This window comes from Kamptonema formosum PCC 10802, assembly GCF_000332335.1.
Lineage (GTDB): Bacteria > Cyanobacteriota > Cyanobacteriia > Cyanobacteriales > Oscillatoriaceae > Oscillatoria.
On the sequence record NZ_KB235948.1, the window covers coordinates 6,586,252 to 6,643,903 of the forward strand.

Below are 57,652 nucleotides of genomic sequence, written 5' to 3' on the forward strand. Positions count from 1 at the left end.
CAAAAATAATATTTTTAGTCAGATTCCCACTCTTAAACCCTACCATGCCACGCCGTCAAGAAATCTAAAAAAATCTCAAAATTCTGGCCGCCGCTGTCGGGATGGCCAAAATTTGTGAGCAATTGTAACAAAAAAAGGTGGGGCGGATGCAGGCGACCGAGTGGTGTGCCCTCATCGAATCAACACACGCTATAGCCCGCTTGGAGGCCACAGGTGCCTTTCGCGCCCTCAGAGGATTCTGCCCTCCCCCCTTGCCAACGATCCCACACAGTCAGACACTGGACTGTAAAGATCAACGGCAGTAGGGAGATTTTTCTTGAAAAAAGTATTAGGCATCATTCTCGGTGGGGGCGCGGGCACCCGCCTTTACCCGCTGACCAAGCTGCGGGCCAAGCCGGCGGTTCCCATTGCCGGCAAGTACCGCCTGATTGACATTCCGGTCAGTAACTGCATTAATTCAGAGATTTACAAAATCTATGTTCTGACCCAGTTCAACTCGGCTTCCCTGAATCGCCACCTTTCCCGCACCTACAACTTCCCGGGCTTCAGCGATGGGTTTGTGGAAGTCCTCGCCGCCCAGCAAACCCAAGAAAACCCCAACTGGTTTCAGGGAACCGCAGACGCGGTGCGCCAGTATCTGTGGCTGTTCCAAGAGTGGGACGTGGACGAGTACCTGATCCTGTCTGGCGACCACCTCTACCGCATGGACTATCGCCAGTTCGTGCAGCGCCATCGGGAAACCGGCGCAGATATCACGCTGTCGGTGCTGCCAATGGACGATAAACGCGCCTCGGATTTCGGTCTGCTGAAAATTGACGGCAGCGGTCGGGTGGTGGCCTTCAGCGAAAAGCCCAAAGGGGATGCCCTGCTCAACATGCAGGTGGACACCACCCAACTGGGGCTGACGCCAGAACAGGCCAAGCAATCTCCCTATATTGCGTCGATGGGGATCTATGTCTTTAAAAAAGAGGTTCTCGGCAAGCTGCTCAGGGAATCCCCACAACAGACTGATTTCGGGAAAGAAATTATTCCCGCTTCCGCGAAGGACTACAACGTTCAAGCCTATTTGTTCGATGGCTACTGGGAAGACATCGGAACGATTGAGGCGTTCTATGACGCTAACTTGGCTCTGACGCACCAGCCTCACCCGGCTTTCAGCTTCTACGACGAAACGGCTCCAATTTACACTCGCGCCCGCAATTTGCCGCCCTCCAAGCTTTTGGACTGCCACGTCACGGAATCGATTATTAGCGAAGGCTCCATACTTAAAGAGTGCCGCATTGAACACTCGGTTTTGGGGGTGCGCTCCCGCGTGGAAGCCGGTTGCGTTATCGAAGACTCCCTGCTGATGGGGGCTGACTTCTACGAGCCCTTTGCAGAGCGCCAGTCTGGCCAGCAAAAAGGCGGTGTCCCCTTGGGGATAGGTGCCGAAACTCTGATTCGCCGCGCTATTATTGACAAAAATGCCCGCATAGGCCGGCATGTGCAAATCATCAATAAAGACAGGGTGGAAGAGGCCAATCGCGAGAGCGAAGGGTTCTACATCCGCAGCGGCATTGTTGTCGTCCTGAAAAATGCGGTAATTCCCGACAGGACTGTCATTTAGTCAGTGCTTGCAGCCCCGGGCCTCGCAGCCTGGGGTTCGCTGTCGTGCCGGCACGGTCGCGGTGCTGGGAATGTGCTACTATCTAGAACTGGCGCGGATATGGTTTGTAAGAATCCCTGTCAGGGATTGAAACTCCTTTCCCCAAAACTTTTTTTGCCTGATAGATCGCGCACATTTTCAGCGCCGGCTATTGGCGAGCAGTTGGATTGTGCTGTTTGGCTGTGGGAGGGCGCGCCCAAGTCTTCTGCAGTTCTCTCTTTCCCAGCGATAAGTAAGTGATGAGCCGGCTCATTTTGATGATTGGGATTCCCGGAAGTGGCAAGTCAACTCTCGCCCAGCAGCTGATTGCAGCATTCCCGCACTGGCGGCTGATTTCTACAGATGCGATTCGCGCTCAGCTTTTCGGAGATGAGGCGGTACAGGGATCTTGGCCTTTAATCTGGAGTGAGCTGGAGCGCCAATTTCGGGTGGCGGTCGGGCCAATTGTCAGAGAGGCACCGGGGAACCGGGTGCGCACAGCGATTTACGATGCTACGAATGCTGTTCGCCAGCAGCGGCGAGCGGCTATCGAACTCGCCAGAGCTGCCGGCTTTACCGAGATCGCCGGCTTGTGGCTGGATATGCCGGTGGAGCTGTGTCTGCAACGGAACCGGCAGCGCCGCCGCCAAGTTCCAGAGGAGGTGATTTTGCAAATGCACCGGCACCTCTGCGACGCCCCACCCTCTCTCCCAGATGGCCTCGACCGGCTCAGACGCCACACCCGTATTGTACTCCCGCGACATGTCGTATTGTAGAACCCGCCCGTCGCGTCCCTACAGCCAGACATTAAATTTACTATTTTACTGTGAAGTTTTAGTATCTAGAAACTTTATATTAAAACCAAAATAGCAGTTTAAACTAACTTGCTTAATGGCAAGTTAGATGTGCGTTTTTTCGGGGGTTCGGAAATTGCGCTGGCAACCTGAGAAAGAACCGAACTTGACCGGAGCCGGAGCTTGGCTACCTTGAAGTTAGTACAGTGGGGAAAGTTTGCCCACACAGACCCAATCCCCTCACCCCCCCTCACCGCCCACACAAGGGGAGGCTCGGGGCCCCCCTCTGGGGATGGAGCGGCGGGGGGAGTAAAAAAAAGAGGGGATTGAAGTTCCCCTCTCCGGGGATTGGGGGGGTGGCAGACAAGTCGGGGGTGAGGGCGGCTCTGGCAGCGCCCACTGTACCCACTGGCTAGCGGTTGGCTGCAATCGGCGCAGTCAGGCAGCCTTAGGAAGACGCAGACAGAAAACTTTACACTGAATTTTTAAAGGAGAGGAGGCTGGGGAATGGCTGCGACCGATTTCAAGGACTATTACGCGATCTTGGGATTGAGCAAAACGGCCAGTGCGGACGAGATTAAAAAGACATACCGCAAACTGGCTCGCAAGTACCACCCGGACATGAACCCGGGCAATCGGGAGGCGGAAGCTCGCTTTAAGGAAGTTAGCGAAGCTTACGAGGTGCTGTCAGATCCCGACAAGCGCAAAAAATACGACCAATTTGGCCAGTATTGGAAGCAGGCTGGGGCTGGCGCTGGCGCTGGGGCTGGATGGCCAGGTGCCGGGGTGAACTTTAGTGACTTCGACTTCAGCCAGTTCGGCAGTTTTGATGAGTTTATTAATGAATTGCTCGGTCGCGCTGGGGGTGCCGGTGCGGGTGCCGGTGCGAGTGCCGGTCGCAATGGGCGCTGGAATTACAACTACCGCACTAGCTCGAACGGGCCAGGGTTTGGCGGCTACAGCGGGGCTGAGGATTTTTCTTCTGGTTTTGGCGAGCGCTCAGCCGGTGCCTCTGCAGATAGGGAGGGAAGCATCTCTCTAACTCTGTCGGAAGCGTTTCACGGGGTGAGCAAGCGCATCAGTCTCGGGAGTGAGACGATTGAGGTGCGGATTCCTGCCGGCGCTAAGCCGAAAAGCCGCATTCGCGTTCGCGGCAAAGGCCAGATGAACGCCTACAGCCAGCAGCGCGGAGATCTGTACTTGACGGTGGAAATCCAGCCTCACTCGTTTTTCCAGTTTGAGGGGGAAAATCTGCTGTGCGAGGTGCCGGTGGCTCCCGATGAGGCGGTTTTGGGCGCTCAAATTGAAGTCCCAACGCCGGATGGCATGGTGACGGTGAGTGTCCCTGCCGGCATTCGTTCGGGGCAATCACTGCGCCTGCGCGGCAAGGGGTGGCCAAACCCGAAGGGCGGGCGCGGCGACCTTTTGGCGCGGATTTTAATTGTGCCTCCTAAGGAGATCACCCCTATCGAGCGCGACTATTACGAGAAGCTTAAGGCGATTCGCAGTTTCAACCCCCGTCGCGATTTGTCGCAGGTGCGTCTTTAAATATCAGCCGGAAAGAATTCCCAGGGGCGCGGCTTCTGCTGCGCCCCCACACTTTTAAAGTGAATCCAGTACAGCCAGCAGTCTCTCAACACCGGCATTCGGCTCCAGGAAGGAAAACAAGTGCCTATAGCATAATTTCCCCTGTCCGTCAAGCACAAACTGCGCCGGCAGGGGAGCGCCCAAGGCTTGACCGGTCTGGTACCGGCGGAAAACGCCGCAGCCCGGATCGCTGAGCAAGGGCATTTTTAACCCCAAATCTTTGACGACAATTTTGCTTTGCCTCTCGTCGGTACTTGTTATCATCAGCACCTCAGCCCCTTTTTCTTTGAAGCGCTCGTAGTGAGTGTTCAGTTCTATAATGTGCGGGTAGCACAAGGGGCAATATTGCTTTTCGGTAAAGATGCGGGTGAAAGCCAGTACGACCGGCTGCTTCTTCCTGTAGTCTGATATTTTCAACCGCCCGCCATTGGTGATGTCTGGCAGTTCAAAGTCCGGCGGGCAAACTTCGGGGTAAAATTTATTGGTCGCTGGGAGCGGTAAAAAGTTTTGAAAGAAGCGCTGATTTATTAAGCCGGTGAAATCAGTGGAAGTGAGCATAGGTTGTTGATATCTCCTGCTGCTTTAAATGAAATGGGGTGCGTTCAGCGCACCCCACTGTTAGGAATTAAACAGCCGCAAAGTATTCCTTGGACTTCACGGGGTCGGGCGTCATGGTCTTTTCCCCAGGCTTCCAGCCGGCGGGGCAGACTTCATCCGGGTGAGACTGGACGTACTGGATGGCTTGCAGTGTCCGCAGCGTCTCATCCACGTTGCGCCCAAAGGCCAGGTTGTTGATGGTGGCGTGCTGGATAATCCCTTCTTTGTCAATGATGAACAAACCGCGCAGGGCGATTCCAGCTTCGGGATCGAGAACGTTGTAGGCGGCGCTGATTTCTTTCTTGATGTCGGAAACGAGGGGATAGTTGAGGTCGCCTACGCCGCCTTGCTTGCGGTCGGTTTGAATCCACGCCAAGTGGGAGAATTCGCTGTCAACCGAGACGCCGAGGACTTCGGTTCCCAGTTTGCTGAATTCTTCATAGCGGTCGCTGAATGCTATGATTTCCGTGGGGCACACGAAGGTAAAGTCCAGGGGGTAGAAGAACAAGACTACATAATTTTTGCCCTGATAGTCTGACAGCTTAATGGTCTTGAATTCCTGATCGACCACTGCTGTTGCAGTGAAGTCGGGGGCAGCTTGGCCAACCCGAAGACATCCTTCTGTCTGATGAGTCATGAGCTGATTCTCCTACAATGTTTGTGCGTCCACTCGTGCGCGAGCGCGGGTAAGACAATTTAGAGCTTACCCTGGCAGGCAACGACTGATTCTTTACGAACTGTTACAACTATATCATAGTCATAACGATTTTGAGTAGACCTTTTCTCGGGTGAGAGCCGGCACGCCAGAGCTAACCCCTCCCAGCGTTTTTTACGTCTGATTGATTGTTATTAGATTGAACCGCCAAGACGCCAAGGACGCCAAGAATGAAGAGGTACAGGAAAAAGTTGTTAGGAGCAATTCACCGGAAATGATATGGGAGGTGTGCGGCGGGAGCCAATGTTGGGTGTCACCCTTGACAGATTCGCCAACCGTATCCACGAGGGGCGCGGGGGAGAGGAGGGGGCTAAGGGAGCAGGGGACAAGTCCTGGATTTGGCCAACTGTCCCGTACCGGTGCCGGTGGCGGGGAAGGCAGACACCCGGAGGGAGCGCTGTGATAGGTTATGAAAAGCTTGGCCGGCTGTCCCTTGCTGGATGCAGTCCAAGGACAAAATAGATCGAGAGTGCCGGCGAAAAAAATCCCTTGGAGTTTATTTTAAACCGGCTCCCCCCTAAAATAGTATGTCATCCAGACGCCGTGACTCAGAATGAACCAAGACCTCTCTTACCTGCCATTTAGATACTGTATAGATTTACCGCAACTCAACGAGGACATCACATCACCCTTGCTGGTCATCGGGGGCTGGATTGCGGCTCAACATCCGATTGAACGCCCAACTCTTCGCAACACCGGCACTTACACTCGTCCCCTAACCCTCACCAGCCGTCCTGATGTCCGAGCGGAGTATCCCGACCGGTATGCGCTAGGATTCAGGCATTATGTGTCACTGCTTGACCTCTCCCCAGAAGACTGTTTGCAGTGGTCTGTCCATTTCTCGCTCGCAAGCCTTGAATACAGTTTTCCCATCCCCCTGTCAATTTCCACTAAAGCCTTTGAAAGCGCAGACAGTCAAGACCTCTATTCCGACTATTTTATCTGGGGTATCGACTCTCCCAAGTTAAACGAGGAGGTGACTTCTCCGCTGATTTTGCTGAGGGGATGGGTTGCGGCTGACCGTCCGATTAAAGGGCTTACCGTTAACAATTATAGCACATACGCTCACGCTCTGTCTATTGAGAGCGGGCGGGATGTAAAAGCGGCTTATCCCCACCAGTACATGGTAGGATTCCAGCATTATTTGTCGGTGGCTGACCTCTCCCCAGAGGAATCCTGGTCCGTAAGGTTCTTCATGGACGGTCGGGAATGCAGTTTTCCAGTGGCATTGCCGGCTGTTGGGGGAGATGTTGAGGCGGGAACGAGTGAGAGCCAAGAGTCTCAGCCTTTTACCTACTGGCTGGATTTCCCGAAGTTAAACGACCAAATTGCGTCTCACCTGACTTGGATTGCCGGCTGGCTGAAATCCGCGCATCCGATAGAACAGCCTACCCTTCGCAATTCTAGCACATACGCTCGCCCTTTAGAGACTGTCAGCCGTCCGGATGTAGAAGCCATTTATCCACAGCAGTATGTGCTGGGCTTCCGGCACTATTTGCCCATTAATGACCTCTCTCCGGGAGAGTCTTGGTTCATCCAGTTCTTTATCCAGGGAGAGGAACACCGGCTCCCCCTGCCTTTCTTTATCTCCAGTAAATTTTATGATGACTTTTGGAACTTTAAAACCAAGAAGCTGGAAAAAATCAGAGAGATTGTCCGCTGTCCGGCTTGCGGGAGCGAGACGCTGGTTAATGCCGGCACCGGCTTGCGGTGCGGTGGCTGTGGGGCTGAGTTTGGCTTGAGCCGGACTAGCTATAACTTTCTCACCAAGGATTTGATTGAGTGTGGCAATGTGAAGCCAACGAAAAATATTTCGGCAAATCACTACGATGAGGTGGCTCACAGTATCGTCAAAAAATTACCGCAAGGTTTAATTCTGGATAATGGCTGCGGGCTGAGAAGGAAGTATTACAGCAATATTGTGAATTTTGAGATTGCCGACTATCCCACGACAGATGTTGTGGGGATAGGGGAAATCCTGCCGTTTAAATCGGGGGTTTTTGATGCGGTATTTTCGCTGGACGTGCTGGAACATGTCAAGCATCCTTTTGATTGTGCGCGGGAGATTGTTCGGGTTCTCAAGCCGGGGGGGATTCTGTACATCCAAGTTCCGTTTATGCAACCTTTTCACGGCTATCCCGACCACTACTACAATATGACCGGCAGCGGGTTGAAAAATCTGTTTGAGGGCGATTTGCAAATTCTGGAATATGGGGTGCCGGCGTGCGGGCTGCCGGTGTGGAGCCTGAGCTGGTTCCTGAACTCTTATATCCGGGGGCTGCCGGCACCTGTCGCTGAGAAGTTCAAGAATATGAAGGTTTCTGAGCTGATAGATAATCCCCAGCTGTATCTGGAGAAAGATTTTGTCACGCAGTTGAGTCCGGGGGCTAATGAAGAGTTAGCGAGTGCTAACTACCTGATTGCTATGAAAAACGTTTAGGAGTTCGGTCAGCAGCACAGGCGTCTCGCCTGTGCTACGTCTGTGGGCAGGAGAGGCGAGATGCCTGCTCTACGTCTGTCGTGCCGGTGGTCCTGCCGGTGGTGAAGTGCGCGGAACGTGTTATCATAGTATTGTTGGTTTCGTTACCGGCAGGAGTTTTTCCGTGAAAACACTCTCATTCCAAGTCCCAGAAACCGTCTTTGGCACACTCCGCAAAGGCCCGGAGGAGTTTATCCAAGAAATGCAGATTGCTGCCGCAGTAAAATGGTATGAATTAGGGGAAATCTCTCAGGGGAGTGCAGCAGAAATTGCGGGTCTGAGCCGGTCTGAGTTTATAAATGCTTTGTCCCGTTAAAAGGTTTCCGTCTGGCAATATACCGCTGAGGAGCTAGCCGAGGAACTGGCGGATGACGATTGAGCGGGTTGTGGTTAATTCCTTTCGTTTAATTATCCTGTTTAAGAACTCGCACCGGCGAGCGACGGGGGACAATCACGGGGGGATTGTCCCTACCAGGCGCACGCAACGAGTGGGGAAGCTGTATTGACCTCCGGGTTTAAGGAATGGGGAGCCGGTGAAGCAGTCAGAGGAAAAGGGAAGACGGACGCTTTTCCTACAAGTACCAGGGAGAGCGGTGCTAGCAGAGGTAGCGCTCCCTTTACCAATCTTGATTGCAAATGCTTACGGAAAATAACGATAAAATTCCCGACGGTGTAGAACGCGCATCACTTCTATGACATCTCCGTTAAGCTCTATTCCAATACGGTAATCGCCGATCCGAATGCGATACCGACCCGTGTAACCTCGCATGGGTTTAATGTCAGGAATCTCCTCCAAGGTATTGATGGCTTCTAAAGTTGTAAACGCAAGCTCGCAGATGCGCTGGTATGATGTCGAACTCTTCAGTTGCTTCAGGTCTTTTAGAAAAGCCTGCCGGTATTGAACTTCCAAGACAATTATTCCTCAAGATAAGCTAAGGCTTCTGAACGAGTTAGCAATGGCGTATTAACAGCTTCATTCATGGCTTTGTTCAGGCAATAGTCTTCTACCGCTTCCGCAAGTTCCTCAACGGAAGCTTCTTCCGCAGGTAGCAGCTGTCGCCACAGCTCAATAGGAATCACCACGGCGATTGCCTCTCCGTCTTGATTGGTAAGATATTCAACATTTAGCATATGTCACTCCAAAATTCCCGCTACAAGGTTTTAAAAGCATTATTGATATTGATACAGATCGGCTGGTTTAGTACCGCTATACCTTCACTGTTCCCCCTCTTCAATTATTTCGCCGATAGACGTTTGCTACTCCTTTCCCACTCCCCGATTTGGGTCTTTTCTTGAGACTAACCCAAGCACTTGGGTTTTGTCAACCTATAAAAAAGCCCCTGACAGTCAAGCCAGGAGTGGACAGAGCTGGCGCATCCCCCCATCCGGTTTAACCTCCCTCCTCCCAGAGGAGCTGCATATTGAGAGCACCGGCGGGTTGGAGGACACCGCCAACAGCAGTGAGGTTGGCAAATCCTGGCACTTCAGCCGGCACAGTGCGGTTCACCTGCCGGCTGTCATAACGCAAGCTCCAGTTGCCGAATCTTTTCCAGAATGTCTTGGCGAAGTTCGCACAAGCCGGCCCACTCAAAGAAATCAATCCCATCGCCCAGTTCACCGGCTCCAAACCGGCGGTAAAATTCTGCTGAGTCCAGGCTGTACCGCCGCTCAAACTCCCGCAAGTCTCCCTCATACCGCTCCAACCGCTGCCGGTGCTGGCTGAGGGCAACTTCTAGAAGCTTCCCCACTATCAAGTCTAGTTCTTCTGGATCAGAATAACTCTCCTTGAGGAGCTCCAGCTTTCGCAATGTGTCCATTAGTAACCCCTCCCTACTTCGCCTCCATCCAATTCTGCCCCGCACGGATATCCACCACCAGCGGCACACTCAGCAGCACAGCACTCTCCATCACCGACTTAATCACCGGCTGCAACTCCTCCCACTCCGCCGGCATCACTTCAAACACCAACTCATCGTGCACTTGCAACAGCATACGCGCCCCGCAATTCCGCAACCTCTCCTGCAGCCGCACCATCGCCACCTTAATAATATCCGCACTCGAACCCTGAATCGGCGCGTTCGCAGCCGCACGCAGCTGTTCCGCGTCTTTCGGACCCAGCTTTTTCAGACGGTCAAGGTCAATCTCTTCCGGATTGCTGCCTTTCAACCGGCGCAAACTCTCCCCCTCAAATGTAAAATACCGGCGACGCCCCAAAATCGTCTCCACATACCCCTGCGCGATCGCCTCCCTTTGCAGCTGCTGCAAATATTCAAACACCTTCGGATAGCGCCGGTAGAACCGCTGAATAAACAGCTTCCCCTCCGCCGGCGTCTTCCCAATCGCCCGCGCAAACCGCGCTGAACCCATCCCGTAAATCACGCCAAAATTAATCGTCTTCCCAAACCGGCGCTCCTCCGCACTCACCGTTTCCTTCTCAAACAGCAACTTCGCCGTCACCGTATGCACGTCCTGATTGTTGCGGTAAGCCTCCACCAGCACCGGCTCCTGACTCAAGTGCGCCAAAATCCGCAACTCAATTTGCGAATAGTCCGCCGACACCAGCAGCCAGCCCGGTTCAGGCAGAAACGCCTTGCGAATCTGCCGCGAAAATTCCGTGCGAATCGGAATATGCTGCAAATTGGGATTAGAAGAGGACAGCCGCCCCGTCGCCGTAGCCGTCTGGTTGAAATCCGTATGCACCCGCCCCGTGTCCGCTCGCACCAGCGCCGGCAAAGCGTCCGCATAAGTAGACTTCAACTTCGCCAGAGTGCGGTGTTCCAACATACAGTCAACAACCGGATGCTGGCCTTGCAGCCTTTCCAAAACAGCTGCGTCTGTCGAGTAGTAACCCATCTTGGTTTTGCGCGACTTCTTGGTGTCTAATTTCAGCTTTTCAAACAGCAGCTTGCTCACCTGCTTCGGCGAACCCAAATTGAATTCCTCCCCACCGACAGCCTTATAAGCTGCCTCCACAATCTTTGCTAAGTCCTTTTCCAGCTGATCCGATAGTTCTTCGAGATATGGGCTGTTAATGCGGATTCCGGTGTATTCCATCTCAGCCAGCACCGGCTCTAGCGGCTGCTCAACTTCCAGCAGCAGCCGGTGAACTCTCTCAACCGCCTGCAATTCCTCCCGCAGTTTCCCCACCAGCAAGAACGTCGCATACACATCCATCCCGCAGTAGTCCGCCACCTCCGGAATCTTTAAATCCGCAATTGTTTTGCCTTTAGGCACTTTTAAAGACTCGTAGCTTTGAGCCTTTATCCCCAACTTGCGCTGTGCTAAATCACTCAGTTTGTAGCTTTCTTCACTCCGGTCGTCGCTTTCTTTTGGCAAAAGCACATAACTTGCAAGCATCGTGTCAAAGACGGCACCCGCCAGCTCAATCCCCTGACAGCGCAGCACCAAGCGGTCAAATTTGGCATTGTGCAGCGCTTTGGGATAGTCCGCACTTTCCAGAATCGGACGCAGCGCCTCCAACACCGCTGCCTTGTCTAGATTCCCCCCGCCAGTGTGGCCGGTGGGAATATAGGCCACATCTTCCTCACCGGCTCCCCAACAGCAGCCAATCCCCACCAGTTTCGCGTCACGCGGCTCCAGCGCAGTGGTTTCCGTGTCCCAAGCGACGGGAGTATCAGAGTGAGTGCGGGTTTGCAGCAGCTGCACCAACTCCGCCAGCTTTTCCGGCGTGTCAATAATGCGCGGCTTAATCGGCACCGGCTCCCGAACCGTTGGCACCGGCAGTTCTGCTGGGGCTGGGGCTGCCGGTTCGTCGAACAGCGACAGTTGCCGGTCTTCCAGCAGCGGTGCCGGGGCGGCTGCGATCGCCCGTGCCGGCACCGGCTCAGGATCGCTCGCCGGCTCAGTTGCGCCGCCAAACAGCGCGTGCATTTGCTTGATTTTGCTCAAAAAGCTCTTGAACTCGAACTTTTCCAGCAGCGGTACGAGCGCCCCCTCGTCAAAATCCTTGAGCTTGCAGTCTTCGAGCTCAATTTCCACCGGCACGTCGAGGACAATTCTCGCCAGGTGCTGGGAGTGGTAGGCGTCTGCTTTCCCAGCTTCCAGCTTTTTCTTGACGGCTCCTTTAATATTGTCTGTCGAAGCGTAAATCCCGTCAAGCGAGCCGTAAACGCTTAGCAAACTCACCGCTGTCTTGTCCCCAATTCCCTTAACGCCGGGGATGTTATCGGAGGCGTCACCGCAGAGAGCTTTGTAATCGACCACCTGAGCCGGTGCTACGCCGAGTTTCTCCTTGACCTCTTCTGGGCCAAATTCGCGGGCGATTGCTTTTGCGGAGCGCCCGAAGGTGTCCTGACTGAGATACAGGACGCTGATGCCTTTTGCCGCATCTACCAGTTGAAATAAATCCCGGTCACCGGTGACGATTTTCGCCCGATACCCCGCCTCGCTCGCCCGCTGTGCCAGGGTGCCCAAAACGTCGTCCGCCTCGTAACCCGGAGCGGTCACAGCCTGCAGGTTCAAGGCGCTGAGCAGTTCCTGGAGATTTTCCAGCTCGATGAGCAAGTCTGCCGGTGTGTCCGTCCTGTCCGCTTTGTAGGTGGCGTCCGCTTCGTGGCGGAAGGTGGGCTCGCCGAGGTCAAAGGCGATCGCAAGATATTGCGGCTTCTCCGTTTCTATCACCTGCAGCAGGGACTTGAGGAAGACATGGCAGACGCTGGTGGGGATGCCGGTGGATGTCCTCAAGCCCCCATCCCGACTTCTGGCTAAGGCGTGATGGGCGCGAAAGGCTAGCGAGTGGCCATCAACGAGTACCAGCGTTGGGCCTGCTGCCGGCTCGGAATGGCCGGCGGATGGGTTGGGGGCAGGGGCAGAGTTAGACATTTTCAATCCCGTTTCAGGGTTTCATTCTAGCGCTGCTTCCGCCTCCCCCTCAACCCAGATACTTTTCCTTGCGTCATTTCCGTTTATATGGTGTACTCCCGAAGATTGAGGGGCCAGATGCCTGTCCTGCAGGAGATCGCTTTTTTCATATTAGTGAGGTACTGAGAAACCCGGTTTCTTTAAGAAACCGGGTTTCTGGCGCGTACTTCATCCAACTGAAAACCTCTATATATCCGTAGATCAGGCGTTCCCTCCGACCCTCAATGTTTAATGTCCTAACTAATTTGGCTATCGCTACAGTTTATATAAATTAGATACAGCCGGCTGAGGTGATTTATGAAAGGCGCACCGGCCTGCGCTGCCGATAAATAGGGGCGGTCAAGCAACCGCCCCAAACAAGGCCACTCTGCCAAATTGTCTGCCAAATTGTGACGCTGCCCCAGCTGTATCCCGATCGGCAACTAGGAAACCTTAGCAACCTTGCGCCGGCGAGAGGCGGCGAGGGACCCCGCGACCAGTCCCAGACCGGCAAGGGTTGCCGGTTCGGGGACGGATGCGGCGGAACCGACGACTTTCCAGTCTGGCCCCTGGTAGCTGCTCTTGGTGATCACTCGCAGCCCGCTAATCGGTCCTGACACCCCCAAGTCTGCTAAAGTCACGCCCTTAGAACCTACGTCCTGAGCGCCGTTAATTTCGAGAGTGTCAAGCTTGTATCCAGCATTTTGCCAACTGCTAGAGTTCCCCAGGCTGAACAAGTTGCCAATCAGGTTTCCCCCAGCATCCAGGGCTTGAATGTCAAGTTGGCTGTTCTTGCCACGCTCCCAGAAGAATAATTTATCTACTGCCTTATTGAAGGAAAGGTCAATCGTAGACTTGCCGCTATCTTCCGTATCAATAATACTGCTGAGGTACAGGTTGCCCAGGGCAGCCACCACACCATTATTATCAAGCTTTTCCTGGGACAGCCCAACCGTTGCTAAGTCTCCCCTGTCAGCGCTGGCTGCGCCGGTGTCGCCTCCTGTCCAGAGGTCATTCCAGACAATATTGGCTCCACTCACCACAGCAAAGTCTGTGATGGCAGTATTGCCGATCTCTACTGACTGCAGCAGGATATCCCCTTTCCAGGTATCGGGGTTTGGCAGGGCAGCCTGGTAGTTGGTCTTAAAATCGAACGCCTGAGCTGAAGACGAAACTGCTAAAACGCTGCTGGCGATTAACCCCAAACAGGACGCCGTGTATTTGAGAGTCTTAGCGGTTGCCGCAGTCAATGTAGTGGTTTTCATTGGAAGCCCCATATTCCGTCGGACACTTTGCTGTTCGTGTTAGCTTATTTCCTTTATAAAAGAACCGCTGTGCACTGTCAAGGGAGGTTTGGGGATTTAATCAACTCTTGATACAACTTGCGAGTTTTGTAAAGTTTTGATAAAGATGCTGGAATAGAACCTTCTGCTACGGAGGCTCCCACTTTTGTTAAAAATGAACATTTCTCCTTTCTATCCCCCCTCCCCCCTTGTCGCGGCACACGCTGCGGTTATGCGAGCTCCTGCAGTCCGGTTTCCGAGCAGCTCCCTTTCCGGCTATCCGGTTAAAAGCTTTGCTTTAATAGTCCATATTCTAAAATCTGAAACCCTTGCTGTATTTGTATTTCAGCCTGAAAAGCCCGCCTTAAATTCGGGCATCCGGGCAAAAACGCGCGCGAGTTGGGGATGCCGGTGACGGTTCCCACACTCCCCAGGCAACGCACCCTGATAAAGGCACCGCACGCCCAGGCCGGGGAGTGGCCACAGGCAGGTGACTCTCCACAAGTGGCACAAAAGAACTGCGGGCTGTCAAAACCTGCTGTTCTGACGGATTCCAATCGCAGCTCGCTTTCTTAACCGATTTCGCGGTGACGCCGGCGGCGCACTCCCAGCAAACCCGCAGCTCCCACGCCCAGCAGTGCCAGCGCTGTAGAAGGCTCGGGGACTTTTTTGCCTTTGAAGATGAAGTCGTTGTAGTCCTTGTCGTATCCATCTTCCATTGCAATTAACACCTGCTCAAACCCGACAGAGAGGCTCGCGGTTTGCGGGCTTTGGCCCGGATTATTTTGAATCCAGGTTGGCCCTTGGAGGTTGTAGGTGTAGCTGCCACCGTAGATAAATTTGGCCTTATTGGCATCACTGCCCAGGGAATACGGGGCACTCACCACATTCGGCGTTGCTGGATTGTACTTCCTCAACCCTAACTTGTATTCGACCCCAGCGAGAAAGTTGAAGGTGGTCGTGCAGTTGGACATCGACAGGCCGCAGGTTCCCTTCCAATCATTCTTGGAGTCGTTAGCGCCAGGATCGGAGCCTCGCAAGTCTTCTGTAAACAGGGTGCCGGCTAGGGTGCCGTCTGTGCGGTACACCCCCAGGGCTGTCTGCCACATCCCGTGAGACTCCAAGAAGTCAAACTGGACAGTGGTGTTGGTGTCAAATTTGATACCATTCACTCCAAAATTGCTGGGCGTGAGAGAGGCGGCGAGCGCCGGAGTGGAGAAGCAGGCGACCGCAGAGGCGGCGGCTGCGGCAGTTAGGCTAGCGACAAGTTTCGTTTTCATTTCAAACCCTCACCCAAGTCGTTTGTGCGAGAAAATTAATTTTTGGCTTACTTTAATTATGCGGCACTTCCAGTGGCCAGTCTAGGGTTTGGGCGCTTCTTTGTCAATTCTTTACAATTGTGCGGGGGTTGTGTGAAGTTTGGACTGCTAAACAGCAGATGAGCCTCTGGCTGCCAGCCTTTGCGCTCGGCTTTTGCGTTCTTGTGCCAACAGCGCTGGCGTGCGCGCTGCCGGCTATTTCTCTCCCCCTCTCCCCCCCATTCTTGAGAAGTGTGGGTGTTGATTTTTGCCTGAAAAGAAAGGGGGTGAGGGGGTGAATTTAGCACGAATTCTCTTGATAAACAAGCTCTGAGAGGGTGAATTGAGCGCGCTCTTCTCCTCCTGTCCCCTGATGCTCAAGTCTTGCCTGCTCCTACCGGGAGCCGGTGGCAGCGCCAGCGATATCAGTGCTATTACATAGAGGAAACATTAACTCTCGATTTTAGGGGCTCGGTTTTCCCGGATAAGACCGGCTCGCCGCTCACCTTGCCGAGAGCCGGTGTGGGGACGCGACACCGGCGTTTTTACAGAGTTCCTAAAAAAGGCTCTGCTGTCTTGTCGGGAATCATTATAGCAGTAGGCAGTTAGGTTAGGACATAGGCATCATCGCATTGGGGCAGTGGGCGATGGGGCATTGGGCAAAAGCTATGAGTCTTCCATGATGCGCCATGCTCGCCGCGCCATGCTCTGTGCGCCATGCCATTATAGCAGCAGCCACTTAGGGAACCTACATTCCGGCCTCCCCTGCTCCCCCGCACCCAAAGCTCCTATTATCCTAACCAATATGACTGCTGCTATAGCCCCAGCCACACCGCCACCAGACCATGACCCACCACCAACAGCTGCTCAAAATTCAAACTGCCGGCAAGTCGCTGTGCAAAATCACCTCGAAAGTTGAAGCCGTCGTCGCGGAATCGGGCGTCGCAACTGGCCTGTGCGCCCTGTTTCTGCGCCACACCTCTGCCAGCTTGCTGATCCAAGAAAACGCCGACCCCGACGTGCTGCGGGATTTGGAAAATTTCTTTGCCAAGCTCGTACCAGAAGACAGCCGGCGCTACATCCACAACGCTGAGGGCCCGGACGACATGCCGGCCCACATCCGCACGGCCCTGACCAAGACCTCGGAACAGATTCCCATTGCCGGAGGGAGACTCGTGCTGGGAACCTGGCAGGGAATCTACCTCTGGGAGCACCGGCAGCGCAGCCACATCCGCGAGCTGGTGGTTCACGTCACCGGCGACTGAGCCCCAGACGAGCCCCCCACCGGCCACGCCGGCATGCCGGTGTCCGCAGCGTGCCGCCGGCAGCCGGCAGCCGGCTTTTTTCACCGTCAGATGACTCGCTCAAACCCGAAGAATATTAAGTTTCTCTGCCACTCGTGGGAATTTTAAGCCTTGTATGTTAATTATTCCTGAACAGAGGAGAGCTAGTTTAAAGAATTCCGGCGTCTGTCTTGCCCAGCACTCACCACCGCAAGCCGGTGGGGAAAGGCACCGGCTTGGGGCTGTCCATCAGCACCTTCATCGCGGTCGAAAACCCAGGCTGCGTCTTCACCTGTCAGTCTCAACCCGGACAGAGAACCGAATTCTCGATTGAGATCCCGATTTGCCAGCAACCTTAGAAACCATTGAGGGGGCTCGGGGGGAGGCGGAGAAAATTGAATTTTGGGAAATTAACCAGATTTTATATACGGAGGAATTCTGAATTGGCAATCTCAATGACACAGGACTTACGCAAAGCCTCTATCTGTAGGGTGGGGAACGCGAAGCGCGTCACCCACCACACACCACATTGACTGTCGCTGCATAAGTCGTGTTACAAATTCTATAGCAGTATGCACTTAGGTTAGAACATTAGACCTTCAGGCTCGGCGGACGCCGTACCTACGTCTATATGGCAGTAAGCATTTAGGAACCCTACATTCCGGCCTCCCTTGCTCCAGAGCTCCCGAAGCTTCTATTGTTCTAACCAATATGACTGCTGCTATAATGCTAAAATTACAGACTGATTAGCTATCTTACTCTGACCTGACTTTCAACACCAGTGCAGACATTCCCTATCCCTCTTGAGAGTTTGGTCTTTGGAATTACTTTTTCTCGCTCTTGGGATAATGTCCCAATCTTTTACTGGGTGGTGAAGACTATAAGTCTGAGCGTCCCTCTACATTATAGTCAATTAATGTCTATTACTGTCTGCTCTGTGAAGGAAGTTTTACAATACCGGTACGCTCTCAGACTCGACCGGGCTAGGGCTGGCCACTCGAAAGCTGAGCTTGGTCAAGTGCCAGCGGGAGGACGATCTGGAGCCTCTATTGGGCCTATTTACCGGCACCGGAATGCTCCCATCACCGGCATGCTTGCTGTGGGCCCAGAGCGCGTCTGGCTGATGCACTCCGATCGGGGCTGAGGGCCTTGAGCGACATTCATCAGGGGAAAGCGTTCGCAAGGGAATTAACCGGAATTTAAAAAGCTTAGGAAATATAAAAAACACATTAGCCAAACATTCCCCCCCTGATGTAACACTGTATTAAGTTAAAGATTAAAAAATCTTTAAAGATCCTGTTCGAGAGCGAGTGCAAAAATAGAATTGAATTAATAAAAAAAATACCTGTTTAGATAGGCCCAGATAGCTTCCTTGGGCCCTGCGATGCCGGGGCGTCAGGATGAACGGGCGGGACAAACAGGCAGGGTTAGCGTCAAAACAAAGCTGGCTGGTGTTTCCAGCCTAGCACCGGCTGGGGCTGGAGGTGAGTGTCAAGACTCGCGTCTGAACCCTAAAGATCAACAGTTATGTGGGTATGAAGCTGTAGAGATTTTAAGAAGAGGGGCGTGCGTTATGTTTGTTTTGGAAGGAGAGGATGTTATTAACCTGAGCGATTGCAGGAACTCAGAGGCAGAGGAGGATCTTTTTTTCCATCTCTCGCACGACCTGATTGGGGTTGTGGGGTTTGATGGCTGCCTGAAGCGCCTGAACCCGATGTGGGAAAGAACGTTGGGCTTTACGAAGGAAGAGATCTTAAACAAACCCCTGATTGAGTGGGTCCATCCGGAAGACAGGCCATCCACAATTGCGGAAGGGAAAAAACTGGAGCGCGGTTCGAGCATTATTGGCTTTGAAAATCGGTACCGGTGCAAAGATGGCTCCTACAAGTGGCTTCAGTGGAATGCGACATGCCCGGCGCAACAGCAATTGATTTATGCGGTGGGGCGTGACATCACGGAGCAGAAGCGGGCGGAAGCGACCGAGGAAAGTGAGCAGCTGTTCGAGAAAATCTTTGAAAATGCGCCGGTGGGCATGGCAACCGCCACCCGGTCAGATCGGCGAATTCTCAAAAGCAATGCCATGCTGCAAAAGATTTTGGGGTACAGCGAAGCCGAACTGCTGGGGATGACTTTTGCGGACTTCACCCATCCCGACGATGTGGGAGGCGAGTCAGAACTTTACGAAAAGGTGATTGCCGGTGAAAAAGATTTCTTCCAAGTGGACAAGCGGTATATCCGCAAAGATGGAAGCGCGATTTGGGGGCACCTGATCGCCTCCGCCATGCGCAACGGTGCCGGTGAGTCCGAATTGGTCATTGGTTTAGTGGAGGACGTTACCGAACGCCGGCGAATGGAGGAAGAGCTGCGAAGATCGCTGAAAGAACTGTCTGATATCAAGTTGGCTTTGGATCGGGCTGCCATCGTAGCCATCACCGACAGACAGGGGAAGATCACCCATATCAACGATAAATTTTGTGAGATATCCAAATATTCCAGGGAAGAACTGATTGGCCAAGACCACCGCATCCTCAATTCTGGCCATCACCCCAAGGAATTCTTTAAGGAGATGTGGTCAACCATCGCCCGGGGGAAAATTTGGCAAGGGATAATCAAGAATAAAGCAAAAGATGGCAGCTATTACTGGGTCGATAGCACAATTGTACCCTTTTTCGATGAGCGAGGGATTCCCAGTCACTATTTAGCAATCCGCTATGAAATCACTGAGCGCGTGCGGGTTGAAGAAGAAATGCGCAAAACCCAGAAGTTCTTGAACGAGGTGGTGGAAAACCTGCCGGTGGCTGTGTTCATAAAGGAGGCCGCTGACCTGAGGTTTGCGGTCTGGAATAAAGCCAGTGAGGAAGTGTTTGGATATTCCAAGGCGGCTGCGATCGGCAAGAGAGTGTGCGAATTGTTCCCCGCCACTGAGGCGGATGTGCGAATAGCCTTCGACCGGCAAGCGATCGCCAGTGGAAAGCTGGCTGACATCCCCGAAGAAGTCATCGGGACACCCCACCGGGGCCGGCGAATCCTGCACACGCGCAAAATTCCCCTTTTTGACGAATCGGGAAACCCCAAGTATTTACTGGGCATTTCCGAAGACATCACTGAGGGCAAAAAAGTTGAGGCAGCGTTGCGGCAATCCAAAGCGCGGTATAAAGAAAAATCGCAGCAGCTGGAAGGGGCGCTGCGGGAGTTACAACAAACTCACGCCCAGCTGGTCCAGACAGAAAAAATGTCCAGCTTGGGGCTGATGGTCGCCGGTGTGGCGCACGAAATCAACAACCCCGTCAATTTCATCTACGGCAATCTCACCCATGCCTCGCAGTACAGCCAGCATTTGCTGCAACTGGTGAAACTGTACCAGCAGCACTATACCCCTAACCAAGAAATTCAGCAACACGCCGAAGCGATTGACCTGGAATTTCTCGTTGAGGATCTGCCGAAATTGCTCGCATCCATGAAAATGGGCGCGAACCGCATTCGCGAGATTGTTCTGGCGCTGCGAACCTTCTCCCGGGTGGATGAAGCGCAAATGAAGCAGGTGGATATTCACGAAGGGATTGAGAGCACCCTGCTGATTTTGCAGCACCGGCTTAAAGCCAACCCCAACCGGCAGGCGATTGAGATAGTCAAAGAGTACGGCAATTTGCCTGCGGTGGCGTGTTACGCCGGCTCTCTGAACCAAGTATTTATGAACATCATATCCAACGCCATCGACGCTTTGGAAATGGGGCATTGGGAATCGGGCCTCGGGCGTAGGAAAGAACAGCCATGCCCTACGATTCGGATTCGCACCGAAGTGGCGCACCAAGCACCTGGCACTGAGCATGAAGCATGGGGATGGGCTCAAAACAATCAATCCAAAATCCAAAATCCAAAATCCAAAATCCCCAATTCTCAATTCGCTCGCATTGCGATTGCCGACAGCGGTTCTGGCATGCCCCTAGATATCCAGGGGCGCATATTTGACCCGTTCTTTACAACCAAGCCGGTGGGGAAAGGCACCGGCTTGGGGCTGTCCATCAGCTATCAAATTGTGGTTGAAAAGCACCGGGGTGTCCTGAAGTGCTTCTCTGAACCCGGAAAAGGAACCGAGTTTTGGATTGAGATACCCGTTCAGCAGTAAAATAACTGGGGTGGGTTCTGCTTCGCATAACCCACCCTACTATCTATCGAGGCACTCCCGCAACTTTTCCGCCAGAACCCGGACGCGGGGCTCCCAGATTATGGTAACATGATTTCCCGGAACTTCCACGATTTCCACCCCACCGGCAGCCAGTTTCTCCCAGCCCAAGTAAGGGTCATAATACATCCCAGTTGGCCGCTCAATCGCCCGCAACAAAGTGAGCCGGCCCGGGTAAACTTGCGGGACATAATTTTTTCTAGCAATGGCATTTGCCTTTTTTATCTCTTCCAGATAATGCGGCAGTTCGGCCTCCTTTTTTTTAGCTGCCCACCAGAAAATTTTCTCCGCTAGCTTCCCTAACAAATTCTTCCCCTTTCTGAAAAGACGATCCCTGATGTAAATTATCTTCTCTGGAGTTGTGAGTTGAGAAATTTTCAACAGGTGAAAATAACCCCCATAGCTAAAACTTTTCCTAAGAGCCCACTCCAAAATATAAATCATCTTCTCTGGCGCTGTAAATCGAGAAAGATTCAACAGGTGAATGTGTGCCCGATAGCTAAAGGACGGTATTTCGCGGTTTAAGGTAGGGCTGTAGGTGTCAAAAACCGCCAGCATTGCCACCTTTTCGCCAGAACGCACCAACTGCCTGGCCATTTCAAAAGCCACAGCGCCTCCTAGGGAGTAACCGGCTAGAAAATAAGGCCCGTAGGGCTGAACAGTACGCATTTCTTTAATGTAATCAGCCGCCATGTCTTCAATTTTTGTGTGCGGTTCTGTTTGACCATCCATGGCCCGCGATTGCAGTCCGTAAACGGGTTGTTCCTTCCCCAGATAAGACGCCAAATTATAGTAATATAAAACTTGGCCTCCAAGTCCATGAACGCAGAATAAAGGCTTTCTCGTTCCTCCCGCTTGAATCGCCACAAGCGACCGGCTGGGCGCTACCCACCCTTTTTGGCGGATAACATCCGCCAGTCGCTCAATGGTGGGTGCCCCGAATAGCGTAGCCAGAGGCAGATTTTTGCCAAAAATTTTATCGATTTGAGCGAGTAGCCGCACCCCCAGCAGCGAGTGCCCCCCCAAATCAAAGAAATTATCTGTCACGCCAATGGGGCGAACGCCTAAAACCCTCTCCCAAATTGACTGTAGCTCGATTTCCAAATTATCGCGGGGTGCTGTGAAGCCGGATTCGCTAGCAGCTGGTTCCCATTCAGGTGCCGGCAGTGCGCGGCGGTCTATTTTGTTGTTGAGCGTCACCGGCAGGGCGTCGAGCGTGACAAAAGCGCTGGGCAGTTGGGTTTGCAACTGATGTCGCTCTGCTTCTGTCAGCAGGGGCAAATCCGAAACTCGCCACTGTGGATTAGCCACAATCCCTTCCAGCAATGTCTGGAAATGCCCGCCCATCCTCTCAATGGTGGCGGCGTCGAACAAGTCGGTGCTGTACTCGAACAAACAGGACAGTCCAGAGGGTTTCTCGACGATTTCTAAGGTTAAATCAACCTTGGCTACCCCTATATCAACCTTGAATTCCTCGATTTTCAAACCTCGCACTTCTCCCGTCTCGCTGGGGAGGTTTCTCAATTGAAACATCACCTGAAAGACCGGCGACCGGCTCAAGTCTCGTTGCGGTTTCAGCTCTTCTACCAGTTTCTCGAAGGGCAAATCCTGGTGAGCCAGTGCCCCCAGCGCCACTTCCTCAACTCGACCCAACAGCTCTCGAAACGCCGGATTGCCGGCCAGATTGGTGCGCAGAACCAAGGTGTTGATAAACACCCCAATCAGTTTTTCCGTCTCGATGCGATTGCGACCGGCAATCGGAGTGCCTATTATAACATCATCCTGACCCGTATAGCGATACAGGAGTGTCGCGAAAGCGGAGATCAGCGTCACAAACAGGGTAACTTTTTCTTGCTGGCTCAGCTTTTTCAGGGATTCACCTAGGGAGACCGGCAGCATTAAAGAGTGCTTGGCCCCCCGGTAGGTTTGCACTGCCGGTCGCAGTCTGTCCGCCGGCAGTTCCAGCACGAAAGGCGCACCGGCAAGCTGTTTTTTCCAGTAGGCGAGTTGAGACTCCAGCACCTCCCCTACCAGCCACTGCTGCTGCCAAACTGTAAAGTCTGCGTACTGCACCGGCAGTGCTGGAAGTGGCGAGGGGTTGCCGGTGGAAAAGGCTTCGTAGAGTTCCCCCAATTCCTGCAGCAGAACTCCGACAGACCACCCATCAAAGACAGTGTGGTGCATTGCTAAAAGCAGCCGGTGATCTTCTGAACTCAGCGGCAACAAAGTGGCTCTCACCAAAGGCCCTCTGGCCAAATCAAAAGGGCGCTGAGCGTCTTCAGCCAACCGTCTGTCCGCTTCAACTTTTCGCTCGCGCTCGGGCAAATCGCTAATATCTGTCACCAATAGTGATAAACTGAGATTGGGGGCAATTGCTCCCACCGGCACGCCATCCACCGCCGGAAAACTCGCTCTCAAAACTTCGTGCCGGCGCACAATCTCATTCAGGCTTTGCTCCAGTGCTGCCACATTGAGCTTCCCCGTCAGGCGCAGCGCAACAGGCCGGTTGTAAGCCGGATTCTCTGGTTCCAACTGCTCGAAAAACCACATTCTGGCTTGGGCAAAGGAAAGGGGCAATTCTCCCTCTCTGGATATCCGCTGAATCGGTGCGGCAGGCACGGCTTGTTTTCTGGTGGCCTCTGCCGCCATCCCCGCTACCGTGGGGTTCTGCCACAAATCCAGAAACGACAGCTCGACTTGCATTTCCGATCGCACTCGGTTTACAATCTGCGCCGCCAGAATCGAATCTCCCCCCAACTCAAAGAAGTTGTCGCGGACGCCTACTTTCTCGATTCCTAACACCTCTAACCAGATCGCCGCTAATTTTTCTTCTGCGAGGGTGCTGGGAGGCGCGAATGCTGTTAAGGACTCTGCCGGCTCATCCGCCACTACCCCCAACTTCTCAGCCAAGCCAATCCGCTGCAATTTGCCGGTGGCTCCTTTGGGAATTTCTCCCACAAAAATGACCCGGCGCGGCACTTTAAAATCCGCCAGTTGCGCCGCCGCGAATTCCTGAATTTCTCTTTCTGTTACCGATAAGTTTTCTCGCAAAATTACCGCCGCGCCCACATCCTCACCCAGTTGGGGGTGCGGCAGAGCGAAGGTCACAGCCTGGGCTACCGCTGAGTGATTCAGCAGCACTTCATCGACTTCGCGGGGCGAAATTTTTTCGCCACCCCGGTTGATCAGTTCTTTAATCCGCCCTTTGATGAACAGGTAGCCGTCGCTATCTAAATACCCTTGGTCGCCGGTGCGGAACCATCCCTGCGTAAAGGCGCTTTCGTTGGCTTTTGGATTGTTTTCGTAGCCGGCGGTGACGCTGGCACCCCGGATCACTATCTCGCCGGTTTCACCGGCACTCAGCACGTTCCCCGACTCGTCCACAATCGCGATTGCCGGTCCCGCCGCTACGCCAACCGAACCGGCTTTGCGCAGGCGCGGCGGCAGCGGATTGCTAGCCATTTGATGGGAGGCTTCTGTCATCCCATAAGCTTCGATTACCGGGGCGCTGAATGTCCTCTCTATTTCTGCCATCACCTGCGGAGGCAGCGCAGCGGAGGAGGAGCGAATTAATCTTATCCCACAGCGGGCAATAATTTCCCGATTCGCTGCAGCCCGCGCCAGAATTGCTTGGTGCATGGTAGGAACAGCAGTATACCATGTCGGGCGAAATTCGTCAAGCCACTCAAAGAACTTTGGAACGGAAAAACCGGGAGTGCAAACCACAGAAGCACCGGCACTCAGGGAGGAAAGCAGCGCACCGATCAGCCCGTGAATGTGAAACAGCGGCATCACATTCAGACAGCAATCCCCCGAAACCAGCTGCAGCGAACTGCGAATGTTTTGCGCTGAGCAAGCGAGGTTGCTGTGCGTCAGGGGCACGATTTTGGGGCGGGATGTGGTGCCGGAAGTGTGCAGCACTAGGGCGATATCGTCAGGCTGGGCCAACCCGCCCTGTTTTGCCGGCTTTGGTTCCCCACCGGCCAAGCTAAAAATACCCGCTTGCGCTTCTTGGACGGGGGAAAGTTCTATAATAGGGATACCCCGTTTGCGGGCGACTTCTGCTGCCGGTTCGGCAACGCCTGACTGAATTATTAGCGCTTTCGCATTCAGGTTCGACAGGTAAAAGTCAAATTCACTCGTCCGGTAGGCGGGATTGAGGGGGGCGCAGGTGGCACCCGAAGCGATGCCTAAAAAGGCAGCGGCCATTTCCGGGCCATTGGCAAGGGCCACCGCCACCCGGTCATTGCGCCCCACGCCAATTGCGTTCAGTCCGGCAACGATATTTTGAATTGAATCGCACAGATTGCCATAAGTGAGCGGCTCCCTTCCCGGGGCAGTAATGGCAATCGCGTTTGGGTTTTTTTCTGCCTGAGTCTCAAGCATCTGGTAGAGGCACGTCGGCCTTGGCCTTATTTCTTGATTCATCTCTTTTCTTTTTATCGCTAGCAGTCCCCGCAGCCGGACAGAGGAATGGGCAATGGTCAATAGCCGGCTGCCAATTTCCATTTACCCCTTCCCCGCACCCGACTGTCTCGGCTTCTGCTGGCTGCCGGTGGTGTTCCATGCTGTTTTTACAACTATAAACACCGCAGACCCAAGAGCGCAATTTTCTTAATATTTATTTAAATTAATCCTGTCTCGGGGAGGTAGCTCCAAACCAGTTTCCTGCCGCATCCGCTTGCACCGCTCTTATATAGAGAGCAGTTATAAGTGATTTGTGAAAAGCTCTGTCTTTTCTTTCCTTGGCGTTCTTGGCGTCTTGGCGGTTTATTTAAAAAGGACTTCTCACAAATCCCCAACTCCCGGCAACAGCGATTGCCCGGGACAGGATATTACTTCCCGACCGGCACAATAGGAATCTGCACCTCGCTGCGCTTCAGAGATTCTGGCGTCATCGGAGAATTGTAGAGCAACCGGCGCGGCGGGCCGGCAATTTCATACTGGGGGTTTTGGGCGAGCCAGTCCAGCAACTTGCGGAGATGGGTTTGGTAGCTCTCCCAAGAGTAGGCACCCTGAATGCCGGTGCTGACAGCCGTCATTGCCGGGTAATCTGTTACCTTGACGCCGGCGTCAATTCGGTGTGGGATAATATTGGGGCTGGGATAGAGGAAAGAAACCTCAGCAGTGCTGGGAGAATCGAAGTGCGCCGGCACCTCTGCCAGGTAGCGAGCTTCCACCGGCGCGGTCATGGCGATTTGGTTGCTGCTAATGTGCTGGAACAGCGGGTCAAAAGCAACCCGGGTGGCTTGGCGCACGTCCCCCGTGTGGGTGTGAGTGACAGCGCGATACACGGGATAGTGCTTAACTTCAATGACGCCAACCTCAGTTGGCGGGGGGAATCCAATCGGCAAAGCAGCGGGCATAGCTTAACTCAAAAGTAGGAAGTCAGTCTGTCAAAAGAAAGAAATTGGCAGGCGTGCCTTTTAAATTGTGCCTTATGTTGCCGAAAGTGCCGGCAGGAACAAACACAAAAGGGAAAGATTCGGTAAAATTGTTATCATATCGCAAAAAAAAGGTGAAAACCAGATGGGAAAGCTCAGCTGGCCTTATGGCAGGATATTCGGGAGAGACCTGTTGCCCAGATGGGCAGTGATGCCGGTGCTTGCCGGCAGCCTCACTGCTGCGGGCGTTTTCTGTGCCGGTGAGCCGGTGCGAGCGGCAGAGCGAGTGATGGTGCGGATGGGCTCGTTTGAGCAGTCGTTTGCGGTTGCGGACTTGGAGCGCTTTGCCCAGACCGGCGAAATCTCTAGCGATCTCAAACCCTTCGCCCTGGTGCTGAACGCCGATGTGCGCCGAGTCCTGAAAGACCGGCTGGAACTCGACCCAGAACGGGCGAACAAGCTAGTAGATGACTTGCTGAAGTCCCCCAATGGCGACCGGCTGGTCAAGGCGGTGGATGTGGCATTTCCAGGCACGAACATCGAGCTGGTGCGGGCGGCTATGGTGCTAGCAGCGCAGCAAGCCAACGGTGTGGGCGTGCTCAGTGTGGTGCGGGCGCTGCCGGTGAGGACGCTGAACGTGGATCTGAGCGCCCTGATCGCCGCAGTTTCCACCATCAAGCTCCCCCCGCTGGGCAACAAAGTCCAGGAGTCCTCCTCGCTGCGGGAGGAGCTGCCGGTGTCTGATGCGTTTCACCCCCGAGCCGGCACAGAATTGGTGCAGCCGTAAAGCCTCACCCCTGCCCGGGCTGCTGCTGTGGCTTTAGTCTCAAGTGTGAAGCCTGAAATATGAAGCCAAATCTCACGGCGGAGACTTTGCGCTTGAGACTTCTCCCTCGCTGCTGCACTAAACTAGAGCTGCACCCCCAAGTATCCCCCCAGTACAGCAGGAGATCGTTAATTATGGAACCCCTTCTGGCAGTTATTGTCCCCCTTGCAGTGATGATTGGTTGCGCAGTGCGCTCCGTGAAAATTGTCACTCAAAGCAACGAAGCCCTCGTAGAGCGCTTGGGCAAATACCACCGCACACTGGAACCCGGCCTGCAATTTATCAATCCCTTTATCGATATGGTTGTCCTGGAAGATACGATGGCCGAACGGGTTTTGGAAATCCAGCCGCAGCAAGCTATTACAAAAGATAAGGTCGCCCTAACAGCAGATGCGATAGTGTACTGGCGTGTCATCGATCTGGAAAAAGCTTATTACAACGTTGAAGATATTGAAGAGGCTCTGACCAATCTGGTTCTCACCACCCTCCGCTCTGAAATAGGCACGCTCGAACTGGAGGAGACGTTTGCCTCTAGAAAAAAGATTAATAAGGCTTTGCTGAAAGAGTTGGATGAGGAAACCGAACGCTGGGGTGTGAAGGTGACGCGCGTCGAGGTGCAAGAAATTAAGCCGGCAGCCGCCGTGCTAGAGGCGATCGAGTTGGAGAGGGCAGCTCAGAGCAAGAAAAAAGCCGCCATTTACGAGGCTGAGGGCACTGTGGAGGCCATGCAGCTGCTCTCTGAGGCTCTGGAGTCCCATCCCAACAGTCGGGAAGTTTTGCAGTTTCTTGTGGCCCAAAGGTACGTGGACGCCAGTCATAAACTCGGTGAGAGCAACAATGCCAAAATTGTCTTTCTCGGCTCAGAACCGCTGACACAAAGCGTTGCTGAGCTTGTTGGGGACTCTGGGCACAGTTCCCCAAATGCCGGCGCTCAAAATCGCAGTGTTCCAGCTGAGGCTCCGAAGAATGGTTCTGGCTGAGAGCGAGGTGTGCCGGTGCTGCGCCCAAAGGGAGAAACCGGGTTTCTCTCCTCGTAAAAACGGATTTTTTCCAGGGATGGCCAAAAGAAACCCGGTTTCTGGGATGGCTTGACCTGCGCAAAACGCCGCGTTTCAATCCCGTTTCCAAAGATTCGCTGGCCAAAAATCCTCTCCTCCTGCCCCCTGTTGAAATCATTGTCGCATTGATATGGGCTTCTTTGCACAACCGGGATGCTCCCAAACGCCGCTACCCCCTAAAGATGGCATCGGCGACGCGGCAGACATCTCGCAAAACCCCGACGTCGTGAACCCGCAGGATATCCGCCCCACCGGCAATCGCCGCGCTGCAGGCGGCTGCTGTCCCCCAGACTCGCGCTTTGGGGTCAGGCTGGTTCAGGATGTGGCCAATAAAGCTTTTGCGGGATGGCCCGACTAAGAGGGGGCAATCCAGGGCGCGGAACGCCGGCAAGTTGCGCAGGATTTCCAGATTCCCGCTGTGATTTTTGGCAAAGCCAATACCCGGATCTATAATAATTCGCTCTCGACCAATGCCTGCGGCGACTGCCGCCTCAATGCGACTGGCGAGAAATCCGCAGATTTCCCCAATCAAATCCTGATAGTCCGTCAGCGTTTGCATCGTCTGGGGGGTTCCCCGGATGTGCATCAGCACCACCGGCACTCCCAGTTGGGCCACCACCGGCAGCATTTCTGGGTCAAAGGTGGCAGCGGAGATATCGTTGATGATATCTGCGCCCGCCTCAACCGCTGCCCGAGCCACAAGAGCCCGCGTGGTGTCCACAGAAACCGGCACCGGCAGCGACTGGCGCAGCGCCCGCACGGCAGGCACCACCCGGTTAATCTCTTCGCCCACCGGCACAGCAGCCGCACCGGGGCGAGTGGACTGTCCGCCCACATCGATGATATCCGCACCGGCATCCGCCAGCTGTTGGGCTTGCGCCACAGCCGCCGCAGGGGTGCTGAACTCTCCCCCATCGCTAAAGCTGTCAGGGGTGACGTTGAGCACGCCCATCAGATAGGTGCGCTCCCCCCAGTGGAAGTCGCGCCCCCGGACTGTCATTTTTCCCTGGTCTTTGGCCATTACTGCAAAGTCCTTACCAGTGCGCTCGCTACAGCGCCCAGCTATTTGTAATTGACAATGCCAGCAAAACTGGCCGGTTCGAGACTCGCTCCCCCGACGAGTGCGCCGTCGATTTCTGGCTGAGCCATGATTTCGTCGATATTGTCTGGCTTGACCGATCCGCCATACTGGATGGGCACGTCCGGATTGCTTAACTTGCTGCGAATCAGCCCGATAACGCGGTTGGCTTCTTTGGCGTCGCAGGTGTCGCCGGTGCCGATCGCCCAGATGGGTTCGTAGGCGATTACTAGGTTAGATTGGTCTATACCCACCAAGTCTTTTTCCAGCTGGCTGAAGATATGGGCTTCTGTAACGCCTGCGGTGCGCTGTTCCTTGGTTTCGCCCACGCACAGGATCGGGGTGAGTCCGTGACGCTGGGCTGCTTTCAGACGCAGGTTCACGGTTTCATCCGTTTCCCCAAAGAACTGCCGGCGCTCGCTGTGACCGATGATGGCGTAACGCGCTCCAAGTTCTGCTAGCATGGGGCCAGAAATTTCACCTGTATAGGCACCGGCCTCTTCCCAGTGGACATTCTGCGCCCCCAGTCGCAAGCGAGTGCCGTGCATATTCGCACAGAGGGTTCCTAAAGCTGTGAAGGGAGCGCAGATGACGATTTCTCTCTCTTCTGGGGTTTTATCCAGTTGCGGGAGAAAACCCTGCAAAAACTCCAGGGCTTCTGCCTGGGTTTTGTACATTTTCCAGTTGCCGGCAAGAACAATTTTCCGCACAGGTGACTCTAAACTTACGAACGCTACAATTTGCACCATCCAGTCTAAGGCTTTTTCGGCGGCAATTTCCCCCCTCTTCTGCATGACCGCTTCTCCGTTTAATTAGTCTTCTTTTCGGAGGCTCCGGGCGGGCCCCATTGGCCCCCCGCAACCTCTCCCCCGCCACTGTGGGGGCAGCCCCCACCACTTCTGGAGCGAGCCGGTGAGAGGGTCGGGAAGATTACGTCGGATTGATTTACTTTAATAATTAACCGCCAAGACGCCAAGAACGCCAAGAAGAAAGATAACATAGGAATAGAGATAGAAAGATTAAGTAAGCAATTGAACGGATATGAGAGAGGGCGTGTGGCGGGAGCTTTTGTGGGCTGTCCCCCCAGTTCTGCGAACGCCGCAGCGTTCGTACCAGACACCCATGTCTGTCAACTGCGGCGACAGCTCTCCCGAAAGCTTGTTTAATTAAGTATATATACTCAGGAGCTTCCCTGCGGCAGCTCTGCCGAAATAAATGCGATAATGATTTCAGCTGGCGGCAGGAGAAGAAGATTTTTCGCCAGCTGAATCCCGGTAACGGGATTGAAACTTCTCAAAGGTAAGGCTCCTCTGTGTCGCTTCCCCTTCTGCTAGTTATGGCAACGCCCACACTTCTGGAACTCGCCCAGCAGGGCGATCCGCAAGCGATCGCCGCCCTCCTGAACCGCCAGCTGCAACCCCAAGGCATCACGGCCAAAGTTGCGGTTCGAGAGGGTTGCTTGCACATCTTGCTCGATTCAGCCCAGCAACCGCCAGACCGGCAAATCTGTGTGAATTTTGTCCGCACAGAGCTAACTTCGCTGGAGCCTGAGTCGATCGACCGGGCGAAGGTTTACGGGCGAAAGACCGGTGAGAAAGAGCCGGCTTGGAGTCAAGAATTTGGGTTGGAGTTCGGGGCTTTTTCCATGCTCATACTCTCTCAAGCCCAGGAGAAAAGCGCTCTCCCTCCCCCAGAAACTTCAGAAACATTACCGCAAAACCAGCCCGATGTCAAGCGCCAGCGGTCGGTACAAATCGCAGCCGGCGCGATTGCTGCTGTTTTGCTGGTGGCTGCTCTGGTGTTTGCAGTTCAGAAGTTGAGGCTCTCTGGGGTCGAAAGCCCTAATGCTGGGAAAGTCGCACCGGCAGCGCCGGCAGCGCCAAATCCCTGAGCGCGATCGCGCTGCCGGTGAGTAAATAGACAAGAGCCAGGACAGAGCGGAACGGGAAACAGGGGGCGCTATGAAAATGCTTAAAAATGCCGGTCAGTCATAAGCGAGCCGGCTGGGTTTAAAGCAGCGGTCAGCTCGCCAGGAATTCGCGCTCACAGGGCGGCAAGCCGGTAAGCGATTGTACTTGTTGGAGAAAGAAGACAGAGCCTCCAGCTCCTCGGAACGAAGCTCTGCCTAGAAGGGATAGAGATGGATAGCGCAAATTCTATGCGCAAAAGCTGATCACAGCAAGCCGCGATAGCGAACAAACAGCAAAATAACCGCCCACGAACCCAATGCGACTTTTACGGCAACGAGAATGTTGAGCAAAGGAATAAAACCGCCACTCACCAGCGCGCCTAACTCGCCGTGCGGCAATTCTATTCCTGAGAGATTCATCGCTGACAGTACGATAAAAATAAGAACAGAAACCTTCTCCAAAATAGCCGCGTTCCAGCGTTTGTAGATGGCCTGCATCTCCTCCATTGATGAGGTAATCGCCACCAGACCGATCGCCGTGCCGCCGGCGACTCCCGCCGCAAAACCGCCGCCCGGAGTCAGGTGCCCGCGAATCGCCAGCTCGACGCCCACCAGTGCGGAAATGGTCGCTCCCAGACGCGCCAGCACAATAGAGGGCTGGTCGCTGAACTGATAAATCTTAGCGGGAGGCTTTTCATTAGCCAGAAAATAATTGACTCCTAAGATGGCAATCGTAAATACCACCACTTCAAAAATCGTGTCATACAAGCGATTTCTGAGAATGATAGCCGATACGGAATTGGGAACGCCACTCTCGCGAACAACTGTTTCAACGATCGGGATTTGCGATAGCCCTGGCACTAGGGCATTGGAAGTGAAAAGAACTTTGACGTACAGGGCTATCCCCGCCACAAGGTAAATCCATTTCATTTATGCTGCTCCGCTGAATCTGGTGTGCTTGCTGAGGGATTGACATAGGTCAAGAGCGTCTCTGAGGGCAGTTCGGTTTTCATAATGTCATAGAGGCGCTGAATCCGAGTTGCTGTCTGGAAGGGAGGCGTTTCGCCCTCCCCGACAGCCCCACCTCGCTCGCTATCTCCTGCGCTCTCTGGTTTGAGGCAGACGGCGTGAATCTCTCTATCCATTAGCGCTTGGTGCATGGTCTGCGTGTCCTCGTAAGAAACGAGTTCCAGACGCATATACCATTTGGCAGCAACTGTTCGCAGAGCGCCGATCAGTTTTCCAAATTGGTTATCGCCATCAATAGATAGGTCTTTGATAACACCAAGGCGGATCGCCATTGATGAGCGCACCGTCACAGCATAGAGCGTAATCGCGAGCAAAGTCCCCACCAAGGCTTCGGTCAAAGCCACATCCGCCGCTCCCAAAATGGAATAGCTCAGTGCCGCAATTGCGCCCAATACGCCGCGCACGATCAGGGCATAGTACGGATTGGACTGAACTAGCAACATGGAAGCAGACAAAGGCAGCAGGGCAATGATGACATAGATATAGGGATCACTCATGGCTGTCGTTTCCAGTAGAGCAATAGGCCAGCACATACCCCAGCATTGTATTCCACATTGCCAAGGAAATAATGGCGAGGAGGAGCAAGGGCCATTCCCTGGGGAGCTTCAGAAGCAGTCCCAGTAAAATCGCCATCGGTCCGAGGGTATCCGCCACAGAAAGACTGTGGAGCTTGAAGAATACCGAGCGCTCGCGGAGCAAATGGGAAGTCCCCCAAAACGAGAAGAAAATTCCTAACCCGATAAAGAAATAGCCAAACAGGTCGATCATGATTCAGTCAGTCGTTTAAGTATATGTGCTAATAGCATTAAACCGGCATTGCCCACACTCAGGACAATCACCCCCACCACACCGATCATCCAGTCATCGCGCAAGACGGACACGACTAAAACCATGACTGACGCCTTAGTCGAAATACTGCCCAGCGCCAGCATCTTCTGCCAGACATCATCATTTGTCCATACCGTATAGATGGGGATAATCAGGGCAAGAATCATGGACAAAAGTACCAAATTCAGGATTAAGTTCATGGCTTTTTCCTCCGCCGCACCCAGTGGACTTCGTACCAGCCTGCTTCGTGATATTTCAAAACAATGCTCTTGGGCGTAAAGGTAATGAGGAATATATCTAAGAAGATCAGTCCAGGCGAACGCTGCGGTGGCACCCGTTCCATCGTTACCTCTTCTGCGTTATGCGGGCGGAAGATAATTTCAAATGCCTCCACATACGCTTTGGGAATTGCCACGAGGCTCTCCCCCAACGCCCGCAGCCAGTCGTTTAGCGAACCCCTGCTTTTGTGTTTGTGGGGCAACAGGAGGGCGACGCTCACACCAATCAGAATATTTGGCACACTCAGATTGGCTGTGAGCAGGAACCAGATCGCCAGTCGCAATATCAGATTTAGATATCCAATCATGTCAGTGCCTCACTGCCACCCAGAAGAGCAGGATTGAAATCAGACTCATCACGCCGAGCAAATCCTCGAATTTCTCGAACATGCGGGGCAGTTTGAGTGCCACTCGCCGCACAATCAAAAGATACGCCAGCCAGCCGGCACCGATAATGGCGACCGCCTTTAGGGTATTCTCAAGGTTGTATGCCTTATAATACACGAGGTTAGCCACAACCAGCCCATCCAGCAATAATATCACCCCCAGCCAGAACCCAAGTCTTAACTCCCCTCGCTGTTCGGGAAACGCATGGGGCAGGAATATAAATTTGGCAAAGGATATGGCGGTTCCCACCGCCACGACGTTCATGGCGATCTCTTGCCAGGGCAGCAGGTTTTTCATGGTCAATACCTTGGCCCCAAAGCCAGACAGCAAGGGGAAGCCTGAGATTGAGAACCCCGCGATGACGAGGGCAAACCAGAGGTAGGTATTGATTGGCTTGTGTTGCAGTTCCTTGAAGTTGCGAGTCGGCAAAGCGCCCGCCAGCATGAACAGTGCCGATTTGACCAAGCCATGCGTCAGGGCATAGAAGCCACCCACGTCAGGTGCGGCGAGGATAAAACCCAATTGCGACACCGTGTGAAAGGCCAGCATGCGCTTGGTATCCTTTTCAAACACAGCATAGGAAACGCCCAAAACCGCCGTTGCCAAACCGAAGAAGCGAATGACGGGATTAATCTCTTCGAGCAGGAGAGCGCAGCGCACCAGGGGAAAGACACCGGCTTTGACCACAACGCCCGACAGCATCGCCGAAACCGGCGTTTCCGATTCGGAGTGGGTCATCGGTAGCCACAGTCCCGATACAAAAATCCCGCCCTTGGTCAGGAGTCCCATAAAGATGAGGGCGAGCGCCTCTGGGGGCGCACCGCGCAACCCCTCAAAACTGAAGGAGTGATGCGCCTGATACACCAGCACTGCGCCCACCAGATAAAACAGCATGGCTATGTTGCTGACAAAGAGATAGCGCAAGGCCACCCAAATCGAGCGGTCGGTTCTCGGATAGCCAATTAAGACACAGGCGGCAATCCCGCTTACCTCTAGCGCCACATACAAACTAATAAAATCCGTGCAGACAAACGCGGCATTCAGGCTGCCATGCAGGATAATCATCTGGCCGTAAAAGAAAGCCGTCTTGCCGGTTTGCCAGCAGTAGAGAGTCACCGCCGCTGTCACCAGTGCGTTGGTGACGATAAAGTAACCGCTCAGCGAATCGGCTAATAGTGTCACGCCAAAATTATCGAGTAATTTCAGGGACACCGGCGAGTGGAAAAATAGCTCTAACCCATACGCCAGAGTGGCTGTGGCTGTCATCAACGCCAGGTAGCGGTCGAGCTTCGGGAGGATAAAAATGATGAAGCCGGTCAAAAACGGAAAGACGATAAATGCTATCGTAATAGTATTCATGGCGCATTATTCTTTTCGATTTCTTGGCTTTCCAAGGTTGGATTATCCTTGGACAGTTTGATGACACCTACTAACATTAAAGATTGAATCGAAAACCCAATCACGATTCCCGTTAAGATGACCGCTTGGGGAACTGGGTCGGCATAAGTCACATTTTCCGCTCTTCCGATAATGGGTGTAAATATCCCTGCTCGCGCTGCCACGATCACGTAATAGGCAATCACCCCCGTACTCATGACATCCATAGAGACGATCTTCATCAGCAGATTCTTTTTAAAGATGGTGCCGACAAATCCGCACAAGATGGTGGCGAATGCGAAGGCTTCTAGGATTAACATGTAACTGTTTTGTTGGGAAGTATTTGCTGTCTGATAGACTGAATTATAACCATTATACAAGATACCGCTATGGATAAGGAAGCATAAGCCCGGTCTAAAACATAAAAAAAATTTATGGTTTCCCCAGGAAGGTTTCTATAGTTAATCAGCCCACACAGTTATTAGCTAAAATCTCTACCCTGTAAGGAGCGAAAATTTTGAAGCGTTAGCTCCTTATTCCGAAAGGGTCTGGATTATACCGCGATTTGAGTCTTTTGACGCTCGTGGAAATACCGTCGGGATGAGAAAATCTGACTTTCGTGGCCCACTGCCCGAGGCTGGTGCCCCGTCTTGAGTCAGGTTCTCTTGCTTCGGTTTCCCGTAATTCCGCATGCGGTTAACCGAACACACACTAAGTCGGGCGCTGTGGGGGAAAGACGAAATCCCCCTCTGCTGGGATTTCGGGGGGGTGAGGGCTGCAGGTTTTCCTGAAACCGCGCTCTTGCTTCGGTTTCCCGTAACTCCGCATGCGGTTAACCGAACACACACCAAAAAGGGCGCTGTGGGGGAAAGAGGAAATCCCCCTGTGCCGCGATTTCGGGGGGGTGAGGGCTGCAGGTTTTCCTGAAACCGCGCGCTTGCTTCGGTTTACCGTAACTCCGCATGCGGTTAACCGAACACACATCCAGTAGGGCGGGGGCGGCGAAAGGGTGCAATCCCCAGAAATACCTGGGGCATGGATCTGTTACCGTCCCAGGACAAGAAGCCGGTTGGCCACGCAGACGGGCCGCAAAAAAGTGGAGATTGTGGGAGTGCTGCCCAACGATATGTTAAGAAATGTTAAATATGGATGCGCTGGTGCAGGGGTTCAGGTATATTTTAAATGAATATTCCAAAATATATCCCAGCCCTGGTAATCAAGAGGATGACGCATCAAGAAGAGCCGGCTTCTGAGGATGGTCAACATCTTAACAAAACAAAGAGAGCTGCCAGCTCCCAGCGCTCCACCCCACCCGACATGGCTACAGCGCTGAACACACAGAATGATAATGTCAAGAGGTCGGATTCTTTAGAGCTGTCAGTTGCCGGTCAGAAAGTCCCACTCGACCGGCTCAGTCTGAGTGAATCCCAGCCCAGACGGTATTTTGATAAATTGGCCCTGCAGCAGCTGACCGACTCGGTTAAAGAACACGGCATCCTCCAGCCAATTCTGGTGCGCCCTGTGGGCGAGAAGTATGAGGTTGTGGCGGGGGAGCGGAGATACAGGGCGGCTGTTGCGGCGGGGCTTTTAGAGGTGCCGGTGACGATTCGGGAGATGTCCGACTCTCAAGCGGTGCAGTGCGCTCTGGTGGAGAACTTGCAGCGGGAGGATTTGAATCCGGTAGAGGAGACTGAGGGAATTTTGGAGTTATTGGCCCTCAATCTGAACGTTGACCGGGAATCGGTAATCTCGCTGCTCAACCAAATGGCGAACGTCAAGCGGGGGTTTACGGACAGCGCTGTCCGTAGCGAAGAACAGCAGAGCGTCGAAGAGGTTTTTGCCACCATAGGAAGACTCTCGCCTGAGTCCTTCAGAACCCACCGGCTGCCTCTGCTCAACCTTCCCCCGGAAATCTTGGAAGCTCTCCGCTTGGGACGCATTGAGTACACGAAAGCCAAGGAAATTGCCAAATTAGAGCCGGAGTCTGAGCGGATGGCGCTGCTGTCAGAGGCGATATCGCAGTCTCTCACCTTGCGGCAGGTTCAAAAATTGGTCAGGGCGAAAAAAGCCCCCAGTCAGCCGGTGGAACTGCAAGCTGAAATGGAGAATATCTCCAAGATCGTCAAGAAGTTCAAGGCGTGGGGCAACCCGGACAAGCGTTCCCAGCTGGAAGCTCTGCTGGCACAGATGGAGGCGCTGTTGTCTGAGGAGGAGTGAGAGCCTCGCATAGATCCCAACGAGTGGGAGCAACTCCATTTGAGAAAAGCTCGGCAACTAGAATCCTTAGCGGCCAAAGATTACAGCCTTAGCCGGCCCAATCGTTCGCTTGCTACTCATCCCCTCTTGTTCAGGAACTTTCGTTTTAGATTTGGATAAGTAGTGTGCGCTTTTGGAACTAAATTTCCGAAAATTCTTCTATCCCAGGAAGTAACTTACATCGTATAGGGGGTTGGCGAGCAAGCGTGACCATTGAGCGCATAACACAAGAAATTCGCTTCCAAGTAGGAGATCGCTTTATCCTACTGTATGGAGCAAACACCAGTGATAGCTTTTGCAGTGACGATCTGATCCTGCAAGACATAGAACAGGCGTTGCATCGCTACCTCAAAGGTCAAGGCTATCAGCGCATTGCGTTCTATTCAGGGAATCGCAAGCTGTATTTTCTCGATCCTGAATCCCGCGACCGCGCCCTGCTGCGCCCGCCAAGCCCATCTCCAGTCAGTGCTAGCGATGACATTAAGGTGACACCAGGGCCTTTGGGACGGAAAAAACGCTTTTTAGGCAAAAAAGACCCACAACCTCCAGAGAACTCCAGGACTGCAACAGCCGCTAGTTCTCCGCCGGTCCTGCCACGTCCTTCGCGAATGCACGATCGGGATGTGCTCCCACTGTTGCAAACCTTTATGGAAGACACGACCCAGCGCTCGGCCATTATATTTGCCAATCCAGAAGATTTGCGCCGATTTGAGCTGCCTCGCGAACTGGATGGGACGATCGTTGAGTGGTCGCGGCTATTGCCTACCAATCGCAATCTGTGCGTCTTTATTTTCCATCAAGACACTTACGCCCAACTCCAGCATTTTTGCCAAGAGATCGGGCTGACGTTTTTAAGCAATTGGCTGGCCAATCGCCAGGGAACGCCAAATCAGGTGAATATTTGCAATGTTGGGACACCTACGGCTTCTGAAATCGGCAACTTGATTCAGCGCTTTCGTTTGCAGCATGAACGGCGCATTGTATGGACGCAATTCGTTCCCTTAACTACAGCCTTAGCCCAAGAATCTAAGCCGCTAAAATATTGGCACGATACCTTCTGGCCCGTTACTGAATTTTCCTTAGCGCAGGCATATCGCGCCAAGTGGACAAAGAAAATCCCCCTGCCCACGGCGGAAGAGCTGACGCGCCAACTCCGTCAAAAGGTCATCGGACACCAAGAACCGATCGCCAATCTAGTCAAACTGGTGCGGGGAAAAATCGCTGCTCAAAAAAGTCCTAAACCCCTTGTCCTTGTGCTAGCCGGTCCAACTGGTACAGGCAAAACTGAACTCAGTAAAGCTTTAGCTGAAGCGCTCGGCACGACCCTTGAACGGTGCGACATGGGCGAATATGCTGAAGAGGATAAAGTCGCAAATCTTTTTGGCAGCCCTCTTGGATATGTAGGCTCAGAACAGGGCGGATGGCTGCCTAACGCTCTGCGGCGCAATAGACAGCGCTGTGTTTTGCTGTTTGATGAAATCGAAAAAGCTCATAAATCTATCTGGCGACAGATGCTAGCATTTTTTGATGAGGGTAGAGCCAGTGATGCCAATGGAACCGCCATCGCTCCTAAAGATACAATTTGTCTGCTGACTAGCAATCTCGCCAGCGAACAAATTGCAGAATCTCCTAGTCGTGCTAAAGAAATCTTGCAAAAAACTGGATTTCTCCCGCCAGAATTTATGGGTCGGATTGATAAGGTAATTCCCCTCGGTCGTTTGGGACTTGCCGAACAGGGAGAGATGATTCTGCGCTTGGTGAAACGGTTTGCCGGAGAGCGGTATGGCATTGATTTGGTGGTTGCTGGCCATGCCCTCGCAGCACTGGTGCAAAGAACTTATGAACCGGCACAAAACTATGGCGGACGGGGTGTGAATGAGGCGCTCGCCGATCTGTTTACAGACGAGTTGATTGATTTACAAACTCAGAGTGTTACCCGTGCGGAATTGATTCTTCAAGATGGCAGGATGCAGATTGTACCGTCCGCTAGCGAACAGCCCATCCTGGATTTTGCCGGCATTGCTGCCGGTGCGGGGAGACGCGACGATGCCACCCTGGAAAAATTGCTGGCAGAACTAGACGAGATGAGCGGCTTAACTTCCGTTAAAGCAGCCATACGCGAATTTGTGGCAAGCGAACAGGCAAAGCAACGATTGCGGCAAGCCGGTTTCGAGACCGACGAGCGCGTAACGCGCCACATGCTATTTTTGGGGAATCCGGGGACCGGCAAAACTACTGTGGCGCGGCTGGTTGGGAAAATTCTCAAAGCCTTGGGCGTGCTTAAAAAAGGACAATTTGTGGAAGCGTCTCGCGAAATGTTGGTGGCAGAATACGTTGGGCAAACGGCACCCAAAACTCGCGCTAAAGTGGAAGAAGCACTGGATGGCATTTTATTTATTGATGAAGCTTACGCACTGGCAGCTCAGCGGGGAGCGGGAAATGATTACGGTCAAGAAGCGCTTAATACTCTCGTGCCAATGATTGAAAATTATCGGGAGCGCCTGGTGGTGATTTTTGCTGGCTACACCCGCGAAATGCAGGACTTTGTGGCGGCTAACTCTGGCATTCAGTCACGCATCGCCAAGACTATCGAGTTTCCTGACTATACTGGCGATGAAATGCTGGAAATTTTTGTGTATTTTTGCCGTACCTACAAGCCAGCTTACATTTGTCCGCCTGAGGTAAAACAAGCTGTGCGGGAGCGGCTGCATTCGATGTACAGAAATCGCAGTCGGAATTTTGGCAACGGGCGGGATGTCCGCAATCTCTTTGAGGCGATGGTACTATTGCAGCAGGTACGGTTAGTGCGCGACAATCTTCAAGGTGAGGCGATGATTAGGTTTGATGTGTCTGATATTCCCCCGCTCAACTGATGCACCCTGAAATATATGCCGAGCGCTTGTCCCGTTTGCCAGACAGTATATTCAAAAATGCCGCCAAACTTCTGTACCACTTGCGGGTGGATCTTGGGGCTAGAGCCGATGGCCTCAGATGGAAGTTCAGAAGCGTTGAAAGATTCCAAGAAGATAGATTGGGCCAAACAAGCTTGGGCGCGGAGCCAAGCTGCAGAACTGAGAGCAAGACAGGCAGAAAGTGCGACCGGCGATCGGGAAAACCAAATAGACGATCTCCAGTCGCGGATTGACTTGTTGCAAAGACGGTTGGAAAGACTGACTCTTGAAAAAGAGAAAGCCAAAGATGAAGCCGTGGAAGCTGCCAGACAGCAAGAAAGAGAACGTGTTGGTCAATTAAAAGCCGAGATAGCTCAACTGCGACAAACGCTTCAAAGGAACGAAACAGAAAGTCAGCAACTCCAGTCGGAGCTGCAAAACCAGCTGGGCGAGCGCCAAAACAAAATCGAGGGATTGGAGCGCCGGTTGCAACAAGTTACTGCGGAGAAAGACAAAGCACAGGAAATGGCCAGACAGCTAGAACAAGAGCAGGTGCGGCAACTAGAAACTGAGGTGAGTAAGTTACAGCGGCGACTTCAAGTTGTAGAAACCGCTAATGGACAACTGGAAACGAATCTGCAAAAACAACAGATTCAGAATGTTCAGAATGACCGGCAGCAACAAGAGCTTCAAGCCAAGCTGCACGAAGCCAAGGAGCAAGTCAAGCATCTGGCGCAACTGGAGCGGATGGCGCAGACGGCACTCTCGCAGTGGCTCCAGTCGGACTTATTCGATCGCTTTGTGGCCGAAGTGGAAAGCATCACTGATCGAGGGGAAGCTCTTGACCGCATCAAACGCCTGCAGCAAAAACGCCTCAACCAAGAATGGCACGATCGCCCTGTTTACCGCCACCTCCTCCAGCTCGTGATTGACTTCTTAGAGCAAAAAGGTCAACAAAAAGAAAATTTACAGCAAGAATTAGAAAATTCTCATGCTATTATAGTAGTGGATGCAGTTCTAGCCATACGCGCCGAACTAAGATATGATGGGATTATTCAGCGAGATGGCGCGGGAGACTATTTCGGTTTGTAGGGGAGTGGCACAGTGACCTTCGACAGCAAACAAATTAAAGTCGTAGCAGCCATTGATTTTGGGACATCCCGTTCCGGCTACGCCTATGCCTTCAAAGACGATAAGCGGATCATTGGACGCTATGAGTGGGACAAGCAACCTTTTCAGTACATCAAAACCCTCACGCAAAGCCTCTATACCAGCGCTCGCCAGCAGGAAGCGTGGGGGTATGCTGCCCTATCCCGGCTAGCGGAACTGCGTCTAGCCAAAAATGCTAGAGACTATAGTTTTTTCCCTACCTTCAAAATGGCACTGCGGGAAAGCCGCAAGCGCACCGATGATGGCCCCATTGCCATCGCCAATAACGGCCAAGAGTTTCCCGTCATCGACCTAATTGCCGATTACCTGCGTGCACTCGGTGGGTTGCTGCGTGCCGAACTGAAAAACGCTACCAGTGGGGAACTCAAAGATAACGAAATTCTCTGGTGCTTGACCATTCCTGCAATCTGGAAAGATGCCGAAAAGTCTTTCATGCGTCGTGCGGCTATCAAAGCTGGACTGATTAGTGCCAGTGAGGACGATCGCGAACGCCTGTTGCTCGTTCTCGAACCTGAAGCTGCTGCCATTTACTGTCAAGAAAAAGACCAATCCCAACTGGAAGCCGGCAAGCGCTTCATGGTTGTAGACTGCGGTGGGGGCACAGTCGATATCACCGTCCATGAGGTTTCAGCGCATGGGGGTCTGGAGGAAGTAGCAGAAGGGACGGGCGGAGCTTATGGCTCTACCTATGTGGACAAAGAGTTTCGCGAATATCTGGCCAGGAAGCTGACCGCTCAAGCCCTCACGCGCTATGAAGATGAAGACCCTATTGGCTGGTTGGAATTGATGGCCAACTGGGAGCGAAAAAAGTGTGACTTCGACCCCGCGACAACGACCATTTCCTACTTTGACATTCCTAACCGCCTCTACAAAATTCTGTATAAGGACTATCCGCAGGTTTTGCAACAGCTCGCCAGCGAACAGGATGGTGACGATGACAAAGTCCATCTGAGCCAAGAAACCATGCAGGCAATTTTTAAACCTGTGTTGGATGGGTTGGTGCAAAAAGTTGAAGAACAATTTGCGCGGTTAGACGATCGCGGGTGTGATATTATGTATCTGGTCGGCGGATTTTCTACATCGCCGGTTTTGCGCCAACGCATTCAGCAAGAATTTGGCAAACGCATTAAGATTGTTATGCCACCACAACCCGGTGCTGCAATCGTGGAAGGGGCCGCCTCGTTTGGTTTGAACCCAGAAAGCATCCGCTCCCGCCGTTCTCGCCTGACCTATGGTTGCCAAACTTGTCACGTCTTTGATGAAAATCGCGACCGCCATCAAAAAAGCAAGCGCCAGTATTTTGAAGAACAAGGAGACTGGTATATTTGCAACCGCTTTAGCCCCTTTGTGTTGGCAGGCGATAGTGTCGATGTGAATGAAGTGGTCACCCACTCATTTTCTCCTATGACTGCCGCTCAGAAGGGAATGGCTTTAAAGTTTTATGCAACGCGCAAAAACAATCCACGCTATGTAGATGAACCAGACGTTGAAGAGATAGGCGAATTGGATATCGATATTTCCTCAACAGTAGGTACGCGCGAGCGCCCCGTAGAAGTTTCCATGAACTTTGGCAAAACCGAGATTGCCGTTACCGCCAGAGATATCAAAACTGGAAAAACCTACAACACCACTTTACGTTTTTCTTCTACTTACTCAATCGAATAGGAGAGCGTCTGTATGATGGAATCTCAAGAAACAAATAACCCACAGGCAGAAACATCTGCTACAAACCCTACTTCAGAGCAAAACCCATCCGCACAAGGAGCCAACCCAAATGGGGAAAACTCAGAAGGCTACTCAGACACGGCACCAGATGCCCAAGCACAGAAAGAGCTACAAGGTGACGGAACAGATAAAGAATCATCTGCAACATTTGAACAACTAGAATGTAGCAAAAATTCTCCTCCTACCTTAGAGGAAGATGGTGATTCAGGAAGAATAAGCGAGACTTCAGAACCTGCTGACGAAAAGATTAAACCATTGCCAAACAAGAAAGAAATTGGACTTCTAGGTATGCTAGGTATGTCTCAAAGTAACGATAAAATATCCAATGACCTTCGGGAAGTCTATCGTTGGCTGGCTCAGAGCTACAATGAAAGACCTCATCGCCAGATTCGATATGAGGATATACCTTGTAACGGTGTGCGTATAAAGGCAGCATTGGATCTAATTGAGCGATTGCAAAGAAACTGCGAATCACTACAAAACAAACTTGATACGCGACAAAGCTCTGAAACAACCTATTATAAACAGGAGGTTCAAAGGTTAAATAATCAAAACGAACAGTTAGATCAGGAGCTTAAAGCAGTCCAACAAGAAAGGGAAACTTTGCAGAAAAAGCTTGCCGATACAGAATCAAGCAGAGATCGGCTTTTAGCAGAGACGGCATCCCTCAAGCGAAATACAGGTACGCACTATGACGGGACGAGCGCTCGCCCACAGCACCACGTTTTGACGGGTGAATATAAAACGCTCAAAGAGCAGCATCTCGATCCCTTGGCAACCAGCCTGTTTACATTCATGGCAGCGCTCGATCCAGAACTGAAGCAACAGCGCCGAGAAAAACTCAATGACATCAGAGCTGCTATCTCTGATACTGTTCTGATCGGCGGTCAGGCTATTATGCGAGGAGAAAGCACTGCATCGGTAGAGCTACCCTCAGGAATACTAGACGATTTGTTAGGGGTGTTGTGTCAAAGACTGCAACTAAATAATCAAGATATCTCGCCAGAAACTACAGAATTGCTGAATAAAGCAGCAAATTTAGCACAGGGCAAAGTCCAGTACCCGGCTCCCGGTCAATGGGAAAAACAAGACTTCCTGGACGCCTCTGCAGAATTGAGCGCTCGCCTTTATCAGGTACTGAGCCTCGAACGCACATCCCTATCCCAAGAACTACAAGAGGCAACCCCAAAAGCCATTCAAAATGCTTTGCGCTTTCTGGAACGGGCTGCTCTCGCCGATCCACCGGCCAGCCTTAGCCTCTATAATGAAGACACTCCTTTCCGCAGCGACTATCACGAAGCAGCCAAAGGTTTGGACGATGAAGGGACAGTCATAAAAACGATTTATCCTGTCTACCTGGTCAACGGAGAAGCAAAAGTTAAGGCAGTTGTCCTGACTAAGCCATCAGGAGAAATGTCACCGGGCGCTTTGCCTCCAAACCCGATTACGAATGCACCCGAAACAACACCCACAGATATCACAGGAGATACAAGAGAGCAAATTCGTTTGAAAACCAAACGTGAATCCTTAATAAAGGTCGTCAAGAAAAAATGGTTTGAAGTTCAACACTCTTTGGACAAAACGGGAGAAACACGTCTGACGGAAAAGTTGTTGAAGCTAGATCAGATTGACCTTATTGAAGAGCTTCTAGAGAATGAAATTCCTAAAGGACCGATCACTCTAGAGCAGTTCGAGAAAAAAGTGGATGAGATGCTAGCAGCTTTTTACAGTCAATAGAATAAGGGAGCATCCCATTTTTGTACGGCGGGAGAGCATTCGGGCGAATAATCCATCAGTCCAACCCGATAATTTATAATCCCAATGCTCTCCCGCTATGGCCAAAGAGCTGCTCGCACCGGCAGGCTCCCAGAGAATAACAAGTAACAGGAGGTTGTTATGAGTGGTAGAAAAGAGAGATATGTGAGTGTTGAGGAGCGGGAATTGCAAAGGTTGCGCGAACAGGAAAGCCGGCTGCGCTCTGTTCAACAAGACTTGCCCGATCGCCTGAATCGGGTTCGCGAAGAAGCACGCCAAGAAATGCAGCAGCGCTTCGCCCCCCTAGAGCAGCGGGCAAGACAGCAGGAACAAGAATCTCAACGCCTGCGGAGTAACCTTGCCGAGCTCGAACGCAGCACCCAACAGCGATTGCAACAGCAGCGCCAAGAATTTCAGAAGTCGGTGCGGGAATCGGAGGCGCGACAGCAACAGGCACTTGCCCGTGAAAGCGAGCGTCTGGAGTCAGCTATGCGGGCTGGCTTTGAGCAACAGCGTGCCGAGTATCTCCGCATCACCGCCCAACAGCGTCAAGAATATCTAGCCCTAAACCAACAACTCGATCGTAAATTCTCTCAACTGCTTGATGAAGAACGCCAAGCACGGGAAGCTGGACAGCGTATCCTGCAAAAGCAAATCGATCGCGTGTTTGAAAACATCGAACAAGAAAGGCAGTATAAAGCCAAACTTGCCCAAGACCTACTTGCGGATGTCGAACAAATCTGGCAGCAAATCGACCGCGACTACCAACACCAGCGCTTTGCCCCGAATAAACTCGCTGACTTGCGGCGCAATCTGGAGTTGGCGAAACAAAACCTTGCGGCTGGAGTCTCGGAAGCGGCGATTGCCACTTCCCAAGACACCTACCTCAAGCTTGCTGACCTGCGCCTCGAACTCGAACAAAAAGAACAGGAGTGGTTGCTTTATTATAACGCCGCTCTTGAAGACCTGCGCACCCTGATTGCTGAAGTCCAAGCTCACCGTCAAGTAGAAATTGAGCTCGGTGAGGCGGGGGGCGAAGTCGAAACCTTTCGCGAAGAAGTAGATTATTGGACAGACGGGCGCTTGAGTGCCTACGAGCAAAAACTCAACGCTCTCGAACAGCAACTCAAGGATGGCGAAAAAACCCTTACGACTGAACAAATCCAGCAATTAGCAGAGCAAATCGAAGCCCATCGTCCTGAATTGAGTGAAATTGCTGAGCAAGCCAAGCTGCAAGTAATTCTCTCGCAAATGCGGGCAGAAATCGCTGATAAGGTAGTCGAACTGCTGGAATCCTACGGCTATCAACTCGCCGACCCCAATGCAGATGCCACCTACGAAGGCACTGACTATCGGAATGCCTATGTGGTCAAGGTCAAAAATATTGCTGGGGATGAAGTAGTGACGGTCATTACCCCTGAAAAAGCATTTGGCGCAAATAACATTTCCATCAATGCTTTCAGCGAGCGCTTACAAAATGATGCAGAACTGCGCAAACGAGCCGAGGGTATTTTCAATGCGCTCCATGAGGAGGCTGGGCTGGAACTCAAAGGCGAAACCCAGTGCCTCGATCGACCGCAAGAGGGGTATCGGGATATGGAACAAGTGAAACGCCGCCAAGTCAACCGTCCGCAAACACAATAGCAACAGCAATGTTCACAAGCACAAATCTTGCCTTCATTTTCAGTCTTCCTCTGCAAAGGGAAGGATATCTTAACCCAAGTTGCCACCTACAAGTCTGAAGTCTCGGTCTTCTTGAATGCCGGCGAAGGCGTCTGGGACTTCGGACAGACATCTTGGGTGAACCGGCTCTTACTTTAGGGGCCGGTTTACAGACATCCTTTCTTACCGGCTGACTTCTGGAGTGAATCCGCCCCCACTGTCTCCTAGGACAGGCGAGACGCCTGTCCTACGCCTTATATCCCTCCGACCTCAAGGTCTGATGTCCGTTCCCAATGTGGCTAGTAGGGGCGGGTTCACCAGAAATATTTCTGGCACAGGGAAGGATCTGAATAAACCCGCCCCACGAGATGCCGGTAGGGGCGGGTTCACCAGAAATATTTCTGGCACAGGGAAGGATCTGAATAAACCCGCCCCACCCACAGCGGTGCGCTCAAACATGATATAAAGAGAGAGAGAAGGACAGCAACGGTTACACCTAATGACAAGCACCGCTAAAATGCAGCAGATTCAACAAATCTTAGAACGTCTCGCAGCAGCACAAGCGAGCGATGGCGGTTTGCAAGATTTCGACACGATTGAAATTCCGTTTCAATTAACAAAAGCTTGCATCCAACTGTGGACAGATTGCTTTTCCATACCGGCGCTGCAAAACCTAGCTCAGCACGAGCCTGATACCTTAGAAGCATGGGCGATTGCTCTCAATGAGACTCTCCAAGCCCAGCTAGGTATTTTAAGCCAATGGATGCCATTATTGAGCGCCCCATCTCTCTCTCAAAAAGTGCGCGAAAAAGCCGCACAGCGTACTGCTGAACTAGAGCGGATTGCTAGAGAGAAATTAGTATTGCTCCAGGCGGCTACCAAGCTGCGGGCACAAGAAACCGAGCTGCGAAATGCAGCTGCCGAACTCTCCGCTTTGCGAGCCAAAGTCAATGAATTACAAGCTATTGAAGCGGATGTAAATGCTACCGATATGGTAACATTACGAGCGGAAGTGCGTCAAAAAGAAAATGAGTTGCTCCCCCAAAAGCAAGCCATCGAACGTTTACACCAACAAAAAGCTGACCTCGACACAAAACTTACCTCATTGCAGCAACAGCGAGACATTTTACAAACCGAGATTGACAGCCAAGAATTCCGCCTAGAGCGCCAGCAATTAGAGGCTATGAGCCAAATTCGCACGCTGTTCGATATTAGGGAAACTGCTAAAGCAGAATTGAGCGATCGCTTAGCTGAATCTGTTGACAATCTCGACCGCCAACGCAATGAATATAACCAGCAGTGGGAGCAGTTACAGCAAACCATCATCGCCTACGAAGGCTATCGTGCCGAAACAGAGGCAATTTGTGCCGATCTCAATGCTCACTATGAAGTCGATGCAGTTTTAGGACAGCGTTTGCCGATCGCGCGCCGGCGGATGGAAACGCTTATGCAAACTATTCAAGAACGTTTAGCTGAATTCGATCGCGAACTTCAGACTGCTCACGCAAACCACCAACGAGCGCAACAAAAGCAATACATTACCTTTGGGACGCCATCTTAGAGAGTGTTTATAAAGAAAACGTGAAGTCGCCAGAAACCGGAACCGCCGCCTGCCCCTACAGCCGTGTGGCATTACATATGTAGGGGCGGGTTCATCTCAGATGTTTGCTGCAAGTAGTGGATGTCTGTAAACCCGCCCCTAGCAGCAAAATAAACCCGGTGTCTTATCCCCCATACCGGTACTAACAATTACTTTATAAACAGTTTATTTACCAGTTTTAGGATATTCCAATGACTCCGATCAACCTTGCGGATTTTTGTCCTGCAACTCGCGTCCTCGGCCCGGGGTTACGCTTTGTCCTGTGGGTACAAGGCTGTTGCTTTCGCTGCCCAGGATGTGTTTCTCCCGATACAATTCCTCAAGTAACTGCAACTCGGATTGAGCCAAAAGTGATAGCCCGAGCTATTCTCAGCAATCCTCAACTAGATGGCCTCACCGTATCGGGAGGGGAACCGATGCTTCAAGCTCCAGCACTCAGTGAGCTGTTTGCGCTCTTACGTCAAGAGCGCGATCTTTCCATTATGTGCTATACAGGCTTTACTCTTGCCCAACTACAAGCCAAGCACGAGCCAGAGATTGATGCAATGCTCTCATACATAGATGTTCTTATTGATGGCTTATATATGGAAGCTCAAAACGACAATCGGGGTTGGCGCGGTTCTGCTAACCAGGTCGTGCATTTCTTAACCTCACGGCACTTAGACGATGCCCCTCTATTTACTGAACGCAAACGGGATATCGAGGTATATTTGCGGAATGATAATGCTCTTTTGGTAGGTGTGCCACCTGTAAAATTTACCAACCAATTTTCGCATATCATTGCATCTGCGTCTGAAGCGGGGTTGGGTCAAGAGTAGCAGGCCGGTGCGAGCGCTTAAAGCGCCGCACCACTTTTTTAAGCAGTGAATAATTATAGCAATGGACAGTAAGTTTAGGAGATGGGCAGGGGGCGATTGGGCAGGGGGCGATTGGGCGATGGGGCAGGATCTCAAAAGGGCATCATCGCATCTTTCCCCCCTATGCGCTATGCTCTATGCGCGGAACGCCCCATCGCCCGCTGCCATTAATGTCCTAACCTAAGTGCGTCAGTGCCGGTGCTTCCTCCCAGTGGTGGGAGAGCCGGTGCCCAAAGAGGGCGCAGCGGAGGTGCCGGTGAACCGAGGGCGCATGGGGCATGGCGCATGGCGCATGGCGCATCGGGCATGGCGCATCGGGCATGGGGAAGATTTTCAGTAATGCCCAATGCCCAATGCCCACTGCCCACTGCCCGCCGCAAGCTCTTGCTTCGGTTTCCCGTAACTCCGCATGCGGTTAACCGAACACACAGCAAAGAGGGCGCTGTGGGGGAAAGACGAAATCCCCCTCTGCTGGGATTTCGGGGGGGTGAGGGCTGCCGGTGAACCTGAAATTGCGCGCTTGCTTCGGTTTCCCGTAACTCCGCATGCGGTTAACCGAACACACACCAAAGAGGGCGCTGTGGGGGAAAGACGAAATCCCCCTGTGCCGCGATTTCGGGGGGGTGAGGGCTGCCGGTGAACCTGAAACCGCGCGCTTGCTTCGGTTTCCCGTACTTCCGCATGCGGTTAACCGAACACACACTAAGTCGGGCGCTGTGGGGGATTGTTGACTCCTGTACCGGCGACGGGATCTTTGACAGATGCTTCGGATGCTGGATCTGGGAGGGGTGCCGGCGTTTACGGCGCTGGAGTCCTGCAAAGCGCTGAGCTTTCTGGCCTAAAGGGCTGTCAGCGATTGAAGCTTAAGATAAGTTAAGATTGCAAGTTTACTCCCAGCAGAGCTAATAAATCATCCCCAGGATAGTAGAATAGTGGAAAATCATCTGAATTCCGCTGCCACCGGAATCATTTATTTTGCCCCTTGTCCCCCTGCGGTCAGAACAGTGCCGGTGAAACACCGCATCACTCTCCTGTCCGCTGGCGCAGCCTCTAACACTGGTGCGGGCCAAGTTATGGCAAATGGAGAGGGCTTGTTATGAAAATTCTCCTGGTAGAAGACGATAAATCGATGAGAGCAGCCCTGGCCCAACTGCTGGCTGCCCATGATTGCCAGATCGCCCTGGCCAGTGATGGGCAGACCGGACTGGAGTTGGCCACAGCGATTGAGTATGACTTGATTTTGCTGGACTGGCAGATTCCCCAGCTGGACGGAATTAGCCTCTGCCGGAAACTGCGCTCGCAAGGCTACACTAAACCCATCCTGCTGCTAACCGCGAAGAATTCCAATGCGGACATTGTGGCCGGTCTAGATGCCGGGGCGGACGATTACGTTATCAAACCATACAACCCGGAAGCACTGGCAGCAAAGATTCGGGCTCTGTTGCGCCGCAGCGGTGCCTTGACATCACAAACGCTTTGCTGGGGAGAGCTCTGTTTAGACTCAACTTCCGCCAAAGTCACCTGTGGGGGGGAAGTGATTTCGCTCACCGCAACAGAATACAACCTGCTGGAACTGTTTTTGCAAAATCCCAATCGCATATTCAGCCGCAGCAAGATTCTAGATCGCCTTTGGGGGTTTGATGACGCACCGACTGAAAATGCCGTGACGACGCATATTAAAGATTTGCGCAAGAAACTGAAAGCCGGCGGTCTTCTCGAAGAGATTATCGAAACGGTTTATGGCATGGGATATCGGTTAAAGCCGGCCCCCAATCGCCCCGCCTCTACTTCTGAACTAGGCGCTAAAAAAAGCAGAGACAGCCAGAAAAACCCAGCGCCAAAAGATATGACTGCTATCAGTCGTGTGCTGGATAGATTTCGCAATTCTTTGGCGGAACAGATTGAGGTGCTGGAGCGATCAAAAACTGCACTGTTGGAAGGAAATTTCACCAATGAATTGCAGCTAGAAGCAGAGCGTGAAGCGCACAAACTTGCCGGATCGATGGGAACTTTTGGCTATCCAGAAGGTTCTACACTGGCGCGGGAAGCCGAACATTTACTGATGGGCGCTCGCCCCCTGAAAGGGGATGAGATTTCCCAGTTCTGCCAATTGGTCTTGGCGTTGCAACAGGAGTTTGCCAAGTCTCCGGAGGCTTGGCCCCCTCAACCCGTCCCTGCAATCCAAACTCGTCGCGTCTTGGCGATCAATGACGATCCTAAGCTGGCAGAACGATTGCTCTCAGAGGCAGACGCTTGGGGAATCCGAATCAAAATTGCTGCCGATCTGGCAACAGCCCGCTCCCGGATCGCTCTGGCGGCTCCCGATGCGATTCTCCTGGATTTAAGTTTTTCGGAAACAGAAGAAGATGGGCTGACGCTGTTGAGGGAACTGACAGAGGGCGAGCCCCATATCCCAGTCGTGGCGCTCGCCGGACGAGATAGCCTTGCTAAGCGCTTAGCCGTATCGCGGTTAGGTGCTAAACAATTTTTAGGCAAACCGGCAACAGTGCGGGAGATTTTTCAAGCGCTCGACCGCGTGCTGGCTCAACCCAAAACCTCCGAAGCCAAAGTCTTGCTCGTAGACGATGACCCAGCGATCGGGGCTGCACTGTCAGCGCTGCTGACTCCCTGGGGACTGGAGGTGACAGCGCTGACAGAACCGCAGCAATTTTGGGAAGTGCTAACCGCCACATCCCCAGATTTAGTGGTGCTGGATCTAGAAATGCCCCCAGTCAGTGGCATAGAATTGTGTCAGGTGGTGCGGCAGGATACCCATTGGGGCAATATCCCGATTTTGGTGGTGACGGCGCATACTGATGCGGAATCCCTCCAGCAAGCTTTTGCGGCTGGAGCTGATGACTTCATTGCCAAGCCTGTCCTAGGTCCAGAACTCGTGACGCGAATACTCAGCCGAATTGAGCGCGTGCGCTGGCACAGCAGGCGGGGGGGAATTCCGCAGGCAACGGGGGAATAATAAGTACAGGATCGGGAAGAAGAGAAGAGAGGGATGATGAGAGTTTACCGGCGATGTTGGCCCTATGGGGTGGCGATTGGTTCAACGGCGAGCGCCCTGCTCGTCGCCCTCTGGTTAAAACCTCTCCTGTCACCGATCGTCAGTCCGCTTTTCTACATCGCCATCATTTTCAGTGCCTGGTATGGCGGCTTTCGACCGGGAATGGTTGCCGCTGTCCTTTCCACACTGACGATCAGTTATTTCTTTATTGCCCCCCGCAATCAATTTTGGGTCGAGCGACCAGAGGGGCTATTGCAGTTAGGTCTTTTCCTGCTGGTTGCCCTGACGATCGATCTGCTCACTGACAATTTTCACGAGAGCAAAAAAAAGGTTGAGCGACTCAGCCGGCAATTGGCGCAGGAAAATGCCGAGCAGCTGCGGATGGCTCTGGAAGGGGCTCAGATGGGGATGTGGGACTGGAATCTGGTCACTGGAGAAGTCAAGTGGTCGCCGGAGCATGCGCTGTTATTGGGGCTAGATCCGGATGCGTTTGAGGGCAAATATCAAACCTTTGACACTTGCGTGCATCCAGAAGATCGGCAAGGCTTGGAGCGGGCGCTGCAGGAAGCGCTGCAAACACGCAGCATCTACCAGCACGAGTATCGCGTTATCTGGCCAGATGGCAGCACTCACTGGATTGAGGCACGAGGGCGCGGCTTTTATGAGGAAACTGGCCAGCCGGTGCGAATGACCGGCACCATTATGGATATTGACGGGCGCAAGCAGGCAGAAACCCTGCTGCACCAGCAATTCGAGCGACAGCGGCTGGTGATGGAAATTGCCCAGCGCATCCGCCAGTCGCTGAATTTGGAAGAACTTCTCCAAACTACAGTGGATCAAGTGCGGCAATTTATGCAGTGCGACCGGGTAATTATCTTTCAATTTGCCCCAGACTGGAGCGGAACCGTTGTGGTAGAGTCGGTGGGGTCCGAATGGACAGCAATCTTATCCACTCAGATATACGATCCTTGCTTTGGGAAAAACTATATTGAACCCTTCAAACAAGGCTTATTCACCGCTAAATCAGATATTTATACTGCCGGAATCGATAACTGTCACATAGAATTGCTGGCAACTTTCCAAGTCAGAGCCAACCTGGTTGTTGGGATCTCTAAGGGAGAAAAACTGTGGGGATTGCTGATCGCTCACCACTGTGCTAGCCCTCGCGAATGGCAACCGGCAGAAATTGAATTGATGCGGCAACTGGCAACCCAAGCCGGTATTGCCATCCAGCAAGCTGATTTGTTTGAGCGGGTGCAAACGGAACTGAGGGAGCGCAAGCTAGTGGAAGCCGCTCTGCGAGAAAGCGAAATACAGCTTCAGCGGCAGCTGGCTGAGATTGAAACCATCTACCAGTCAGCCCCCATTGGGCTGAACGTTTTGGATACCGACCTCCGCTTTGTGCGGATCAACCAGCGACTGGCTGAAATCAATGGGTTTTCTGTGGGAGCGCATATCGGTCGCACAGTGCGCGAACTCTTGCCCGAAATGGCTGGCACCACCGAAAACATATTGCACTCCATCTTAGAAACGGGTCAACCTCTCCTGAATGTGGAAATCACTGGCGAAACACCGGCTCAGCCCGGGGTGCAGCGAACCTGGGTAGAGAGCTTTTTGCCCTTAAAAGATGGCGAGCGGATTATTGGCATCAGTACCGTTTGTGAGGAAATTACCGAGCGCAAACAGGCACAACTCACCCTGCAACAGCTGAATGCCGAACTCGAAGAGCGGGTCGCACAGCGCACAGCCGAACTAACAGAGGTGAACGATCGCCTGCTGGTTGCCCTGCTGGAGAAAGAACACGCCTATCAATTGCTGAAAGAACAGGCACAACTGCTAGAACTCGCCCACGACAGTATTATCACCTGCGATCTGAACTCGGCGATCTCGTTTTGGAACCAAGGGGCAGAGTCCATGTATGGCTGGTCAAAAGCGGAGGCGTTCGGACAGGACTTGCACGCTTTCTTGAAAACCCAGTTTCCCAAGCCGCCGGGTGAGATTCTAGCAGAACTGTTAGAAAAAGGGTATTGGGAAGGAGAGCTGGTTCATTTCACCCGGGACAATCGCCCGGTCACTGTGGCCAGCCGCTGGGTCCTCCAAAAAGACGATGCCGGCAGACCGATTAAGGTACTGGAAATTAACAATGATATTAGCGAGCGCAAACAAGCAGAAAAAGCTCTGAAGCTGAGTGAGGAAAAGTATCGCCGCATTGTTCATACAGCTAGTGAGGGAATTTGGGTCATTGACGCTGAGGGCAAGACCAACTTTGTGAATCCCAGAATGGTAGAAATGCTTGGCTATAGCGCGGAAGAAATGATGGGTGAATCCCTATTTGCCTTTATGGATGAAGCGTGGGAAGCGATCGCTGCTGCCAAGCTGCAATCCCGCCGTCAGGGAATAACCGAGCAACATGACTTTAAGTTTCGCTGCAAAGATGGGTCTGATTTGTGGTGCATTATTTGCACTAGTCCAATTTTAGATGAGGCGGGGCAGTTTCTCGGGGCGCTGGGCATGGTGGCGGATATCACCGCTCGCAAACGTGCTGAAAAAGCCCTGCAGCAGCAAGCCAAACAAGAACAGTTGCTCTTTTCTATCACGCAAGCGATTCGCCAGTCCCTGGATCTGAACGCCACTCTCAATACTGCGGTGACTGAAGTCAGGCAGACATTACAAGTCGAGCGGGCTGCGGTTTACCGCTTTAATGTCGATTGGAGTGGGGATTTTGTCGTGGAGTCCGTCACTCCAGACTGGGTAAAACTGGTGACCCCCGATGTTAAAAAGGTTTGGGAAGACACCTACCTGCAAGAGACTGGAGGGGGTCGCTTCCAAAATCGCGAAACCTTTGTTGTGGCAGATATTTACACAGCGGGGCTCCAGCCCTGCCATGTAGAACTCTTGCAGCAGTTTCAAGCGAAAGCTTACGCGGTCGCCCCGATATTTTCGGGAGAGGCGCTCTGGGGCTTATTGGCCATCTACCAAAATACCGCATCCCGTCACTGGCAATCCTGGGAGATAGAATTGCTCGAACAAATTGCCAGCCAACTGGCGATCGCCATCCAGCAATCCGAAATTTACGGGCAACTTCAGCTCGAATTGCACCAACGCGAGCAAACCGAAGCGATCCTGCGGGAGTCGGAACGTCGCTGGCGATTTCTCCTGGACAACGTGCAATTGCTCGTCGTCGGACTTGACCCAGCGGGTGCGGTGAATTACGTCAATCCTTTCTTCTTGAAGCTGACCGGCTACGCCGAATCGGAAGTATTGGGCCAGAACTGGTTTGAAACCTTTTTGCCTGTCTCCCACCGGCAGCAGCTGCAAAGGATTTTCTCGGAAATTTTGGCCTCTAACGCGCACCCGTACTATCATAATTTGATTCTAACCAAATGGCGAGAGGAACGATTTATTGCTTGGAACAATACGCTGCTCAGAGATTCTGCCGGCAGGATCATCGGCACAGTCAGTATTGGCGAAGACATTACGGAACGGCATAAAATCGAGGAGATGAAAAATGAGTTCATTGGCATCGTCAGCCATGAACTCCGCACCCCCCTGACTGCGATTCGCGCCTCCTTGGGCTTGCTGAAAACCGGCATCTACGACAAAAAGCCAGATAAGTTCAAACGCATGATTGAGATTGCCTTAACCGACAGCGAGCGATTAGTGCGTCTCGTCAACGATATTCTCGACTTGGAGCGGTTAGAGTCGGGTCGAGCTATCCTGGAGAAAACAGCCTGCAAGGCAGCTGATTTAATCCAGCAGGCGGTAGAGGGAGTGCGAGCGATTGCCGACCGGCAGCACATCACCCTGTCTGTCCACCCCACCGATGTCGAAGTCTGGGCGGCACCCGATGCCATCGTGCAAACTCTGACGAACCTGTTGAGCAACGCCCTGAAATTCTCACCTCCCGATACCGCGATTACCATCAGCGCTGAGCGACAAGCGGATCGGGCGCTATTCCAAGTCAGAGATCTCGGGCGCGGCATTCCCGCAGATAAGCTAGAAGCTATCTTCGGACGATTCCAGCAAGTGGATGCCTCCGACTCTCGCGATAAAGGAGGCACCGGCTTGGGACTGGCAATCTGTCGCAGTATTATTGAACAGCATGGGGGGCGAATCTGGGCTGAAAGCACGATAGGTGCCGGCAGTACCTTTTTCTTCACCCTACCCTTACCAGTAGATCGTGCCAATGACTAGCAAACAAGTTTTAATTGTAGATGACGAGGAGCGCCTCCGGGAACTGGTGCAAGCTTGCCTGGAAGACTTGGGAGGATGGGCCACCCTGACGGCGGGCTCGGGCCAGGAAGCCCTGAAATTGGCCCAGACCGAAGCAATTGATGCCATCCTGCTGGATGTGTCGATGCCGGAGATAGACGGAGTTGCGGTGTTTGAGCAACTTCAGGCTTCCCCCGCCACCCAAGCGATTCCAGTCATTCTGCTGACGGCGAAAGTGCTGCCCAGCGATCGGGCCCGTTTTGCTCAAATGGGCGTTGCTGGGGTGATTGCCAAACCCTTTGACCCCGCCACGATCAGCGAGGAAGTGGCCCATATTCTCGGCTGGCCGGCAGAATGTTAAGTTTTTATAAGAGCCTCTTATCTTTATCAGTTTTTTATTTTTGTCATTTAGCTTCTTAAGTACCCCTCCGGAAGCTATTTGACAGATTCACTCATGCACTCGATTTACTGGACGGCGCTGCAAAGCTTAAATGAACTCACCCAATTCATGCAGGATTCATTGGCCAGCTTCCTGGAAGATTGCCAGCAAACAACTTTGTGGATTGGCCACACAGATGAGGTGGCGGTGGCTGCGATTGCCATTCACGAAACCAAGAATGAAGTTTTGGTCGAAGTCCACATTCCTGATGCTGATGGCCAAACGCTAGATGTTGAATTAAGTCCGGAAACCGCTCTAGTGCGGGGAAAATGGCCAGAAAAAAGAGAAGTGGAAGGTTATTTTCATCCGGGCCGATTTCAAAGTTTAATTCCCCTGCCCTATCCGGTTCATCCTGAAAGCGTTTGTGCGGAATTCAAGAATGATATTTTGAAATTTCGGATGCTCAAACAGCGCTCGATTACACAATATAAGGTTAGGGTGGATTTGGGACGTTCAAGTGTCGCCCTTCACCGGCGCGATCGCGAGTTGCCAGAACCTAAAAAGGTAATTGGTTAATCCGAGAAGAAAATGAAGACTTTAGAGCGGGTGAGAATGCCGGTTAAATCCATATTAGTAATCGACGATGAAAGGGCCATCTGCGAGGTCGTGAAACTCTGTCTGTCCGATTTAGGCGGTTGGGATGTCTTCGCCGTTAACTCCCCCTTAGAAGGGTTGCGGAGAGCCTCACTCGACCGTCCAGATGCGATTGTAGTGGATATCTCAATGCCAGAAATGGACGGGTTTACATTTTTGGAGCGACTCCGAAATAATCCAGACACTCAAGCGATTCCTGTGGTGCTGCTTAGTGCTAAGGCGCGGTGGCTCGATCCGCAAGTGCTGCGGAAGTATAAAATTGCCGGTGCAATAGCCAAACCCTTCGACGCGACTGCTCTCTCCGCTCGGATTGCCGCATTCCTGGGCTGGGATTTTCCGTCACTTACAGATTGAATCGGTGGCTTTCTCTCTCCGCTTAACCTGACCCAAGCGCCACAAATTGGATTCAATTATAGCATGGTTAAGACATTAATGACATGGCTTATGGGGCTCATGCGCATGGGGCTCATGCGCATGGGGCTCATGCGCATGGGGTAAGTAGGGGCGGGTTCACCCAAGATGTTTCTGGGTTTTACCAGATGTTAGTAAACCCGCCCCTACCAGCTTTTGCGTGATGCCATGCATGCGTGATGCGATGATGCCCATGTACTAACCTAAATG

Annotated in this window: 48 protein-coding genes and 1 pseudogene; 29 read left to right on the forward strand and 20 right to left on the reverse strand. The window is 52.7% G+C overall.

Going from position 1 to position 57,652, the window contains the following annotated elements; all coding sequences use genetic code 11:
- The first annotated feature begins 316 nt into the window (after nt 1-316).
- From OSC10802_RS0129005 to OSC10802_RS0129015, 3 genes are all read left to right on the forward strand, one after another.
- Entirely contained in the window at nt 317-1,606 is a 1,290-nt protein-coding gene (locus OSC10802_RS0129005; protein WP_017720285.1) for a glucose-1-phosphate adenylyltransferase, read from the forward strand.
- Nucleotides 1,607-1,884: 278 nt separating this feature from the next.
- On the forward strand, nt 1,885-2,400 hold the full coding sequence (locus OSC10802_RS0129010; protein WP_017720286.1) for an AAA family ATPase: 516 nt from the start codon (nt 1,885-1,887) through the stop codon (nt 2,398-2,400).
- 525 nt (nt 2,401-2,925) lie between these two features.
- Nucleotides 2,926-3,966 (forward strand): DnaJ C-terminal domain-containing protein, encoded by a 1,041-nt coding sequence (locus tag OSC10802_RS0129015; protein WP_017720287.1) that lies wholly within the window; start codon nt 2,926-2,928, stop codon nt 3,964-3,966.
- A gap of 54 nt (nt 3,967-4,020) precedes the next feature.
- Here the strand turns inward: OSC10802_RS0129015 and OSC10802_RS0129020 are convergent, their stop codons facing one another.
- Both OSC10802_RS0129020 and OSC10802_RS0129025 read right to left on the reverse strand, forming a co-directional pair.
- On the reverse strand, nt 4,021-4,563 hold the full coding sequence (locus OSC10802_RS0129020) for a peroxiredoxin family protein (protein ID WP_017720288.1): 543 nt from the start codon (nt 4,561-4,563) through the stop codon (nt 4,021-4,023).
- A 67-nt stretch (nt 4,564-4,630) separates the two neighbouring features.
- Nucleotides 4,631-5,239: a peroxiredoxin gene (locus tag OSC10802_RS0129025; protein WP_017720289.1), complete on the reverse strand. Its 609-nt coding sequence runs from the start codon at nt 5,237-5,239 to the stop codon at nt 4,631-4,633.
- A 631-nt stretch (nt 5,240-5,870) separates the two neighbouring features.
- Here OSC10802_RS0129025 and OSC10802_RS48090 point away from each other — a divergent pair.
- The 3 genes from OSC10802_RS48090 (at nt 5,871) to OSC10802_RS51450 (ending at nt 8,302) form a co-directional block, all read left to right on the forward strand.
- Entirely contained in the window at nt 5,871-7,757 is a 1,887-nt protein-coding gene (locus OSC10802_RS48090; protein WP_017720290.1) for a methyltransferase domain-containing protein, read from the forward strand.
- 163 nt (nt 7,758-7,920) lie between these two features.
- Entirely contained in the window at nt 7,921-8,112 is a 192-nt protein-coding gene (locus OSC10802_RS42340) for a UPF0175 family protein (RefSeq protein ID WP_017720291.1), read from the forward strand.
- 52 nt (nt 8,113-8,164) lie between these two features.
- Entirely contained in the window at nt 8,165-8,302 is a 138-nt protein-coding gene (locus OSC10802_RS51450; protein ID WP_155968542.1) for a hypothetical protein, read from the forward strand.
- A gap of 134 nt (nt 8,303-8,436) precedes the next feature.
- Here OSC10802_RS51450 and OSC10802_RS0129040 read toward each other — a convergent pair whose 3' ends face one another.
- The 7 genes from OSC10802_RS0129040 to OSC10802_RS0129080 form a co-directional block, all read right to left on the reverse strand.
- Complete coding sequence (locus OSC10802_RS0129040; protein ID WP_017720292.1) at nt 8,437-8,706, reverse strand: type II toxin-antitoxin system RelE family toxin; 270 nt, start codon at nt 8,704-8,706, stop codon at nt 8,437-8,439.
- Between the two features lie 5 nt (nt 8,707-8,711).
- Nucleotides 8,712-8,927, reverse strand: a complete 216-nt coding sequence (locus tag OSC10802_RS0129045) for a RelB antitoxin-like protein (protein ID WP_017720293.1) — start codon at nt 8,925-8,927, stop codon at nt 8,712-8,714.
- A gap of 259 nt (nt 8,928-9,186) precedes the next feature.
- Nucleotides 9,187-9,324, reverse strand: coding sequence for a hypothetical protein (locus OSC10802_RS51455; protein WP_017720294.1), 138 nt, complete (start codon nt 9,322-9,324; stop codon nt 9,187-9,189).
- Entirely contained in the window at nt 9,314-9,613 is a 300-nt protein-coding gene (locus OSC10802_RS0129055; RefSeq protein WP_017720295.1) for a hypothetical protein, read from the reverse strand. Before OSC10802_RS0129055 ends, OSC10802_RS51455 begins: the two co-directional genes overlap by 11 nt.
- A 13-nt stretch (nt 9,614-9,626) precedes the next feature.
- Nucleotides 9,627-12,638: a DNA polymerase I gene (gene polA, locus OSC10802_RS0129060; RefSeq protein WP_017720296.1), complete on the reverse strand. Its 3,012-nt coding sequence runs from the start codon at nt 12,636-12,638 to the stop codon at nt 9,627-9,629.
- A 461-nt stretch (nt 12,639-13,099) separates the two neighbouring features.
- Nucleotides 13,100-13,921, reverse strand: a complete 822-nt coding sequence (locus OSC10802_RS0129065) for an exosortase-dependent surface protein XDP2 (RefSeq protein WP_044170222.1) — start codon at nt 13,919-13,921, stop codon at nt 13,100-13,102.
- A gap of 590 nt (nt 13,922-14,511) precedes the next feature.
- Nucleotides 14,512-15,219, reverse strand: a complete 708-nt coding sequence (locus tag OSC10802_RS0129080; protein ID WP_017720300.1) for a PEP-CTERM sorting domain-containing protein — start codon at nt 15,217-15,219, stop codon at nt 14,512-14,514.
- 402 nt (nt 15,220-15,621) lie between these two features.
- On the opposite strand from OSC10802_RS0129080, the gene OSC10802_RS51460 reads away from it, so the two are divergent.
- The 5 genes and pseudogenes from OSC10802_RS51460 to OSC10802_RS42345 all read left to right on the forward strand — a co-directional run bounded on the left by OSC10802_RS51460 (nt 15,622) and on the right by OSC10802_RS42345 (nt 20,646).
- A complete protein-coding gene (locus tag OSC10802_RS51460) occupies nt 15,622-15,846 on the forward strand; it encodes a hypothetical protein (protein ID WP_155968544.1) in 225 nt (74 codons plus the stop codon).
- A gap of 236 nt (nt 15,847-16,082) precedes the next feature.
- Nucleotides 16,083-16,502 (forward strand): secondary thiamine-phosphate synthase enzyme YjbQ, encoded by a 420-nt coding sequence (locus OSC10802_RS0129085; protein WP_017720301.1) that lies wholly within the window; start codon nt 16,083-16,085, stop codon nt 16,500-16,502.
- 230 nt (nt 16,503-16,732) lie between these two features.
- Nucleotides 16,733-16,879: pseudogene (locus tag OSC10802_RS51465) on the forward strand (histidine kinase); the annotation flags it as partial.
- A gap of 557 nt (nt 16,880-17,436) precedes the next feature.
- A complete protein-coding gene (locus OSC10802_RS51470; protein ID WP_155968548.1) occupies nt 17,437-17,664 on the forward strand; it encodes a hypothetical protein in 228 nt (75 codons plus the stop codon).
- 429 nt (nt 17,665-18,093) lie between these two features.
- The gene (locus OSC10802_RS42345) at nt 18,094-20,646 is read left to right on the forward strand and encodes a PAS domain-containing sensor histidine kinase (protein ID WP_017720304.1); all 2,553 of its coding nucleotides are present in this window, start codon (nt 18,094-18,096) and stop codon (nt 20,644-20,646) included.
- A 39-nt stretch (nt 20,647-20,685) separates the two neighbouring features.
- On the opposite strand, the gene OSC10802_RS48095 is transcribed toward OSC10802_RS42345, so the two are convergent.
- Complete coding sequence (locus OSC10802_RS48095; protein WP_155968552.1) at nt 20,686-25,131, reverse strand: alpha/beta fold hydrolase; 4,446 nt, start codon at nt 25,129-25,131, stop codon at nt 20,686-20,688.
- A gap of 407 nt (nt 25,132-25,538) precedes the next feature.
- The gene (locus OSC10802_RS0129105) at nt 25,539-26,069 is read right to left on the reverse strand and encodes a heme-binding protein (RefSeq protein WP_017720307.1); all 531 of its coding nucleotides are present in this window, start codon (nt 26,067-26,069) and stop codon (nt 25,539-25,541) included.
- Nucleotides 26,070-26,280: 211 nt separating this feature from the next.
- Between OSC10802_RS0129105 and OSC10802_RS0129110 the strand changes: the two genes are divergently transcribed.
- Entirely contained in the window at nt 26,281-26,874 is a 594-nt protein-coding gene (locus tag OSC10802_RS0129110; protein WP_198525213.1) for an alpha/beta hydrolase, read from the forward strand.
- Between the two features lie 59 nt (nt 26,875-26,933).
- On the forward strand, nt 26,934-27,893 hold the full coding sequence (locus tag OSC10802_RS42355) for an SPFH domain-containing protein (RefSeq protein WP_232731776.1): 960 nt from the start codon (nt 26,934-26,936) through the stop codon (nt 27,891-27,893).
- Nucleotides 27,894-28,140: 247 nt separating this feature from the next.
- Here OSC10802_RS42355 and folP read toward each other — a convergent pair whose 3' ends face one another.
- On the reverse strand, nt 28,141-28,992 hold the full coding sequence (gene folP, locus OSC10802_RS0129120) for a dihydropteroate synthase (RefSeq protein ID WP_017720310.1): 852 nt from the start codon (nt 28,990-28,992) through the stop codon (nt 28,141-28,143).
- A gap of 41 nt (nt 28,993-29,033) precedes the next feature.
- Complete coding sequence (gene tpiA / locus OSC10802_RS0129125; RefSeq protein ID WP_026098912.1) at nt 29,034-29,759, reverse strand: triose-phosphate isomerase; 726 nt, start codon at nt 29,757-29,759, stop codon at nt 29,034-29,036.
- A gap of 602 nt (nt 29,760-30,361) precedes the next feature.
- Here tpiA and OSC10802_RS44955 point away from each other — a divergent pair.
- Nucleotides 30,362-30,940 (forward strand): hypothetical protein, encoded by a 579-nt coding sequence (locus OSC10802_RS44955; protein WP_155968556.1) that lies wholly within the window; start codon nt 30,362-30,364, stop codon nt 30,938-30,940.
- Between the two features lie 282 nt (nt 30,941-31,222).
- Here the strand turns inward: OSC10802_RS44955 and OSC10802_RS0129140 are convergent, their stop codons facing one another.
- Genes OSC10802_RS0129140 through OSC10802_RS0129170 form a run of 7 tightly spaced genes read right to left on the reverse strand, consistent with a single transcriptional unit; the run spans nt 31,223 to nt 35,171 of the window.
- The gene (locus OSC10802_RS0129140; RefSeq protein ID WP_017720313.1) at nt 31,223-31,888 is read right to left on the reverse strand and encodes a Na(+)/H(+) antiporter subunit B; all 666 of its coding nucleotides are present in this window, start codon (nt 31,886-31,888) and stop codon (nt 31,223-31,225) included.
- Nucleotides 31,885-32,484, reverse strand: a complete 600-nt coding sequence (locus OSC10802_RS0129145) for a DUF4040 domain-containing protein (RefSeq protein WP_017720314.1) — start codon at nt 32,482-32,484, stop codon at nt 31,885-31,887. Before OSC10802_RS0129145 ends, OSC10802_RS0129140 begins: the two co-directional genes overlap by 4 nt.
- Nucleotides 32,477-32,755, reverse strand: a complete 279-nt coding sequence (locus OSC10802_RS0129150; protein WP_017720315.1) for a monovalent cation/H(+) antiporter subunit G — start codon at nt 32,753-32,755, stop codon at nt 32,477-32,479. Before OSC10802_RS0129150 ends, OSC10802_RS0129145 begins: the two co-directional genes overlap by 8 nt.
- Nucleotides 32,752-33,015 (reverse strand): hypothetical protein, encoded by a 264-nt coding sequence (locus OSC10802_RS0129155; RefSeq protein WP_017720316.1) that lies wholly within the window; start codon nt 33,013-33,015, stop codon nt 32,752-32,754. The genes OSC10802_RS0129150 and OSC10802_RS0129155 overlap by 4 nt, the downstream gene beginning before the upstream one ends.
- Nucleotides 33,012-33,401: a cation:proton antiporter gene (locus tag OSC10802_RS0129160; RefSeq protein WP_017720317.1), complete on the reverse strand. Its 390-nt coding sequence runs from the start codon at nt 33,399-33,401 to the stop codon at nt 33,012-33,014. The genes OSC10802_RS0129155 and OSC10802_RS0129160 overlap by 4 nt, the downstream gene beginning before the upstream one ends.
- 1 nt (nt 33,402) lies before the next feature.
- A complete protein-coding gene (locus OSC10802_RS0129165; protein WP_017720318.1) occupies nt 33,403-34,839 on the reverse strand; it encodes a cation:proton antiporter in 1,437 nt (478 codons plus the stop codon).
- Nucleotides 34,836-35,171, reverse strand: a complete 336-nt coding sequence (locus OSC10802_RS0129170; RefSeq protein ID WP_026098914.1) for a cation:proton antiporter subunit C — start codon at nt 35,169-35,171, stop codon at nt 34,836-34,838. The genes OSC10802_RS0129165 and OSC10802_RS0129170 overlap by 4 nt, the downstream gene beginning before the upstream one ends.
- An 868-nt stretch (nt 35,172-36,039) precedes the next feature.
- Here OSC10802_RS0129170 and OSC10802_RS0129175 point away from each other — a divergent pair.
- From OSC10802_RS0129175 to OSC10802_RS0129250, 15 genes are all read left to right on the forward strand, one after another.
- Nucleotides 36,040-37,074, forward strand: coding sequence for a ParB/RepB/Spo0J family partition protein (locus OSC10802_RS0129175; protein WP_232731777.1), 1,035 nt, complete (start codon nt 36,040-36,042; stop codon nt 37,072-37,074).
- Between the two features lie 245 nt (nt 37,075-37,319).
- Nucleotides 37,320-39,986, forward strand: a complete 2,667-nt coding sequence (locus tag OSC10802_RS0129180) for an AAA family ATPase (RefSeq protein WP_017720321.1) — start codon at nt 37,320-37,322, stop codon at nt 39,984-39,986.
- Nucleotides 39,987-40,121: 135 nt separating this feature from the next.
- On the forward strand, nt 40,122-41,096 hold the full coding sequence (locus OSC10802_RS0129185) for a coiled-coil domain-containing protein (RefSeq protein ID WP_232731778.1): 975 nt from the start codon (nt 40,122-40,124) through the stop codon (nt 41,094-41,096).
- Nucleotides 41,097-41,108: 12 nt separating this feature from the next.
- Nucleotides 41,109-42,839, forward strand: a complete 1,731-nt coding sequence (locus OSC10802_RS0129190; protein ID WP_017720323.1) for an Hsp70 family protein — start codon at nt 41,109-41,111, stop codon at nt 42,837-42,839.
- A gap of 12 nt (nt 42,840-42,851) precedes the next feature.
- On the forward strand, nt 42,852-44,636 hold the full coding sequence (locus tag OSC10802_RS0129200) for a hypothetical protein (protein ID WP_155968560.1): 1,785 nt from the start codon (nt 42,852-42,854) through the stop codon (nt 44,634-44,636).
- Nucleotides 44,637-44,795: 159 nt separating this feature from the next.
- Nucleotides 44,796-46,298, forward strand: coding sequence for a coiled-coil domain-containing protein (locus OSC10802_RS0129205; protein WP_026098916.1), 1,503 nt, complete (start codon nt 44,796-44,798; stop codon nt 46,296-46,298).
- Nucleotides 46,299-46,325: 27 nt separating this feature from the next.
- Complete coding sequence (locus tag OSC10802_RS51475; RefSeq protein WP_155968562.1) at nt 46,326-46,475, forward strand: hypothetical protein; 150 nt, start codon at nt 46,326-46,328, stop codon at nt 46,473-46,475.
- Between the two features lie 340 nt (nt 46,476-46,815).
- Nucleotides 46,816-47,877 (forward strand): coiled-coil domain-containing protein, encoded by a 1,062-nt coding sequence (locus OSC10802_RS0129210; RefSeq protein WP_017720326.1) that lies wholly within the window; start codon nt 46,816-46,818, stop codon nt 47,875-47,877.
- Between the two features lie 230 nt (nt 47,878-48,107).
- Nucleotides 48,108-48,734 carry a 4Fe-4S single cluster domain-containing protein gene (locus OSC10802_RS0129215; RefSeq protein ID WP_026098917.1) on the forward strand — a complete coding sequence of 209 codons (627 nt, stop codon included), beginning with the start codon at nt 48,108-48,110 and terminating at the stop codon, nt 48,732-48,734.
- 223 nt (nt 48,735-48,957) lie between these two features.
- Nucleotides 48,958-49,113: a hypothetical protein gene (locus OSC10802_RS51480; protein WP_155968564.1), complete on the forward strand. Its 156-nt coding sequence runs from the start codon at nt 48,958-48,960 to the stop codon at nt 49,111-49,113.
- A 756-nt stretch (nt 49,114-49,869) separates the two neighbouring features.
- The gene (locus OSC10802_RS0129230) at nt 49,870-51,747 is read left to right on the forward strand and encodes a response regulator (protein ID WP_017720329.1); all 1,878 of its coding nucleotides are present in this window, start codon (nt 49,870-49,872) and stop codon (nt 51,745-51,747) included.
- Nucleotides 51,748-51,783: 36 nt separating this feature from the next.
- Entirely contained in the window at nt 51,784-55,980 is a 4,197-nt protein-coding gene (locus OSC10802_RS0129235; protein ID WP_026098919.1) for a PAS domain S-box protein, read from the forward strand.
- Complete coding sequence (locus tag OSC10802_RS0129240; protein WP_017720331.1) at nt 55,973-56,359, forward strand: response regulator; 387 nt, start codon at nt 55,973-55,975, stop codon at nt 56,357-56,359. Before OSC10802_RS0129235 ends, OSC10802_RS0129240 begins: the two co-directional genes overlap by 8 nt.
- 93 nt (nt 56,360-56,452) lie before the next feature.
- Nucleotides 56,453-56,953, forward strand: coding sequence for an Hsp20/alpha crystallin family protein (locus OSC10802_RS0129245; protein ID WP_017720332.1), 501 nt, complete (start codon nt 56,453-56,455; stop codon nt 56,951-56,953).
- 12 nt (nt 56,954-56,965) lie between these two features.
- A complete protein-coding gene (locus OSC10802_RS0129250) occupies nt 56,966-57,385 on the forward strand; it encodes a response regulator (RefSeq protein WP_017720333.1) in 420 nt (139 codons plus the stop codon).
- The last annotated feature ends 267 nt before the right edge of the window (nt 57,386-57,652 follow it).

Coding starts and splice junctions, on each gene's coding strand:
- OSC10802_RS0129045 (WP_017720293.1), bottom strand. CDS start 8,927: ATGCTAAATGTTGAATATCTTACCAATCAAGACGGAGAGGCAATCGCC.
- OSC10802_RS42355 (WP_232731776.1), top strand. CDS start 26,934: ATGAAGCCAAATCTCACGGCGGAGACTTTGCGCTTGAGACTTCTCCCT.
- OSC10802_RS0129235 (WP_026098919.1), top strand. CDS start 51,784: ATGAGAGTTTACCGGCGATGTTGGCCCTATGGGGTGGCGATTGGTTCA.
- OSC10802_RS48090 (WP_017720290.1), top strand. CDS start 5,871: ATGAACCAAGACCTCTCTTACCTGCCATTTAGATACTGTATAGATTTA.
- polA (WP_017720296.1), bottom strand. CDS start 12,638: ATGTCTAACTCTGCCCCTGCCCCCAACCCATCCGCCGGCCATTCCGAG.
- OSC10802_RS0129150 (WP_017720315.1), bottom strand. CDS start 32,755: ATGATCGACCTGTTTGGCTATTTCTTTATCGGGTTAGGAATTTTCTTC.
- OSC10802_RS42345 (WP_017720304.1), top strand. CDS start 18,094: ATGTTTGTTTTGGAAGGAGAGGATGTTATTAACCTGAGCGATTGCAGG.
- OSC10802_RS0129230 (WP_017720329.1), top strand. CDS start 49,870: ATGAAAATTCTCCTGGTAGAAGACGATAAATCGATGAGAGCAGCCCTG.
- OSC10802_RS0129250 (WP_017720333.1), top strand. CDS start 56,966: ATGAAGACTTTAGAGCGGGTGAGAATGCCGGTTAAATCCATATTAGTA.
- OSC10802_RS0129245 (WP_017720332.1), top strand. CDS start 56,453: ATGCACTCGATTTACTGGACGGCGCTGCAAAGCTTAAATGAACTCACC.
- OSC10802_RS0129210 (WP_017720326.1), top strand. CDS start 46,816: ATGACAAGCACCGCTAAAATGCAGCAGATTCAACAAATCTTAGAACGT.
- OSC10802_RS0129105 (WP_017720307.1), bottom strand. CDS start 26,069: ATGCCCGCTGCTTTGCCGATTGGATTCCCCCCGCCAACTGAGGTTGGC.
- OSC10802_RS0129215 (WP_026098917.1), top strand. CDS start 48,108: ATGACTCCGATCAACCTTGCGGATTTTTGTCCTGCAACTCGCGTCCTC.
- OSC10802_RS0129205 (WP_026098916.1), top strand. CDS start 44,796: ATGAGTGGTAGAAAAGAGAGATATGTGAGTGTTGAGGAGCGGGAATTG.
- OSC10802_RS0129240 (WP_017720331.1), top strand. CDS start 55,973: ATGACTAGCAAACAAGTTTTAATTGTAGATGACGAGGAGCGCCTCCGG.
- OSC10802_RS0129085 (WP_017720301.1), top strand. CDS start 16,083: ATGACCCACCACCAACAGCTGCTCAAAATTCAAACTGCCGGCAAGTCG.
- OSC10802_RS51470 (WP_155968548.1), top strand. CDS start 17,437: ATGTCTATTACTGTCTGCTCTGTGAAGGAAGTTTTACAATACCGGTAC.
- OSC10802_RS0129065 (WP_044170222.1), bottom strand. CDS start 13,921: ATGAAAACCACTACATTGACTGCGGCAACCGCTAAGACTCTCAAATAC.
- OSC10802_RS0129140 (WP_017720313.1), bottom strand. CDS start 31,888: ATGAAATGGATTTACCTTGTGGCGGGGATAGCCCTGTACGTCAAAGTT.
- OSC10802_RS0129175 (WP_232731777.1), top strand. CDS start 36,040: ATGAATATTCCAAAATATATCCCAGCCCTGGTAATCAAGAGGATGACG.
- OSC10802_RS0129145 (WP_017720314.1), bottom strand. CDS start 32,484: ATGAGTGATCCCTATATCTATGTCATCATTGCCCTGCTGCCTTTGTCT.
- OSC10802_RS51450 (WP_155968542.1), top strand. CDS start 8,165: ATGACGATTGAGCGGGTTGTGGTTAATTCCTTTCGTTTAATTATCCTG.
- OSC10802_RS0129055 (WP_017720295.1), bottom strand. CDS start 9,613: ATGGACACATTGCGAAAGCTGGAGCTCCTCAAGGAGAGTTATTCTGAT.
- OSC10802_RS0129155 (WP_017720316.1), bottom strand. CDS start 33,015: ATGAACTTAATCCTGAATTTGGTACTTTTGTCCATGATTCTTGCCCTG.
- OSC10802_RS0129010 (WP_017720286.1), top strand. CDS start 1,885: ATGAGCCGGCTCATTTTGATGATTGGGATTCCCGGAAGTGGCAAGTCA.
- folP (WP_017720310.1), bottom strand. CDS start 28,992: ATGGCCAAAGACCAGGGAAAAATGACAGTCCGGGGGCGCGACTTCCAC.
- OSC10802_RS0129165 (WP_017720318.1), bottom strand. CDS start 34,839: ATGAATACTATTACGATAGCATTTATCGTCTTTCCGTTTTTGACCGGC.
- OSC10802_RS0129080 (WP_017720300.1), bottom strand. CDS start 15,219: ATGAAAACGAAACTTGTCGCTAGCCTAACTGCCGCAGCCGCCGCCTCT.
- OSC10802_RS0129160 (WP_017720317.1), bottom strand. CDS start 33,401: ATGATTGGATATCTAAATCTGATATTGCGACTGGCGATCTGGTTCCTG.
- OSC10802_RS48095 (WP_155968552.1), bottom strand. CDS start 25,131: ATGAATCAAGAAATAAGGCCAAGGCCGACGTGCCTCTACCAGATGCTT.
- OSC10802_RS0129015 (WP_017720287.1), top strand. CDS start 2,926: ATGGCTGCGACCGATTTCAAGGACTATTACGCGATCTTGGGATTGAGC.
- OSC10802_RS0129025 (WP_017720289.1), bottom strand. CDS start 5,239: ATGACTCATCAGACAGAAGGATGTCTTCGGGTTGGCCAAGCTGCCCCC.
- OSC10802_RS0129020 (WP_017720288.1), bottom strand. CDS start 4,563: ATGCTCACTTCCACTGATTTCACCGGCTTAATAAATCAGCGCTTCTTT.
- OSC10802_RS0129200 (WP_155968560.1), top strand. CDS start 42,852: ATGATGGAATCTCAAGAAACAAATAACCCACAGGCAGAAACATCTGCT.